The following is a 53227-nucleotide window of genomic DNA, read 5'->3' as shown; positions in this document are numbered from 1 at the left end:
GATGGCGCGCCAGCAGGGCGACGACGACACCGTCAACCGCCCCGACGAAAGCGGCCGGCCCAAGGGCGTCTACGGCGTGACGGCACGGGGCGTGGAATGGGCCCGCTACGTCGACGACTGGCGCCTCAAGGTCGAACGCATCGGCAACCTGAACTACCCCGAGGAAGCCCGGCGCCAGCAGATTTTCGGTGCGCTGGAGCTGACCGTGGTGGTCAACGCCGACGGCACGCTGCGCTCGGTCAGTGTGCGGCGCAGCTCCGGGCACGACGTGCTCGACAATGCCGCCAAGAACATCGTCAAGCTCTCTGCGCCGTTCGCCCCCTTCCCGCCGTCGCTGGCAGAAAAATTCAGCACGCTGGAGATCGTGCGTCGCTGGGCCTTCACCCAGGACAGCCGCCTGGCGAGCCCCTAAGCCGCGAAAAGGCCCTAACCCGAAAAGGATAACCATGTTCGAAGTCAACCGCAGTGTCGCCATCATCCGCCCGCGCCCCCCGTTTCTCGAGTGGCTCAAGCAGCTGCCCGGCGAATTGAACGACAACGTCACCCTCGAATCGCTGACCCGCGACTGCAACGCCCTGCTGATTCCCTGCGCCGACGATTACGACGCCGCCGAAGAGGCCGTGCTGGACCAGTACCAGCAGCTGTTCCAGGCCGAACTGGCCGACTGGTGCGACGACGAGACCTTGTGGCCGGCACCGCTGACCCTGGAGCTGTTCCAGCAATGGTTCCAGCTGGAAATCCACTCGGTGCTGTCCGACATCGTCGACGAGCCGCTGGAACGCGCGGAGTTCGTTCCCTTCGAGCTCGGGCCGGACGCCTGAGTCACTCAAGCGATAACGACACAACAATAACAGGGGCAACCATGAAACACCTTACCCGCATCAAGGTGCGCGGCTACCATCTTGACTTGTACAGCCACGTCAACAATGCGCGCTACCTCGAGTTTCTCGAGGAGGCACGCTGGACCTTCTTCGAGGAACGCGGCGATTTGCCGTGGTTCCTGCAATCCGGGCTGGCGCTGGTCGTGGTCAACATCAACATCGACTACCGCCGCGCTGCAACCATGGGCGAGGAGCTGGCGATCGAAACCTCGGTGAAATCCATCGGCCACCGCAGCGCGGTGATGCACCAGGCGGTGAAGCTCGCCGGTACCGATACTCTGGTAGCAGAGGCGGACGTCACCTTCGTGGTGTACGATGGCAAGCAGGACAAGGCGGTGCCGCTGGATGGCCGCCTCAAGGAACTTCTCGAAGCGATGCAGGACCAATAAGCGCTCTTCGCTTCCACTACCGGAACACACGCATGAAAAAAGGTTTGATAGCGCTGGTACTGATCGTCGCCGCCGGTCTCTTGGGATACACCATGCTGTTCAACAAGGACAGCGCGCCGGAGGTGCAATACACCTCGATCACCGGCCAGCAGCTCAGCACCAGTTCGCTGAAGGGCAAGGTAGTACTGGTCAACTTCTGGGCGACCAGTTGCCCCGGCTGCATCCAGGAAATGCCCGAGCTGAAGAAGACGCACCAACGTTACGCGCCGCAGGGCTATGAAACGGTGGCGGTGGCGATGAGCTACGACCCGCCCAACTACGTCAAGACCTACGTCGAGACGAACCAGTTGCCGTTCTTCATCACGCTGGACACCCAGGGCGGCATCGCCAAGGCTTTCGGCGGGGTCCAACTGACTCCCACCTCGGTACTGATCGACAAGCAGGGGCAGATCGTCAAACGCTACGTCGGCGTGCCGGACTTTGCCGAACTGAATCGCCTGATCGAACAAAAGCTGAAGGCCTGACCCGGCCCCCACTCTCCCATGAAAAAACCCGCCAGCCGGCGGGTTTTTTCATTCCGGACGGGATGACCGAACGGCACAGACCGGACAGGCCGGGTCGCGCGGCACCTTCATGGCGCGGAACGAGCCGTCCAGCGCATCGTACAGCGTCAACCGGCCGTGGGTGACGGGCACCCCGGCCAGCAGCTTGATCGCCTCGACCGCCTGCAGGCTGCCGATCACCCCGACCAGCGGCGCCAGCACCCCGAAGGTGGCGCACGGCCCGTCGCTGGCCTCGCCCTCTTCCGGGAACAGGCAGTGGTAGCACGGCGAGTCCGGCCGGCGGGTATCGAACACCGCCAGCTGCCCGGCGAAGCGCACCGCCGCCCCGGACACCAGCGGCACCCCGGCCGCCACGCAGGCGCGGTTGACGGCGTGGCGGGTGGCGAAGTTGTCCGAGCAGTCGAGCACCACGTCGTGACGGGCGACCTCGTCGGCCAGGGCCTGGCCGGCGAGCCGCTCGCCGATAACGCGCACCGTCACCTCCGGGTTCAGCGCCTGCATGCGCTCGGCGGCGGAGTCGGCCTTGTTGCGGCCGAGGCTCGCCATGTCGTGGACGATCTGGCGCTGCAGATTGGTCAGCTCGACCACATCGTCGTCGGCGATGGTCAGCCGCCCGACCCCGGCGCTGGCCAGGTACAAGGCCACCGGCGAGCCCAGCCCGCCGGCGCCGACGATCAGCGCGCGGCCGGCCAGCAGCGCCTGCTGCCCGGCGATATCGAGTTCCGGCAACAGGATGTGCCGGCTGTAGCGCAACAGCGCCTGGTCACTCAGTTCGGTCATGGGGGTCGGTTCTGCCAGGACAACCGCCGGGAAACCCGGCGGTCGGGGATTACTCTTCTGCGGTTTTGCGGGCGAACTTGATGCCCAGCTGCTTCAGCTTGCGGTACAGGTGGGTGCGCTCGAGGCCGACCTTCTGCGCCACCCGGCTCATATTGCCGTTTTCCAGCGAGATATGGTACTCGAAGTAGCGCCGCTCCAGTTGCTCGCGCAGTTCGCGCAGCGGCATGTTGAAGTCGAAGCCGGTTTCTTCCGCCGCCGGTTTCTCGTGGCGGAACTGCGCCAGCACCTTGTTGACCTCGGGCGCGTCGATGTCGTTCGATTCCGAGGTCAGCGCCAAGCTCTTGATGATGCTTCGGAGCTGTTCGAGGTTGCCCGGCCAGTCGTACTGGCGCAGCGCGTTGAGCGCGGCGGTGGTGAGCTTGTGCGCCGACACCTGCTTGGACTCGACCAGCTCGGTCAGGATCTGCTCGGCGATGAAGATGATGTCTTCGGCATGCTCCCTGAGCGGCGGGATCGGCACGATCACGCTGGACAGCGCGGTCAGCAGCCGGTTGTCGCACTCCGGGTCGACCAGCAGTTCCTGCAGCGGCCGGCTGCACGAGCACAGCAGGCGCACGTTGAAGCGGTCCAGCTTGGACAGCAGGAACAGCAGGCCCTGCTGGATGCGGCGGTTGTACTGGCCGATCTCGGGCAGGAACAGCACGCCGTTATTGGCCTTCTGCAGCAGTTCCAGCGGCGCGTCGGCCAGCTGTTCCGGCTTGGCCGGCGTCACCCAGGGGGTGTTGCCCTGGTGGAAGAAACGGGCGACCAGTTCGAACCCCGACCCGGGCTCGCCAGTCAGCAGCACCGGTGACTTGACCTTGGCCACCCGTTCGAGCTGACGCTTCAACTCCTGGATCGGCTCACTCTTTCCCAGCTTGTCGAGATTGAGCGAGGTGTTGACCTGCATGTCGCCGTACTTGACGGCGCGCTGCACCGTGGTGAGCAGTTTCTGCAGGGCGATCGGCTTTTCGAGGAAATCGAAGGCGCCGATGCGGGTGGCCTCGACGGCGGTGTCGATGCTGGCGTGACCGGACATCATCACCACCGGCATGTTGAGCTGGCCGGACTTGGCCCATTCCTTGAGCAGGGTGACGCCGTCGCAGTCGGGCATCCAGATGTCCAAGAGCACCAGCGCCGGCCGGGTCTGGTTGCGCAGTTGCCGCGCCACCTCGGCGTTCTCGGCCAAGGCCACGGTATACCCTTCGTCCTGCAGAATTTCCGAAAGCAATTCGCGGATGCCGATCTCGTCATCCACAATCAAGATGTCGCTGCTACGCATTAGGCCTCCAGCAATGGCAGGGTGAGAAGAATCCGCGCGCCCTGCTGCCCGGCATTTCCCAGTGCGATCTGACCATGGTGCTCCTCGATGATTTTCTTCACCACTGCCAGCCCAAGGCCTGTGCCTTTGGGCTTGTTGGTCACGTACGGCTCGAACGCGCGCGGCAGGATGTCGGGCGGAAAGCCCGGCCCGTTGTCCTGTACGCAGACGATCGCGCTTCTTCCTTCTTGTCGGCTGCTAATGTGAATCATCGGGATGTCAACGTCAAGAACCGCATCCTGTGCGTTCTGCAGCAGATTATGCAACACCTGGCGCAACAGGGCGCCATCCCCCATGATCATCAGCGGTTGTTCAGATAACGTCATCTTAACAGCCGGATTGGATTCGTACAGCGTCATCACCTCGCGGATCAGCTGATTCAGGTCGAGCGCCACCAGCTTGATGCGCGGCGAGCGGGCGTAATCGCGGAAGGCGTCGACCATGCCCTTGAGCGCCGCCACCTGCTTGACGATGGTGTCGGTGGCACGGCGCAGGAGGTCGGCGTCGTGGCCTTCCAGCTTATCGGCCAGCTTCATCGCCAGCCGCTCGGCGGCGAGCTGGATCGGCGTCAGCGGGTTGCGGATCTCGTGCGCCAGCCGCTTGGCCACCTCGCCCCAGGCGGCGTCGCGCTGCGCCCGCGCCAGTTCGGTGATGTCGTCGAACACCACCACGTAGCCGCTGCCGGTGCCCTCCGGCAGCTGCGCGCCGCGCACCAAGAGGATGCGCTCGCCCTGCGCGGTGGTGTAATCGAGCTGGGTCTGCCACTCGGGTTGGCGCTCGTTGGCGGCGTGTTCGCAGACGTTGTCGACCAGCGGCACCAGCGCCGGCACCAGCCGGGCCCACTCGCGAAACGGCGCGTCGGCGAACTCGGCGAAATCCACGCCGAGGATGCGCGAGGCGCTGGTATTGGCGGCGCGCAGCCGCCAGCCGTCGTCGAACGCCATCACCCCGGCGCGCAGGTTGACCAGGATGCTTTCCAGATAGAGCTTGCCCGACTCCAGCTTGAGGCGGTTCTCGTCGGCCTGCTGGCGCGCCTCCTCCAGCTGCTGGGTCATGCGGTTGAACATGGTGGTGAGGATGCCCAGCTCGTCGCGCCGGTAGACCGGGTGGCGCTTGGAGAAGTCGCCCTGCGCCACCGCGCGGGTGCCGGCCGCCAGCTCCGACAGCGGCGCCGACAGCCGTTCGGACAGCCACAGCGCGAACGCCAGCGCGGCGGTCAGCGCCAGCAGGCAGGCCAGCGTCAAGGTCAGCGTATAGAAGGTGCGCAGCCCCTCGCGCGACAGCAAGAGCTGGCGATAGTCGGCGCGGGCGGTGTCGATCAGTTCGGCGTCATGGGCGATGCTCTCGGGCGCCGCCTGGATCACCTGCATCACGCGGGTCTCGTCGTTCCGGTCGTGGTACGCCGCCAGCACCTTGAGCACGAGCTGGTTGCGCCGGTCGTTCTCGATGGTCTGGACCGGCTGGCGCGGCTGCAGCGAGCGCAGCGCCTCGCGCGACGGCGTCAGCGGCAGGCTGGCCAGATCGCCGCTGGCGAACGCCAGCAGCTGGCCCTGGCGGTTGAAGATGGCGACCTCGTTGAGGCCGAGCTGCTCGCGCAGCCGCTCCAGCCGGGCCGGCAGCTGGCCGTCGGGAAGCGCGTCAATGTCTTCCTGCACCACCCGCGCCTTGCGCCCGACGTCCTGCAGCACGTAGCCCAGCGCATTGCGCCCCAGTTCCAGCCCGCGGTCCAGCGCCGATTCCACCCTCACGTCGAACCAGCTCTCGATGCTGCGCGACAGGAACTGGGTGGAGATGGTGTACACCAGCAAGCCCGGCACCAGCGCCACCACCGCGAACATCATCACCAGCCGCTGGGTCAGCTTGGCGCCGAAGATGCGGCCCTTGACCCGGCGCCGCAGGCGCACCAGCTGGCGGCCGACCACCCCGAGCAGCGCCACCAGCAGCAGCGCGTTGATGCCGAACACCCACCAGTAATACTCGGCCAGCTTGGAGGTATTGCCGGTGGCAAGAGCCAGGAGATAGAGCAGGATGGCGGCGAAGGTGGCCATGGCGATCATGGCGTAGCGCATCAGCCGGCATCCTTCACGTTCAGGTCCACCCAGTCCGACGCCAGCGACCAGTCGGTGCTGCCCAGCGCGTTGAGCTGGAACGGCTTGGGCAGCTGGCCGATGTCGAGCACCAGCCGCACCCGCCCCTTGACCCTGTCGGCCGACAGGCCGTCCAGCGCGCCCGGTTCCAGCACGCGCCAGCCGTGGATCGCGCCCAGGGCGCGCAGCGCCTCGGCCTGCGTCGCGTAATAGCGCGACAGGCTGCCGATGGTGACGCGGTAGCGGCTGGTCAGCGACTGGTAGGCAATCTTGTAGTGCAGGCTGGCGTGCGGCTCGAACCATTCCTTGACGTCGAGCAGGTAGGCGGTGCTGCGCGGCCGGGTCAGCTCGAACTCCAGCCGGAACGGCAGCGCCACCCCCTGCATCAGCGCGTCGCTGAGGCCGGGGGTGAGCTTGATGTCGAAGCGGGTGCTGATGGCCAGTTGACCATCGAGCAGCTCGGCCTCGGAGCGGGTGGCGGAAATGGACTCGGCCCATGCCGGCAGCACGGCACAGGCGATCAGCCAGAAAAGCAGGCTAGCGCTTCGCAAGCAGCGCGTAATAGAAGCCGTCATGTTGCTCGCTGGGGAGCAGTTGTTGGTCGTCGAGGCATACCGCATCCGCATGTCGCGCGAGGAAGGCCGCGAGCTGTTCGCGGTTCTCCTCGGGAAAAATCGAGCAGGTAGCGTATAGCATTTTGCCGCCGCTGGCGAGCAGCGGCCAGAGCGCGTCGACCAGGGCCGATTGCTGCCGCGCGAGCTCGGCGAAATCGCCCGGGCGGCGCAGCCACTTGATGTCCGGATGGCGCCGCACCACGCCGCTGGCGGAGCACGGCACGTCGGCCAGGATGCGGTCGAACGGCACGCCGTCCCACCACGTCGCGGTGTCGCTCGCATCGGCCGCGACAAGGCGGGCCGACAGCTTGAGACGAGCGAGATTGTCCGCGACCCGACCCAGCCGCGTTTCGTCGACGTCGAGCGCGGTGACGTCGAGATCGGCGAGCTCCAGCATGTGACAGGTCTTGCCGCCCGGCGCGGCGCAGGCGTCCAGCACGCGCAGGCCGTCGCGGAGGTCGAGCCGGTGTGCCGCCTGCTGCGCGCCCTGGTCCTGCACCGAGACATCGCCGTCGGCGAAACCGGGCAGCTCGCGCACGCCGACCGGGCGGGCGAGCCGGATGGCCTCGTCGCCCAGCGCTTCCGCCTCGATGCCGGCCTCACGCAGCCGCTGCAGGTAGGCCGCCGCTTCCCCGTGGCGGCGGTTGACGCGCAGGGTCATCGGCGGGTGGCGGTTGTCCATCTCGAGGATGGCTTGCCAGTCCTGCGGGTAGTGGCGCTGCAGCGCCTTGATCCACCAGCGCGGGTGGTTGTAACGGGCCTCGTCGTCGGCCGCCACGGCGGCCTGGAGCTCGTCGCGCCGGCGCAGGTAGTTGCGCAGCACGGCGTTGACCAGCCCCTTGAAACGTCCGCGCGCCAACCGGCCGGCCAGCGTCACCGCCTCGTTGACCACGGCGTACTGGGCGGCACGGGTGTATTCCAGCTGGTGCAGCGCGACCAACAGCACGCGCTCGAGCTGCGGCTCGGGCAGCGGCTTGGGCAGCAGCCGGCGCAGCACGCAGCGCCACTCGGCCAGATGGCGCAGCACGCCGTAGCCGATGTCCTGCAGCGCGCCGCGCTCGGCCGGGGTGAGGTCGGGCGCCTGGCGCTGCGCGTCAGCCAACGCTTCGGTCAGGGTGCGGCCCCCTTCCACTTTTTCGAGCAGGCCGGCGGCCAGTTGCTGGATTCGATGCATGCCTCAGTTCCAAAAAAACCGGCCACAGCCGCGTATCACGGCTGTGGCCCGGGGGTAGATCGGTTTGCGGGGAATGATACGGCTAGACGCCGCCGCGCGCCATCTCGTTGAGGCGCGCGATGCGCTCTTCGGTGCGCGGGTGGGTGCGGAACAGCGAGTCCACCCCGCCGCCGGACAGCGGGTTGATGATCATCATCTGCGCGGTTTCCGGATGGGCTTCGGCGGCGTACATCGGCAGCCCCTGCGCGTAGTACTCGATCTTGCGCAGCGCCGAGGCGAGCGCCAGCGGGTCGCCGGAGATCTCGGCGCCGCCGCGGTCGGCCTCGAATTCGCGCGCGCGCGAGATCGCCATCTGGATCAGGCTGGCCGCCAGGGGCGCCAGGATCGCCACCAGGATGCCGGCGATCGGGTTGACCGCCCGGCCCTCTTCGTCGCGCCCGCCGAAGAACATGGCGAAGTTGGCGAGCGCCGAGATGGCGCCGGCCATGGTGGCCGAGATGGTGGAGATCAGCGTGTCGCGGTGCCGCACGTGCGCCAGCTCGTGCGCCATCACGCCACGCAGTTCGCGGTAGTCCAGCAGGCGCATGATGCCGGTGGTGGCCGCCACCGCGGCGTGCTCGGGGTCGCGCCCGGTGGCGAAGGCGTTGGGCTGGTCCTCGTGGATCACGTAGACGCGCGGCATCGGCAGTCCGGCGCGGCCGGCGAGCTCGGCCACCATGCCGTACAGCTCGGGGGCGCTGCGGGCATCGACTTCCTGCGCGTTGTACATGCGCAACACCATCTTGTCCGAGTTCCAGTAGGCGAAGACGTTCATCGCGCCGCCGAACAGCAGCGCCAGCAGCATGCCGCTCTTGCCGCCGATCATGGCCCCGATGACGCCGAACAGCGCCACGATGGCGGCCATCAGCAACGTCGTCTTGAACCAGTTGAATGTCATGGCCGCAGCCTCCTAGAGTTATCCACCACCATAGATATGGTTCACCAGCTTGGAATATCAAGCCCCCAGCCGGGTTCCCGCCAATTCAGGACGGCCGGCAACGAAATCGCGCGCCGCCAGGCGCTTGCCGCCCGCCGCCTGCAGCTGGGTGAGCCGCACCACGCCGCCGCCGGCCGCCACGCGCACGCCGCCGGCATCGGCCGACAGCACCGTGCCGGGCTCGCCATCACCCTCCTCGGCCTCGGCCAGCCACAGCTTGAGCGGCTCGCCGTCGAGGCGGGTGAAGGCGCCGGGCACCGGGTTGTAGGCGCGGATGGCGCGGGCAATCTCGCCCGCCGGCCGGCTCCAGTCGATCTCGGCCTCGGCTTTGCTGAGCTTCTGGGCGTAGGTCACGCCCTGTTCCGGCTGCGCCACCGGGCTGATGCTATCGAGCCGCGCCAGGGTGCCGACGATGGCGCGGGCGCCGGCCTCGGCCAGCTTGTCGTGCAGCGTGGCGGCGGTTTCGTCCGCGGCGATCGGCAGCGGATGCACCGACAGCATGGCGCCGGTGTCGAGGCCGACGTCCATCTGCATGATGGTGATGCCGGTCTCCTTGTCACCCGCCAGCAGCGCGCGCTGGATCGGCGCCGCGCCGCGCCAGCGCGGCAGCAGCGAGGCGTGGATGTTGAGGCAGCCTTTCGCCGGCAGGTCGAGCACCGCCTGCGGCAGCAGCAGGCCGTAGGCGGCCACCACCATCACCTCGGCGCCGACCTCGGCGATCAGCGCCTGCGCTTCCGGCGTCTTCAGCGTCAGCGGCTGCTCGACGCGCAGGCCGTGCTGCAGCGCCAGCGCCTTCACCGAGCTGGGCTTGAGTTTCATGCCGCGCCCGGCGGGGCGGTCGGGCTGGGTCAGCACCAGCGGGATGTCGTGCCCGGCGTCAAGCAGCGCCTGCAAGGCGGCTGCGGCAAACTCCGGGGTGCCGGCAAAAATCAGTTTCATGGCATTCCTGCAAAAACGAGGGGACACGGCGTGCGTGTCCCCGGGGTTCGGCCGATGTGGCGCGGGCTTACAGCGTGTGCTTCTCGCGCTTCTTCAGCTTGGCCTTGATGCGGCTCTGCTTGAGCTGGGACAGGTATTCGACGAACACCTTGCCGTTCAGATGGTCGATCTCGTGCTGGATGCAGATCGCCAACAGGCCGTCGGTCTCGATCTCGAACGGCTCGCCGTTGCGGTCCAGCGCGCGCACCCGCACCCACTCGGAGCGGTGCACCTTGTCGTAGATGCCGGGCACCGACAGGCAGCCTTCCTCGTACACGGTGTCGCCGCGGCGCTCGAGGATTTCCGGATTGACGAAGGCGGTCACGCCGGACTTGTCTTCGCTGATGTCGATCACCAGTACGCGTTCATGCACGTTGACCTGAGTGGCCGCCAGGCCGATGCCGTTGCATTCGTACATGGTCTCGGCCATGTCGTCGATCAGTTGGCGGATGCGCTCGTCCACCGCGCCGACCGGCTTGGCAACCTTGTGCAGGCGCTCGTCCGGGTAATGCAGAATAGTTAACAGCGCCATCTAATTGCGTCACTCCACATTGTAGTTTTGCCGTCAGCATGTCGATAATAGACCTGTCTGACATAAGGTTCATTTCACGGGCACCGGGTAATGGCGCGCCCGTCCATCGATATTGGGGCATTTTCCATGCGCAAAAGCATTATATCGCTAGTCTTGGCGCTAGGCCTTACGGCGCCGGCCTTTTCCGACACGCTGACGCTGCGCCCCGACGCCCCGGCACGCTACGTGGTGGTCAAGGGCGACACGCTGTGGGACATTTCCGGCCGCTACCTGAAAAAGCCGTGGAACTGGCCGCGCCTGTGGCAGATGAACCGCGACGAGGTGAAGAATCCCCACCTGATCTATCCCGGCGACGTGCTGGTGCTGACCTGGGTCAACGGCCAGCCGCGCCTCAGCCTCGAACGCGGCCGGCGCGAGGTCAAGCTGTCGCCGCGCGTGCGCCTCGAGGACCAAGACCGCGGCCTGCCCAGCATCCCGGCCAAGGCCATCGAGCCCTTCCTGTCGCGCCCGCTGGTGGTCGACCTCGACAGCTTCGCGCGCGCGCCGCGCCTAGTCGCCGGCAGCGACGAACACGTGGCGATGAGCAGCGGCGACCGCGCCTACGCCATGGGACTGGACGACGGCGGCAGCTGGCAGTCCTATCGCCCCAACAAGCCGCTGCGCGACCCGGATAGCGGCGAGACGCTGGGCTACGAGGTGACCTACGGCGGCGATTTGTCGGTCGAGAAAATGGGCGACGGCGTGCAGTCGCTGCGGGTGCGCAAGGTGGCCGAGGAAATCCTGGTCGGCGACCGCCTGGTCAAGGCGCCGCGCGACTATTTCGTCAACTACGTGCCGCATCCGCCCGAAACCACGGTGCAGGGCAAGATCATCTCGACCCTGAACGGCGTGGCCGGCGCCGCCCAGTACTACAACGTGGCGATCAACCTGGGGCAGCGCGACGGCATGGAGAACGGCCACGTGCTCGACATCCTCAAGAACGGCAGCCTGGTCAAGGTCACCACGCCGGCCGACAAGCAGCAGGCCGTGCTGCTGCCGACCGAGAAGGCCGGCACGCTGTTCGTCTACCGCGTGTTCGACCGCGTGGCGTACGGCCTGGTGATGGAGAGCGCGGTGCCGATCGGCGTGGGCGACGTGGTGCGCACGCCGGGCGAGGAATGAGCGCCGAGCGCGCCGACTGGGCGCTGTTGGCTCTGACGCCGGGCATCGGGCCGGTCGGCGTGCTGCGCCTGATCGAGACCTTCGGCAGTGCCGCCGCGGCGGCCTCGGCCAATCTGTCGCAGCTGCAGTGCTGCCTCGGCGACGACGCGGCGCGCGCGCTGGCCGGCCGCGTGGCGGCGGCCGACGTGGAAGCGGCGCTGGCCTGGGCCGAGGCGCCCGGCTGTTTCCTGCTGACGCTGGCCGATCACGACTACCCCACCCCGCTGGCCGAGGCCGGTCACGCCCCGCCGCTGTTGTTCGGCCGAGGCCGGCGCGAGCTCTTGACGCGGCCGATGCTGGCCATGGTCGGCGGCCGCCAGGCCACGCCGCAGGGGCGGCAGATCGCCGAAGAGTTCGCGCGCGGCCTGGCCGGCGCCGGCTACACCATCGTCAGCGGGCTGGCCAGCGGCATCGACGGCGCCGCCCACCGTGGCGCGCTGGGCACGGAGGCCTCGACCATCGCCGTGATCGGCACCGGCATCGACCGCGTCTACCCGGCCAGCCACCGCCAGCTGGCCCACCAGCTGGCCGAGGGCGGCCTGATCCTGTCGGAATTCCCGCTCGGCATGGCCCCGCTGGCGCACAACTTCCCGCGCCGCAACCGCATCATCGCCGGCTTGAGCCGCGGCTGCCTGGTGGTGGAGGCCAACGTCAACTCCGGCTCGCTGATCACCGCCCGCCTCGCCGCCGAGGCCGGGCGCGAGGTGCTGGCCATCCCCGGCTCGATCCACAATCCGCAGGCGCGCGGCTGCCACCGCCTGATCAAGGACGGTGCCAGGCTGGTGGAGACGGTGGACGACGTGCTGGACGAAGTCGGCCGCCCTGCCCCTTTCATTCCACCGACAGCGCCTGCCGAAACGGCGGACGACACCTCGGCGACAGGGCAGGACGACCCGCCGCTGCTCGCGCAGCTGGGCTACGACACGGTCGACGTGGACAGTCTGGCGGCCCGGCTCGAGTTGACGGCGGGGGAGGTTTACGCGATGCTTCTCGAGCTGGAACTGGAAGGCCGGGTGGCAAGCCTGCCGGGTGGCCGTTTCCAGCGTCTGTCCTGAAGCCGTACAGACCCCGCCAGCCCCTATTAAAGTCTCTGCACCATGTTTGACGTTCTTGCTTATCTGTTTGAAGAATACCAGGACCCCGAAGCCTGCAACGACCGCGAAGGCGTGATGCGCACGCTCGCCGCCGCCGGCTTCGAGGATGCCGACATCAACGACGCCCTCGACTGGCTGGACATCCTCTGCAACATCAACGAGGGCGCCTTCGCCGCGATGGACGAGTCGTACGGCCTGCGCGTCTACAGCGACAGCGAACAGAAGCGCCTGCCGACCGAGGTGCGCGGTCTGCTGCAGTTCCTGGAGCACCACGGCGCGCTCTCCCCGGCGCAGCGCGAAATGGTGATCGACCGCCTGCTGGCGATGCCCGACGACGAAGTCAACGTCGCCTCGGCCAAGCTGGTCACGCTGATGGTGCTGTGGGTGCAGAAGGCCGAGCTGCCGATTCTGCTCGGCGAAGAGCTGCTCGACGTGGTGAACGGCGAGCCGACCATGCAGTGAGCTTGTCACGGCGTTGCGACAGGCTTACCATCGCGCCCTTTCCGACGCCTTAGCCGTACGGTCAGACAAGAGCGCCGCCTTGCGCTCTTGTTTTATTTGATGGATACACAAGATGTCAGCCCGGGACTGCCGGGTTCACGATTGAACAGAACATGCCCTCGAGCCTATTGATCGTTGAGTCGCCGTCCAAGGCCAAAACGCTGAAAAAATACCTGGGTCAGGACTTCGAAGTCCTCGCCTCCTACGGCCACGTCCGCGACCTGGTGCCGAAAAGCGGCGCGGTCGACCCGGACAAGAACTTCGCGATGAAGTACCAGCTGATCCCGCGCAACGCCAAGCACGTCGACGCCATCACCCAGGCGGTGGCCGCCGCCGAGCACATCTACCTGGCGACTGACCCGGACCGCGAAGGCGAGGCCATCTCCTGGCACCTGGTGCAGATCCTCAACAACAAGAAGCTGTTGAAGGGCAAGAACGCACAGCGCGTGGTGTTCCACGAGATCACCAAGAACGCGGTGCTCGACGCCATCGCCAACCCGCGCGACATCTCGCAGGAGCTGGTCGACGCCCAGCAGGCGCGCCGCGCCCTCGACTACCTGGTCGGCTTCAACCTGTCGCCGATGCTGTGGAAGAAGATCCGCCGCGGGCTGTCCGCCGGCCGCGTGCAAAGCCCGGCGCTGCGCCTGATCTGCGAGCGCGAGAACGAGATCCGCGCCTTCACCGAACAGGAATACTGGTCGATCCACCTCGACAGCCACAAGGGCCGGCAGAAGTTCGGCGCCAAGCTGTTCGAGCTCTCCGGCAAGAAGCTGGAGCAGTTCGACATCCCGAGCGAGGCGGTGCAGGCCGACACGCTGGCCAGGCTGACGGGACACCCCGCCACCGTCACCGCCATCGACAAGAAGAAGAAGACCCGCAACCCGGCCGCACCCTTCACCACCTCGACGCTGCAGCAGGAGGCGGTGCGCAAGCTCGGCATGACCACCGACCGCACCATGCGCACGGCGCAGCAGCTGTACGAGGGCGTCGACATCGGCCAGGGCACGGTCGGCCTGATCACCTACATGCGTACCGACGCGGTGGTGCTGTCCAACGAGGCGCTGACCGAGATCCGCGGCTACATCGAGCAGCAGTTCGAACCGGCCTTCCTGCCCAAGACGCCGGTGACCTTCAAGAACAAGTCGAAGAACGCCCAGGAGGCGCACGAGGCGATCCGCCCGACTTCGATCGAACGCACTCCGGCGGCGATGAAGCCGTTCCTGACCACCGACCAGTTCAAGCTCTACGAGATGATCTGGAAGCGCACGCTGGCCTGCCAGATGGCGCCGGCCAAGTTCGACACCACCAGCGTCGACATCGCCGTCGGTGAAGGCGTGTTCCGCGCCTCCGGCCAGGTGCAGACCTTCGCCGGCTTCCTCGCGGTGTACGAGGAGGACGTCGACGACGCCGAGGACGAGGACAACGCCAAGCTGCCGGCGCTGGAAGTGGGCGACGTGCTGCCGGTCGACAAGCTCTACGGCGAGCAGCACTTCACCCAGCCGCCGCCGCGCTTCTCCGAGGCGAGCCTGGTCAAGGCGCTGGAGGAGTTCGGCATCGGCCGCCCGTCCACCTACGCCAGCATCATCTCGACGCTGAAGGACCGCGAGTACGTGGTGCTGGACAAGAAGCGCTTCCTGCCCACCGACACCGGCGAGATCGTCAACAAGTTCCTCACCGAGCACTTCAGCCAGTACGTCGACTACAACTTCACCGCCAAGCTGGAAGACCAGCTCGACGAGATCGCCAACGGCCGCCGCGAGTGGGTGCCGGTGATGGAGACGTTCTGGAAGGGCCTGGCCAAGCAGCTAAGCGAGAAGGAAAGCCTGTCGCGCGCCGAGGTCACCACCGAGAGCCTGGACGAGGCCTGCCCGAAGTGCAGCAAGCCGCTGCAGATCAAGTTCGGCAAGCGCGGCCGCTTCATCGCCTGCACCGGCTACCCCGACTGCGACTATACCCGCGACATCGGCGAGACCGCCGAGAGCGCGGCGGCGGCGGCCGAAGAGCCGACGGTGATCGAGGGGCGCAACTGCCCGGAGTGCGGCGGCGCGCTGCACATCAAGAAGGGTCGCTACGGCAAGTTCATCGGCTGCGCCAACTACCCCAAGTGCAAGCACATCGAGCCCCTGGAGAAACCGCGCGACACCGGCGTGACCTGCCCGGAGTGCAAGACCGGCAGCCTGATCGAGCGCAAGAGCCGCTACGGCAAGCTGTTCTACAGCTGCAATACCTACCCCAAGTGCAAGTACGCCACCTGGAACCCGCCGGTCGCCGAACCCTGCCCCAAGTGCCACTGGCCGATCCTGACCATCAAGACCACCAAGCGGCGCGGCACCGAGAAGGTCTGCCCGCAGAAGGAGTGCGGCTACAGCGAGGTGATCGCCCCGCCGGAAGGCAAGGAAGCCTGATCCCTGCCCTTTGCCCTTTTGAACGCCACCGCCTGCCGGTGGCGTTTTCATTTGATGGCGGCGGTGCGATTCCGCCCGGCCGTCATGGAACGTCGCCGGCTTTTATTCAGCATCTTCCGGAGCAGTGCTTATACTTCAGCCAAGGGCGAAGTCTGCCCGAATTGACCGCCGGATTCGTTCCGGCGAGTACGGTACCTGCGACGGACCGGAATGCCCTGCGGGGCAAAACGCCGCCTTCCCTGGCGGCGTTTTCATTGGACCGGCGCACGCCAGCCCAAAAAAAGCATGCGAAACGAAAACACGAAGCCAACAAGCCAGGGAAAAGCCTCTATCGCCTCGGCAGACAGCCGGCACAGACAGGGAACAGCCACGGCCGTGCCGCGTCGTAGAGCGGGTACGCTTCGTTACCTGGGCCAATCGGGACAAGGGGACCGACCATGAAAGCCGACAGCCGTTTCTACTTCACCGGCAGTATCGTGCTGACCTTGATGGCCTTCGCCTCCGCCACCTGGCCGCTGCTGGCCATCGCCTTGCTGGCGACGTTTTGCGGCATGATGGTGGCCGATCGCGAGCAGCTGGCGGCACTGGACAGCCGGGCGCTGGCGATGTTCCTGGTGCAGCACGAGCGCCCGCTGCTGCCGCTCGATGCCTTCCGCGGCCGTGAGTTGCTGTTCTACCACGGCGGCCAGCCGGTGTACCGCTACCTGATCGGCCGCGATACACGCTGGCAGTTGGTCGGGCCGCAGGACGAGGTCAAGGAAGGTCCGGGCATGATCCGGGTGTGGCCGGGGTATCTCTATCGCCGCCTCGACGATTGAGGGCCTCTCAACCGAACAATATTAGCCCCCACACCACGGCCAGGTTGACGAGACCGATCAGCTGCGCCGCGCTGCCCATATCCTTGGCACGCTTGGCCAGCGGGTGGTGTTCCAGCGAGGTGTGGTCGACCGCCGCCTCGACGGCGGAATTGAGCAGTTCGATGATCAGCGTGGCGAGCGAGCTTGCCACCAGCAGCGCGCGCTCCAGTGCCGAGGCCTCGATGACGAAGGCCAGCGGGATGAGGATGGCGGCCAGCAGCAGCAGCATGCGGAACGCATCCTCGTGGCGGAAGGCGGCCTTGAGGCCGTCCAGCGAGTACCCGAAGGCGTTGATCAGCCGGGTGATCCCGGTCTTGCCCTTGAACGGGCTTTCCTGCAGCTTCATGCGGCTCCCAGAAGGTGGATGCGTGGCGGTTCGCCCAGCCAGTGCAGGCGCGCCTGCATCGAGCGCGACAGCCAGACTTCGCCGTGACCGTCGACCAGCAGCACGTCGCGGATGCCGAACCGGCTGGCATAGTAAGAAGCGCGTGCGGTGTCGGCAAGATAAATCGGCTTGGTGGCGACGTCGGAGCGCAAGCCGGCGTCGGCGGCTGGCGCCACCACCACGGTGGCGGCCTGGGCGCGGCAGTCGCTGCTGCCGTCGCGCGGGTCGATCAGGTGGCAGTGGCGCTGGCCATCCAATTCAAAATAGCGCTGGTAGTCGCCGGACGTCCCCACCGCCTCGCCGTCGGCCAGTTCCACCACCGCCATCGCCTCGCTACGGCGCGGGTGCTGGATGCCGACCTTCCACGCCGTCCCATCGGACTTCTGGCCCAGCGCGATGACGTTGCCGCCGATATTGACGAGCGCGGCGCGGATGCCGGCGGCCTTGAGCTGGCTACGCACCCGGTCGAGCGCCCAGCCCTTGGCGATGCCGCCCAGGTCGAGCTGCACCGCGCGGTTGTGGCTGGCGAGGCGGCCGTCGGCGAGCGTGAGGTCGGCCAGGCGCGGCCGGGCCTCGACCAGCTGCCGGAGCGCGGCGGGATCCGGCGTCACCGGGGCGAAGCTGTCGGCATGGAAGCCCCACAGCGCCACCAGCCCACCCAGCGCCGGCGAGAACAGGCCGTCGGACAGCGCTTCGGCGCGTTGCGCCGAGCGCAGCAGCTCGGCCAGATCGGGTGCAAGTGGCGCCGGCTCGCCCTGCGCCAGCGCACGGTTGATGCGCACCAGTTCGCCGTCGCCCTTCCAGGCGTGCAGCCGCTCGTGCAGACGGTCGAGTTCGGCGAGCGCCTGCGCCACGGCGGCCTGTGCCTTGGCCTCGGGCTCGCCCAGCACGGTGACCTCGACGCGCGTGCCGAACACGTAGCTCTCCTGGCGGAACGGTTCAGGCTCGCGGCTGCACGCCGCGAGCCCGAGGATCAGGCACCAGGCCAGGCAGAGTTGCCGCAGCGACGGGATCAGTGCGCGCACCGCCGCTCCAGCGCGTCCAGGTACAGCCCGGCGACGTTGATGCCGGTCTGGTCCATGATCTCGCGGAAGCAGGTGGGGCTGGTGACGTTGACTTCGGTGAGGTAGTCGCCGATGACGTCGAGGCCGGCGAACAGGATGCCGCGCCGCTTCAGCTCCGGCCCCACCACCGCCACGATCTCGCGGTCGCGCGCGGTCAGCTCGCGCGCTTCGCCGCGACCGCCGGCGGCCAGGTTGCCGCGCGTCTCGCCGGCCATCGGAATGCGCGCCAGACAATAGTCCACCGGTTCGCCGTCGATCACCAGGATGCGCTTGTCGCCGTCGCGGATTTCCGGGATGAAGCGCTGCGCCATCACGGTGCGGGTCTCGTGCTGGGTGATGGTTTCCAGGATCACCGACAGGTTGGGGTCGTCTGGGGTGACGCGGAAGATGCTGTCGCCACCCATGCTGTCGAGCGGCTTCAGGATGACATCCTGGTGCTGGCGCACGAAGGCGCGCAGGCGTGCCGACTCACCGGAGATCAACGTCGGGGCTATGCAGTCGGGGAAGTGCAGGATGGCGAGCTTTTCGTTGTAGTCGCGCAGCGCCTGGCCGCTGCTGAACACCTTGACACCCTGCGCCTCGGCCAGCGTGAACAGCTGCGAGGCGTACAGGTATTCCATGTCGAACGGCGGGTCCTTGCGCATGATCACCGCGCTGAAGGCGGTGAGCGGCTGGCGCTGCACGTCGGCGAGGCGGTACCAGTCGTCCTTGTCCCCGGTCAGCGTCAGGCCGCGCGCGTCGACCAGCAGCCGGCCGCCCTCCACCGATAGCTGGCGCGCTTCGGCCACCGCCAGCGCGTGACCGCGCCGCGCCGCCTCCTCCATCATGGCGAAGGTGGTGTCCTTGTAGATCTTGAAGTGGTCCAGCGGGTCGGCGATGAACAGGATTTTCATAGGCAGGATCCAGTACGCTCAGGCGTTGTCGGGGTCGGTGGCTTCCAGTTCCAGCGAGGCCGCCAAGAGCGCCAGGCGGGAGATCACGCCGTAGGAATAGAAACGGTTGGGCGGGCAGTCGGGGTTGCCGTTCTTGTCCGGCAGGCAGGCCGACTCGAACGACAGCGGCACGAAGTGCATGCCCGGCGCATTGAGGTTCTCGTCGACGCCGCGCCCCGTGTGCACGCGGTAGAAGCCGCCGATGACGAAGCGGTCCATCATGTACACCACCGGCTCGGCCACCGCGGCGTTGACCGTTTCGAAGGTGTACACGCCTTCCTGCACGATCACCTCGGAGACTTCCAGCCCTTCCTTGACCACCGCCATCTTGTTGCGCGCCTTGCGGTTGAGGCCGATCACCTCGTCCGGCGACTTCACGCTCATCACGCCCATGCCGTAGGTGCCGGCGTCGGCCTTGACGATCACGAAGGGGTCGTGGGTGATGCCGTACTCGCGGTACTTGAGGCGGATCTTATCGAGCAGGCCGGACACGCTGTCGGCCAGCGCCTCCTCGCCCTGGCGCGACTGGAAGTCCAGTCCCTTGGTGGCACCGAAGTAGGGGTTGATCAGCCACGGGTCGATCGAGATCAGCTGGGCGAACTCGGCCGCCACCTGGTCGTAGGCCTTGAAATGGTGGGTCTTGCGCCGCACCGCCCAGCCGGCGTGCAGCGGCGGCAGCAGCGTCTGCTCCAGGTTCTTCAGCACATCCGGCACGCCGGCCGACAGGTCGTTGTTGAGCAGCACCACGCAGGGGCTGAAGCCGTCGGCCAGCACCAGGCGGTTGCCGCGCCGTTCGATCGGCTCCAGCAGCACCGGAGCGCCGTTGGCGGCGACGAGCTCGGTGGGGGCGGTGATCTCCGGATTGAGCGAGCCCAGCCGCACCTTGAGGCCGGCCTGCTCGAAGATGTGCACCAGTGCCGCCACGTTCTGCAGGTAGAAGGTGTTGCGGGTGTGGTTTTCCGGGATCAGCAGGATGTTCTTGGCCTGCGGACAGACCTTTTCCACCGCGCTGGTGGCGGCCTGCACCGCCAGCGGGGTGAATTCCGGATTGAGGTTGTTGAAGCCGCCGGGGAACAGGTTCATGTCCACCGGGGCCAGCTTGAAGCCGCTGTTGCGCAGGTCGACCGAGCCGTAGAACGGCACTTTGTGGGCGTGCCACTGGCTGCGGAACCAGTGTTCGATATGCGGCTGGGCGGAGAGGATACGGCTTTCCAGCTCGAGCAGCGGCCCCTTCAGGGCGGTGGACAGGTAAGGAACGGTCATGTCTTCCCCTTTGGGATGATCTTTGGTTCGAATTCCACAATGGTGGGGATGACGGGCGGCTTATTCAACCCTGGGCGGCGGGCCCTAATCCGGCCATGCTTCGTTATAGGCCGCCCGGTAACGCTCCTTCAGCAAGGCCCAATCGAAGAAGTGGTTCTGCGCGCCGAGGCTGGCGACCTTGATGGCGCCCAGCAGGTTGGCGAGCCGGCCGGTGAGCTCCCAATCCAGGCCGTGCTTGATGCCGTACAGCAGGCCGGCGCGGTAGGCGTCGCCGCAGCCGGAAGGGTCGACCGGCGGCTGTTCCGGTTCGGCGCGCGGAATCCGGTGCACGGTGTCGCCGGCGTGGATTTCCGAGCCCTGGGCGCCACGCGTGACTATCAGCGCCCGCACCTGGCGGCGGATGTCGTCCAATGTGAGACCGGCGCGCTCGCGCATCAGTTCGGCCTCGTAATCGTTGAGCGTGACGTAGCTCGCCATTTCCACCAGCGCGCGCAGCTCCTCGCGCGAGAACAGCGGCAGTTCCTGGCCGGGATCGAACACGAAGGGGATGCCGGCCTCGGCCAGTTCACGGCAATGCTGCAGGCAGCCATGGTAGCCGGAGGGGGCGACGATGGCGATTTCCACGGGGGTATCGACGTCGCTCAGATGATTGACGGTGGCGTGGTCCATCGAACCGGGGTGGAAGGCCATCAGCTGGTTGCCGTCGCAATCGCTGATGATGAAGCATTGCGCGGTATACTGGCCGGGAATGACACGGATATGGCGGTCGTCCACGCCGAGGCGCGTCAGGTGTGCGCGATAGGGGGCGAAGTCCTCGCCCACCGCGCCCATCACCAGCGGCCGCTCGCCCAGCATGGCGAGGTTGTAGGCGATGTTGCCGGAGCAGCCGCCGAACTCGCGGCGCATCGACGGCACGCGAAAGGTGGTGGAAATCTTGTGCAGATGGTCCGGCAGGATATGCCGGTCGAAGCGGTCTTCGAACGACAGCAGGGTATCGTAGGCAAGCGATCCGCAAACGAGTATGGACATGCCGGTTCCACCATGAAATCAATCGTTCAGTCTAGCAGATACGCGGCCCCTTCCGCACACCGAACCCTGGCCGCCGTGCACGCTCCAAGCCGTTTCCACCCTATTTGTCAGGATGCCCCATGACCTCTACCCTGCTTAGCCTCGGCCGCACCGTGCTGCTGCTGTGCGCCACCCTGCTGACGATGCAGCCCGCCGCCGCCAACCCGGCGCTGGAACGCGCGCGCTTTACCGACCTTGCCGGCAAAAGCGCCGCGCTCAGCCAATACAAGGGCAAGGTCACGGTGGTGAACTTCTGGGCCACCTGGTGCGTGCCGTGCCGCCAGGAGATGCCGATGCTCAACGCGGTGCGCGAGCGGCTGGCGCAACGCGGCGTCGAGGTGGTGGGCGTGGCGCTCGACGACAGGGTCTCGGTCGGCAATTACCTGCGCACCACCAGGGTGAGCTACCCCATCGTGCTGGGCGACAGCAGCACGCTCGACCTGATGCGCGCCATCGGCAATCCGGCCGGCGGCTTGCCCTACACCGTGGTGCTGGACCGCTCCGGCAAGCAGGTCGCCAAGCTGGTCGGCCTCTTGTCGGAGAAGACCCTGCTGCAGGCGGTGGAACCCCACCTCTGAGCTATGCGCTCACCCGCTGCGCCAGCCGTAGCGCCGCGATGCGGCCGATCTCGGCGAGGCACTGGGCGAACTCCTGCTCGGGCGTGGCGCCGAGCCGCTGCTCGAGGCGGGCCAGGATCTCGTCCCGGCCGAGCCCGGCCACCGCCACGATGAAGGGATGGCCGAAGCGCTTGCGGTAGCGCGCATTGAGCTCGGCCAGCCGGCGCGTGTCGGCGTTGTCCTGGCGCAGCCCGGCGGCCTGTTGTTCGCCGCCCGACGCCGGCGTCAGCGGGCCGCGCGTGCCGAGTTCGGGGTGGGCGCGGATCAGTGCCAGTTGCTCGTCGCGGCTGGCCGCGAGCATGGCGTCGTTCAGCGCTTGCCACAGCGCTGTGCGCGTGGCGAACGGGCGTTGCATCCAGGCGCGCTCGGCCACCCACGGCGAGTGTTCGAATACGCCGTCGAGCGCGGCGACGAAGGCGTCCTGCTCCAAGGCCGACAGGGCGGCCGGTGTCAGGAGCGGGGTTTCGAGGCTGTCCATGGCATCCCTCCCCTCTCGCGGAAGCGCGGCGAATCATCACGACATGTTTATAACCATAGTAGGGCGTATTCACCGTAGTTTTATCGGACAAGACGACTGTGGGCACGCTCTGGAAACCGGCACCCCCGCCGCCTTCCCGCCAGCATCTCCCGACAGAAAGGCCACGCCATGGGCCGCCTCACCACCCACGTGCTCGATACCGCGCTCGGCCGCCCGGCCGCCGGGCTGGTCGTCAGCCTGTACCGCATCGACGGTCTGCAGCCGCGCCGGCTGCTGGTCACCCGTACCAACGCCGACGGCCGCTGCGACGCGCCACTCTTGGAGGGCGGGGCGCTGCTGCCGGGGGTGTATGAGCTGCACTTCGCCGCTGGCGACTACCTGCGCGCCCAGGGCTACGTGCTGGACGAGCCGCCCTTCCTCGACGTGGTGCCGATCCGTTTCGGCGTCAGCGATGCGGCGGCGCACTACCACGTGCCGCTGCTGTTGTCGCCCTACGGCTACAGCAGCTACCGCGGGAGCTGAGCGTGGCGGGCTACCTGCTCGACTGGCTGGCGCTGCTGCTGCGCTGGCTGCACTTCGTCGCGGGGGTGGCCTGGATCGGCGCCTCGTTCTATTTCGTCTGGCTCGACAACCACCTGACCCCGCCGAGCGACCCGGAGCTCCAACGGCGCGGCGTCGGCGGCGAGCTGTGGGCGGTGCACGGCGGCGGTTTCTACAACCCGCAGAAATATCGGGTGGCGCCATCCGTGCTGCCGGCCAAGCTGCACTGGTTCAAGTGGGAGGCCTACACCACCTGGCTGTCGGGCTTCGCGCTGCTGGCGTTGCTGTACTTCGTGCGGGCCGAGGTGATGTTGGTCGATACCGCCGTGGCTCGCCTCACCCCAGCGGTGGCGGTGGGCGTGGCGCTGCTGGTGCTGGCCGGCGCCTGGCTGGTCTACCACGGTCTGTGTGCGAGCCCGCTCGGACGACGCGACGGCTGGCTCTGGCTCACGGTCTACCTGCTGCTGGTGGCACTGGCCTGGGGGCTGTCGCAGTTGTTCGCCGCGCGTGCGGCCTACCTGCTCACCGGTGCGGTGATCGGCACGCTGATGGCCGGCAACGTGTTCTTCGTCATCATCCCCGGCCAGCAGGCCATGGTGGCGGCCTTGCGGCGGGGAGAGACCCCAGACTCCGAGCCGGGACGGCGCGGCAAGCAGCGCTCGGTGCACAACAACTACTTCACGCTGCCGGTGCTGTTCATCATGATCAGCCCGCATTTCGCCTTCACCTACGGCCACCGCTACGGCTGGGCGCTGCTGGCCGGCATCGGCGCGGCCGGTGTGCTGATCCGCCACTTCTTCAACCTGCGCCATCGCGGCATCGTCGACTGGCGTTTTCCGGCCGCCGGCGTGGCGCTGCTGGCATTGGTGGCCTTGGCCGGTGCGCCGCCCGGCCTTACGGCCCGGCAAGACCGGCCTGCGGCCACGCTGGCGCAGGTGCGTGCCATCCTCGAGCAGCGTTGCGTCGCCTGCCACGCTGCCCGGCCGAGTTTTGCCGGGTTTTCCGCGCCGCCAGCCGGCGTGCGGCTGGACGAGCCCGCCGAGATCAAGCGCCACGCCGCGCGGCTGGCCGAGCAGGTGGCGAACCGCGCCATGCCGCTCGGCAACCTGACCCACATGACCGAGGCCGAGCGGCAGGTGATCGCCGAGTGGGCCGCCGCCGGCGCGCCGGATTGAGAGCCCGAAGGAGATCGCCATGAACGCCTACCCGCGCGACCTGATCGGCTACGGCCGCACCCCGCCGCAGGCCGACTGGCCGGGCAATGCCCGCATCGCGGTGCAGTTCGTGCTCAACTACGAGGAGGGTGGCGAGCGCTGCGTGCTGCACGGCGACGCCGCCTCGGAGACCTTCCTCTCCGACATCGTCGGCGCGCTGCCCTACCCGGACCGCCACCTGAGCATGGAGTCGCTGTACGAGTACGGCAGCCGCGTCGGGGTGTGGCGCATCCTGCGCGAGTTCGAGCGCCGCGGCCTACCCTTGACGGTGTTCGGGGTGGCGATGGCGCTGCAGCGTCACCCCGAGGTGACGCATGCCTTCGTCGAGCTGGGGCACGAGATCGCCTGCCACGGCCTGCGCTGGGTCAGCTACCAGGAGGTCGACGAGGCCACCGAGCGCCGCCATATGGCCGAGGCGGTGGCGACGCTGTGCCGGCTCACCGGCCACACTCCGCTCGGCTGGTACACCGGGCGCGACAGCCCCAACACGCGCCGGCTGGTGGTGGAGCACGGCGGCTTCCTGTACGACGCCGATTACTACGGCGACGAGCTGCCGTTCTGGACCGAGGTGACCACCGCCAGCGGCAAGCGCCTGCCGCACCTGGTGGTGCCGTACACCCTCGACGCCAACGACATGCGCTTTGCCACGGCGCAGGGCTTCAGCAGCGGCGAGCAGTTCCTGCAGTACCTCAAGGACGCCTTCGACGTGCTGTACGCCGAGGGCGAGGAGTGTCCGAAGATGCTGTCGGTCGGGCTGCACTGCCGGCTGATCGGCCGCCCCGGGCGCTTTCGCGCGCTGCAGCGTTTCCTCGACCACATCGAGCGCCACGACCGCGTCTGGGTCTGCCGCCGCCTCGACATCGCGCGCCACTGGATGGCCACCCACCCCTACGTGCCCGCCCGCTGAAGGGGCGGCGGCGCACCAATATGGGATGCACGCCCGCTAGCGGTGTGTGACTTCGCCCCTGAAAAAATCGATATTTGGCGACAATGACGACAAATCGCCGATATTCCACCCCTTCCTTTCCTGCCAGAAGCTGGCACGCCGTTTGCTGAATCCGGCTCCATGCGGCCCGACTGGTCAGACCAGTCAGGCCACGCCGATAGGAGCCGAATCGCATGACCCGACTTTCCAGCTACGCCGCCCAGACCTTGCAGCGGCAGATACATGAAGGACTGTTCCTCCCCGGCGAGATGCTGCCGTCGCAGCGCGAGCTCGCCGTGACGCTGGGCATCAGCCGTGCCTCGCTGCGCGAGGCGATTTCCACGCTGGAGGCGCTCGGCCTGGTGCGTTCTCAGCCGGGCAAGGGGGTGCTGGTCACCGCCGGCCAGCCGCGCCCGGCCGGCGAACTCCCCTCCGGCCCGGCCGCACACGCGCCGCAGCAGGTGTTCCAGCTGCGCGCCATCGTCGAACCGGCCGCCGCCGCGCTGACCGCCAGCCGTGGCGACGGCGACGGCCTCGCGCGGCTACAGGCGATTCAGCAGCAGATGGAGGCGGCGCTGCACAAGCTCGACCTGGTCGGCGCCGCCGAGCACGACCTGGCCTTCCACATGGAGATCGCCCGCCTGTCCGGCAACGAGCCCCTGGCCACGGTGATCCAGCAGTTCGAGCAGCCGATCGCGCACAGCCTGCGCCTGCCGTTCGCCGACCGCGGCCATATCTGGGACACCGCCGACGAACACCGCGTGGTGCTCGACGCGATCCTGCGCCAAGACCCCGCCGCCGCGCAGGCGGCGATGTTCGACCATCTGCAACACGCCGCCGGCCGCATCGGCCTGGCCCTGGTGCTGCCCGGTTTTCCCCACGCCTCACCCTCTCTGCAAGGAGTCACCGCATGAACCGTCGTACCCTGCTTCGCACCCTGGCCGGCTCGGCCGTGTTGGCCGGTCTGCTGGCCGCCCCGCTGGCGCACGCCGACGCGCTGGCCGATATCAAGAAGGCCGGCGTCGTGCGCGTCGCCGTACCACAGGACTTCCCTCCCTTCGGCTCGGTCGGCAGCGACCTGAAACCGCAAGGCTACGATATCGACATGGCCACGCTGATCGCCAAGGAACTGGCCGTCAAGCTGGAGCTGGTGCCGGTCACCAGTACCAACCGCGTGCCTTTCCTGACCACCGGCAAGGTCGACCTGGTGATCTCCAGCATGGGCAAGAACCCGGAACGCGAGAAGGTGATCGACTTCTCCGCCGCCTACGCGCCGTTCTACAACGGCGTGTTCGGCCCGGCCAATGAAAAGGTGGCGGGCGCCGCCGACCTGGCCGGCAAGACCGTGGCGGTGACGCGCGGCTCGGTGGAGGACCTGGAGCTGTCCAAGATCGCGCCGGCCGGGACGGTGATCAAGCGCTTCGAGGACAACAACTCCACCGTGGCGGCCTACTTCTCCGGCCAGGCGCAGCTGCTCGCCACCGGCAACGTGGTGGCCACCTCGCTCAAGGAGCACATCAAGAAGCGGCCGCTCGACACCAAGTTCCTGATCAAGAACTCGCCGTGCTACATCGGCCTGAACAAGAACAAGCCGGCGCTGCTGGCCAAGGTGAACGAGATCGTCGCACGCGCCAAGAAGTCCGGCGCGCTGAACCAGATCTCGGAGCGCTGGCTCAACGCCTCGCTGCCGGCATCCCTGTAACGCTGTCCCACAGCGCCCGGAGAGACCGCCTCTCCGGGCCGGAGTGAGTGTCATGGCTTATCAGTTCGATTTCCTGGCGGTGTGGGACTACCGCGAGCAGTTGGTACGAGGCGTCGTCCATACCCTCGCCCTGACCGGCGCCGGCATGCTGGGTGGCGCCGCCGTCGGCGTGCTGGGTGGGGTGGTCCGTGCCTGGCGGCTCGCGCCGTTCGACCGCCTGGTCGGCGTCTACGTGGAGGCGATCCGCAACACGCCGTTCCTGGTGCAGTTGTTCTTCATCTTCTTCGGCCTGCCGGCGCTGGGGGTGCAGTTCTCCGAGTGGCAGGCGGCGGGGCTGGCGATGGTGGTCAACCTCGGCGCCTACAGCACCGAGATCGTCCGCGCCGGCATCGAGGCCACGCCCAAGGGCCAGCTGGAGGCGGCGGCGGCGCTGGCGATGAGCCGCGCGCAGATCTTCCGCCACGTGGTGCTGCGCCCGGCGCTGCTCAGGGTGTGGCCGGCGTTGTGCAGCCAGGTGGTGATCGTGATGCTCGGCTCGGCGGTGTGCTCGCAGATCGCGGCCGAGGAACTGACCTTCGCCGCCAATTTCATCCAGTCGCGCAATTTCCGCGCCTTTGAAACCTATCTCGTGGTCGCCCTGCTCTACCTCGCGCTGGCGATGGTGCTGCGCCAGGCACTGATCGTGTTCGGGAGGCGGGTGATCTCCGGGAGGCCGTCATGATCTCGTTCTCGTTGTGGGACATCGTCCGTCACCTGGGTGGCGCGGCGCTGTGGACGCTGGTGCTGTCGCTCTCAGCCTTCGTACTGGGCGGCAGCGCGGGACTGGTGCTGTTGTACGCCCGCATCAGCCGGCTGCCGTGGCTGCGCCGCGTGGCCCGGCTCTACATCGAGCTGTTCCAGGGCACGCCGCTGTTGATGCAGCTGTTCATGGTGTTCTTCGGGCTGTCGCTCGCCGGCAGCGACATTCCGGCCTGGCTCGCCGCCGGCCTGGCGCTGACGGCGTATACCAGCGCCTACCTGGCCGAGATCTGGCGCGGCTGCGTCGAAGCGGTGCCGCAAGGGCAGTGGGAGGCGGCGGCCAGCCTGGCGATGAGCCGCTTCGAGCAGTTGCGCCACGTGGTGCTGCCGCAGGCGCTGCAGCTCGCCGTCGCCCCCACCGTCGGTTTCTCGGTGCAGGTGGTCAAGGGCACCGCGGTGACCTCGATCATTGGCTTCGCCGAGCTGACCAAGATCGGCTCCACGCTGGCCAACGCCACTTTCCAGCCTTTCCTGGTGTTCGGCCTGGTGGCGCTGGGCTATTTCCTGTTGTGTTATCCGTTGTCGCTGTACGCCAGATCGCTTGAAAGGAAGTTCCATGTCGCTCGTCCGCATTGATGCGCTGCATAAACGTTTCGGCTCCAACCACGTGCTCAAGGGCATCGACCTGAAGATCGAGCAGGGCGAGGTGGTGGCCATCATCGGCCGCAGCGGCTCCGGCAAGAGCACGCTGCTGCGCTCGATCAACGGCCTGGAGGCCATCGACGACGGCCTGATCGAGGTCGACGGCGAGCGGCTGCACGCCGGCCAGACCGATCTGCGCGCGCTGCGCCTGAAGGTCGGCATGGTGTTCCAGCAGTTCAACCTGTTCCCGCACCTGAGCGCCGGCGAGAACGTGATGCTGGCCACCAAGGTGGTGAAGAAGACCGCGCCGGCCGAGGCGCGCGAGCTGGCGCGGCAGATGCTGGCCAAGGTCGGGCTGGAGCACAAGTTCGACGCCTACCCGGACCAGCTCTCCGGCGGCCAGCAGCAGCGCGTGGCGATCGCTCGCGCGCTGGCGATGTCGCCCAAGGTGCTGCTGTGCGACGAGATCACCTCGGCGCTCGATCCGGAGCTGGTCAACGAGGTGCTGAGCGTGGTGCGCCAGCTCGCCAGCGAGGGCATGACGCTGATCATGGTGACCCACGAGATGCGTTTTGCCCGCGAGGTCGGCGATAAGCTGGTCTTCATGCACGAGGGGCGCGTGCACGAGAGTGGGGCGCCGGAAGAGCTGTTCAGCCGCCCGACCACGCCGGAACTGGCGGGCTTCATCGGCGCGGTGGCCTGACGCGCCGGTCCGTGACCTGGCTGCGGCCAAGCCGGGAAACGGAGCACCACCCGGTCCTGAACTGGCAAGGCTCGCCGACGCGGCTATCTTTATAGAAACCGGGCAGCCGCCCGGCAGCCCTGCGGACAGCACAGCGATGGAACAACGGCCGATCCAGTTCTACCACCGTGGCGGCATCGTGCGGGTGATGCGCCAGCCCCCGACCCGCACCGTGCTGCAGTACCTGCGCGAGGATCTGCACGCCAGCGGCACCAAGGAAGGCTGCGCCGAAGGCGACTGCGGAGCCTGCACCGTGGCCGTCGGCGAGCTGCGCCACGGCGAGCTGGTCTGGCACGCGGTGAACGCCTGCCTGATGCTGTTGCCGGCGCTGGACGGCAAGGCGCTGTTGACGGTGGAAGACGTGGCCGCGCTGTCGCCGGATGGGCTGCACCCGGTGCAGCAGGCGCTGGTCGAGCAGCATGGTTCGCAGTGCGGTTTCTGCACGCCGGGCTTCGTGATGTCGCTGTTCGCGCTGTCCGCCCAACACCCCGGCGCCGGCCGCGCCGAGGTGCTCGACGCGCTGTCCGGCAACCTGTGCCGCTGCACCGGCTACCGCCCCATCGTCGATGCCGGCATCGCGGCTTGCGCCGCCGCCCCCTGCCTGCCCGAGCCGGAACCCATCATCGCCGCGCTCAGGGAGATGGCAGAGGCGCCGGCGCTGGACTACCGCCAGGGCGGTGCCCGCTTTCGCAGCCCGAGAAGCCTGGCCGAACTGGCCGAACTCTACGCCGCCACCCCCGACGCACGGCTGCTGGCCGGCGGCACCGACCTCGGGCTGTGGGTCACCAAGGAACTGCGCGAGCTGCCCGAGCTGATCTCCCTGGGCCACGTCCCCGAGCTAAAAACCATCGAGCACGATACCCAGTGGCTGCGCTTCGGCGCGGCGGTGACGTTGACGGACGCCTTCGCCGCCCTGCTCGAGGACTACCCGGAACTGGCCGAGCTGGCGCGGCGCTTTGCCTCGCCGCCGATCCGCAACGCCGCCACCCTGGTCGGCAACATCACCAACGGTTCGCCGATCGGCGACTCGATGCCGGCGCTGATCGCCCTCGGCGCACGCCTGCGGCTGCACCGGCTGGGGGTGGAGCGCGAGCTGGCGCTGGAGCACTTCTACCTCGGCTACCAGCACAACGCGCTGGTGCCAGGCGAGTTCGTGCGCGCCGTGCTGGTGCCGCGCCGCCCCGAACCGGCAGCGACACGGCCGGCCCCGTTCATCCGTGCCTACAAGGCCTCCAAGCGCTACGAGCAGGACATCGCCACGGTGTTCCTGGCACTGAGCATCACGCGCGACGACGCCAGCGTGATCCAGGAGGCGCGCATCGCGCTGGGCGGCATGGCGGCGGCGCCGGCGCGCGCGCCGCTCACCGAGGCGGCGCTGGTCGGCCACCCCTGGAACGCGGTGGCTGTCGAGGCAGCGATGAACGAGCTGCAGCACGACTTCACCCCGCTGTCCGATCTGCGCGGCCGCGCCGACCACCGCCTGCGGCTGTCGCGCCGGCTGCTGTGGCGCGCCTGGCTCGACAGCCAGGGCACGGCGCCACTGCAGCTGGACACCCTGCGGCCGATCGTGCTGCCCGCACCCGAGGACGCGCCATGAGCACATCGCCCCCCCTTCATGGCAGCGTCGGCCTGCCGCTGGCGCACGACAGCGCCGAGTTGCACGTCACCGGCCGCGCGCACTACACCGACGACCTCCCCGAGCTGCCCGGCACGCTCCATGCCGCCATCGGCGGCGCCGACATCGCCCACGGCCGGCTCACTGCGCTCGACCTCGCCGCCGTGAAGAACGCGCCGGGCGTGCGCGCCGTGCTCACCGCCGGCGATCTGTGCCACGGCACCAGTTGCGGCCCGATCGTGGCGGACGACCCGATCCTGTGCACGGGCGAGGTGATGTTCTTCGGCCAGCCGCTGTTCGCCGTGGCGGCCGACAGCATCGTGGCGGCGCGGCGCGCAGTGCGGCTGGCGCGGGCCGAATACGAGGAACTGCCGGTCCGGCTCGACATCGCCGGCGCACGCGCCGTCGGCGACTACGTGCTGCCACCGGTCACGATGCGGCGCGGCGACGCCGCCGCGGCGCTGCAGCAGGCTCCGCACCGCCTGCAAGGGCAGATGAGCGTGGGCGGACAGGAACACTTCTACCTGGAGGGTCAGATCAGCTATGCGGTGCCGCGCGACGACGGCAGCCTGCTGCTCTACTGCTCCACCCAGCACCCGAGCGAAATGCAGCAGCTGGCGGCGCAAGCGCTCGGTCTGCCGGCACACGCGGTCAGCGTCGAGTGCCGCCGCATCGGCGGCGGCTTCGGCGGCAAGGAGACGCAGTCGGCGCAATGGGCCTGCATCGCGGCGTTGCTGGCGCAGCGCACCGGGCGTCCGGTCAAGCTGCGGCTGGATCGCGACGTCGACATCGCCGTCACCGGCAAGCGCCACGATTTCGCCTACGACTACGATGCCGGCTTCGACGACAGCGGCCGCCTGCACGGCCTGGAATTGACGCTGGCGGCGCGCTGCGGCTGCTCCGCCGACCTGTCCGGCCCGGTCAACGACCGCGCGCTGTTCCACGTCGACAACGCCTACTACCTGGAAGCGGTGGCGCTCACCAATCTGCGTCTGCGGACGCACACCGTGTCGAATACCGCCTTCCGCGGCTTCGGTGGGCCGCAAGGCATGTTCGCCATCGAATACGTGCTCGACGACGTCGCACGCGAGCTGCGGCTCGACCCGCTCGCGGTGCGGCGCGCCAACTTCTACGGCGCCGCACCGCGCGACACCACGCACTACGGCATGTCAGTCGAGGACAACGTGCTGCCGGCGCTGATCGACGAGCTGGAACGCGACAGCCGCTACCCGGAACGGCGCACCGCCATCGCCGCCTTCAACGCCGCGAGCCCGGTGCTCAAGCGGGGACTGGCGCTAACCCCGGTCAAGTTCGGCATCGCCTTCACCGCCACCCACTACAACCAGGCCGGCGCGCTGGTGCACGTCTACCTCGACGGCAGCGTGCTGGTCAGCCACGGCGGCGTCGAGATGGGCCAGGGCCTGCACATCAAGGTGCAGCAGGTGGTGGCCGAGGAATTGGGACTGCCGCTGGAACGGGTGCGCATCGCCGCCACCGACACCGCCAAGGTGCCCAATACCTCGGCCAGCGCCGCCTCGTCCAGCGCCGACCTCAACGGCCAGGCGGCACGCCATGCCGCCGGGGCGATCCGGAAACGGCTGGCCGCGCTGTTCGCGGTGCTCTACGGCTGCCACGCCGCGACGGTCGAGTTCGCCGCCGGCCAGGTCTTCTCCGGCGAGCATCGGCTGGACTTCACCGAACTGGTGGCGCAGGCCTACCGCCGCCGCCTGCCCTTGTGGGAGAGCGGCTTCTACCGCACGCCCAAGATCCACTACGACGCCAACACCCGCCAGGGCCGTCCGTTCTACTACTTCGCCTACGGCGCGGCGGTGAGCGAGGTGGCGGTGGACACACTGTCCGGCGCGGTGCGGCTCATGGCGGTGGACATCCTGCACGACGTCGGCCGCTCGCTGAACCCGGCCATCGATCGCGGCCAGATCGAGGGCGGCTTCGTGCAGGGCATGGGCTGGCTCACCAGCGAGGAGCTCTACTGGCAGCCGGACGGCCCGCGCTCCGGCCTGCTCGCCACGCACGCGCCGTCCACCTACAAGATCCCCACCGCCTACGACGTGCCGGAGCACTTCAACGTCAAGCTGTTCGACAACGCCAACCATGAGGAAGGGTTGCACCACTCCAAGGCGGTGGGCGAGCCGCCGCTGATGCTGGCGCTGTCGGTATTCTTCGCCATCCGCGACGCGCTGGGCTACTGCGCCGCGCCGGGCCAGCGCGTGCCGCTGTCCGCGCCGGCCACGCCGCAGGCGGTGCTCGACGCGCTCGACGCCGTCGGCTACCGCCCGGGAGCCTGACATGCCTCCCTGGCTCGCCGCCCTGCCCGAGCTGCTGACGAGCGGCGACGCCGAGCTGGTCAGCGTGCTCAAGGTGGCCGGCTCGGCCCCGCGCGAACCCGGCGCCACGCTGGCAGTGGGCCTGACGCAGAGCGCCGACACGCTGGGCGGCGGCCATCTGGAATGGGAGGCCATCGCCCACGCCCGCGCCCGCCTGCTCAGCGGCCTGCCGCCGCCGGAAATCCTGCGCTTTGCTCTCGGACCGGGCCTGGGGCAATGCTGCGGCGGCGTGGTGTGGCTGTTGTTCGAACGCGTCGCTTCCGGCGAACGCGCGGCCTGGGGACAGCGCGCCGAGGCGCTGCGGCAGGGAGCCACACTGGTGCGCACACTTGGAGCCGGCATGCCGGGCTCGGACTGGCTGCTGACAACAGAGGGGGAATCGTCGACCGTGTTACGGGGGGAAATCGAGGACTGGCACTGGCGACAGCGCTACCGCGCCTGGCGCATGGAGCTGACGCTGTTCGGCGCCGGCCACGTCGGCCAGGCGCTGGTGCGCGTGCTGGCCGGCAGCGACCTGCACATCCGCTGGATCGATCAGCGTGAAGACGCCTTCGCCAGCCCGCTGCCGGACAACGTGCTCGCCATCGTCAGCGACGAGCCGACGGAAGAAGTAGCGCGCGCCGCCCCCGGCAGCGCCTACCTGGTGATGACGCACCGCCACGACCTCGACCTAGAACTAGCCTGGCACATCCTGCGCCGCGGCGATGTGGGCTTCTTCGGCCTGATCGGCTCGATGAGCAAGCGCGCCCGCTTCGAACACCGCCTCGCCGCGCGCGGCATTCCGTCCGAACGGCTCGCCGCGATGGCCTGCCCGATCGGCCTGCCCGACATCACCGCCAAGGACCCGGCGTCGATCGCCATCGCCGTGGCGGCGCAGCTGCTGAGCTGGCGCGATAGTGCACAAGCGGCGGGCTCCGTAGGATGGGTGAAAGCCGCCACACCGGCCCCCTAACGTGTGGAGGACAATCCAGTGCACAGCCTTGGGAAGTTCCTACCGAACGAGGCAAACCGTGGAATGTTTCCAGGGTTCGTTGCTTTCTGTATAAGCGCCGTAGGTGTAGCGCTTGGCTTCGTCGCTTCAGCGCTGTCACTTCGCTGGATCGGCCTAATTGCATTTGCCATTACTGTCTTTGGCGTTGCTAGCGGGTTCATTTTTATCTTGCATGGATGGTGGCGCCTCTTTCGACGCGAGCGACGGCACATGAAAAATCCAAATGGGCCATAGCACACCGCAAGCAGGGGCACCGTGCTGTTTCGGCCAACCTCGAAAGGTTGGCCGAAACGTCTCAGATTACTGCCGCCAACCGCACCCCCTGATCGATCGCCCGCTTGGCGTCGAGCTCGGCCGCCACGTCGGCGCCGCCGATCAGGTGCACGGTCTTGCCCAGCGCCTCAAGCGGCGCCTTGAGTTCGCGCAGCGGGTCCTGGCCGGCGCAGATCACCACGTGGTCGACCGGCAGCACTTGCGACTCGCCCTTGATGGTCACATGCAGCCCGGCGTCGTCGATCCTGTCGTAGCTCACCCCGGACACCATCTGCACCCGCTTCATCTTCAGGCTTTCGCGGTGGATCCAGCCGGTGGTCTTGCCCAGCCCCTCGCCCACCTTGCTGGTCTTGCGCTGCAGCAGGTACACCTGGCGCGGGCTCGGGTGCGGCTGTGGGCCCTTGGGCGACAACCCACCAGCCGATTCGCCCGACATGTCCACCCCCCATTCCTTCATGAACGCCGCGGCATCGAGCGAGCTGGACTGGCCCTCGTGGGTGAGGAATTCGGCGGTGTCGAAGCCGATGCCGCCGGCGCCGATGATCGCCACCTGTTTGCCCACCGGCTTGCCGTGCTTCAGCACGTCGAGGTAGGACAGCACCTTCGGGTGCTCGATGCCGGGGATGGCCGGCAGGCGCGGCGCGATGCCGGTGGCGAGCACCACCTCGTCGAAGTCCTTGAGATCGTCCGCCGCCACGCGGGTGTTGAGGCGCAACGTCACCCCCGTCGTCTCGAGGCGGCGCGCGAAGTAGCGCAGCGTCTCGTGGAACTCCTCCTTCCCCGGGATCTTCTTGGCGACGTTGAACTGGCCGCCGATCTCGCCGGCGGCGTCGAACAGCGTCACGGCGTGGCCGCGCTCGGCGGCGGCGGTGGCGAAGGCCAGACCGGCCGGGCCGGCGCCGACCACCGCTAGCCGCTTGGGTGTTGTGACAGGCGCCAGGTTCAGCTCGGTCTCGCGGCAGGCGCGCGGGTTGACCAGACAGGAGGTCAGCTTGCCTTGGAAAATGTGGTCGAGACAGGCCTGGTTGCAGCCGATGCAGGTGTTGATCTCGTCGGCCCGCCCCGCCGCCGCCTTGTTGACGAACTCCGGGTCGGCCAGGAAGGGCCGCGCCATCGACACCATGTCGGCGCAGCCGCTGGCGAGGATGTCTTCCGCCACCTCGGGGGTGTTGATGCGGTTGGTGGTGATCAGCGGAATGCCGACCTCGCCCATCAGCTTCCTGGTCACCCAGGCGAAGCCGCCGCGCGGCACCATGGTGGCGATGGTCGGCACCCGCGCCTCGTGCCAGCCGATGCCGGTGTTGATGATCGTCGCGCCCGCCTTTTCGATCTCCCTGGCGAGCTGCACCACCTCGTCCCAGCTGCTGCCGTCCTGTACCAGGTCCAGCATCGACAGGCGGTAGATGATGATGAAGTTGGGCCCGGTCGCGGCGCGTACCGCCTTGACGGTTTCCAGCGCGAAGCGGATGCGGTTCTCGAAGCTGCCGCCCCAGCCGTCGCGGCGCTTGTTGGTGGCGCGGGCGATGAACTGGTTGATGAGGTAGCCCTCCGAGCCCATCACCTCGACGCCGTCGTAGCCGGCGGCTTGCGCCAGGCGGGCGCAGCGTGCGAAGTCGGCGATGGTGCGCCAGATGTCGTCGTCACTCAGCTCGCGCGGCGGGTAGAAGTTGATCGGCGCGATCAGCGGCGAGGCCGACACGCATTTTTCCTGGAAGCTGTAGCGGCCGGAATGCAGGATCTGCAGGCAGATTTTGCCGCCCTCGGCGTGCACGGCGTCGGTGACCAGGCGGTGATGCGGCACCTCGGCCTCGTCGGCCAGCATTGCCGCCCCCTCGGCCACGCAGCCTTCGGCGTTGGGGCCGACACCGCCGGTGACGATCAGCCCGACGCCCCCTCTCGCCCGCTCGGCGTAGAACGCGGCCATCTTCTCGAAGCCTTGCGGCGCCTCTTCCAGTCCGGTGTGCATCGAGCCCATCAGTACGCGGTTCTTGAGCGTGGTGAAGCCCAGGTCGAGCGGGGCCAGCAGGCGCGGGTAAGCCGTCATGGGGAAATCCTCGTGGTGGTGTTGCGCTGTTGTTATGGCGTGATGCCGCTGACCGGCCCGGCGCGCATCGTCGTGACGGCGTCGGAACCGGGAACGGAATCCGCGGACGAATCGACAATACTTACTAGTAAGTAAGTTGTCAAATCGCTCCATGGTGCGGGGCTATGGCGGAATGAGATAGAAGGAAAAAACGGACGCCGAGGTGCCGCTCAGCACGTCGCCTGCGGTGAGGCGCTCTCGGCCTGTTGGCTGTCCGGCTGGCTCAGGTCCTGCAACACCAGCACGGCGCCGATGATCTTGCCGCCGGCGGCACGCACCGGCGCGGCCGAATCGAGCACCGGCACCGATCGCCCGTCACGCCCGACCAGCACGGCCCCCGACTTAAGGAACACCGGCTGCCCCTGGCTCAGGCAGGCGGCCACCGGGTCGGCCAGCGGCTCGCCGCTGGCTTGGTCCCGCAGCACCAGCACCGACGCCAGCGACCAGCCCAGCGCCTCGCTCTGCGACCAGCCGGTCAGTTCCTCCGCCACCGGATTCATGTAGCGGATGGCGAGCTCGGTGTCGGTGGCGATCACGGCGTCGCCGATCGAGTGCAGCGTGACGCGCCACAGCTCCTTTTCCTCGGCCAGCGCCTCCTCCAAGCGGTGCCGCTCGGTGATGTCCCAGTTGGTGCCGGTCATCGCCACCGGCACGCCGTACTCGTCGCAGCGTACCGTCGCCAGCGCGCGGATGTGGCGCACCTCGCCGTCGGGCCACAGCACGCGGAACTCGGTATCGAGCGGCTTCTTGCCCTGCTGCGCCAGCACCATCTCCTGCAGCGCCCGCTCGCTGTCGTCCGGATGCACGCTGTTGTACCAGTACTCCAGCCGCGGTGGCTCGTCTCCTGGCTGGCGCCCATACAGCTCGTACATGCGCTCATCCCAGATCAGCATATTGCTTCCGATGTGCCACTCCCAGATGCCGACCCGCGCCGCCGCCACCGCCAGCGCCATGCGCTCGCTCTGGCGCCGGCGTTCGACCTCGTCGCGCTTCCTGGCGCTGATGTCGGTGTGGGTGCCGATCAGCCGCCGCGGCCGGCCGTCGGCATCGCGCTCGATCACCACGCCGCGGTCGTGGATCCACACGGCGCTGTGCCGCTTGTCGAGCAGCCGGTATTCGATGGCGTAGCGCGAGTCGCGGCCCTCGATGATGCGCTCCAGCACCACCCGCACCCACTCCGCATCCTGCGGGTGGATGCGCGACCACCACTCGTCGATGCCGTTGCCGATCTCCTCCGGGGAGAAGCCCAGCATCGTCTTCCAGGTATCGGAAAAGAACGCCGTGCCGTGCGCCCGGTCCCAGTCCCACACCCCCTGCCCGCTGCCGGACAGGGCGAAATTCCAGCGCTCCTCGCTCTCGCGCAATGCCTCCTCGGCCCGTTTCAGCTGGTCGATATCCTCGATCTGCGCCACGAAGTAGAGCGGCTGGCCGTGCTGGTCGCGCACGATCGATACCGCCAACAGCGCCCACATTTCCCGCCCGTCCTTACGCAGGTAGCGCTTCTCCATGTGGTAGGTGTCGGCACGGCCATCCAGCAATTCCCGGACGTTGGCCAGGTCCAGTTCCAGATCGTCCGGATGGGTGACGTCCTGAAACGCCAGAGGCAGCAGTTCCTCCTCGCTGTAGCCCAAGAGCTGGCACAGCGCCGGGTTGACCTCGAGCCAGCGCCCGGCGGGCGACACCAGCGCCATGCCGATGGCCGCCGCCTGCATGGTGTCGCTCAGCTGCTTGCGGCTGATCTCCAGCGCCGTCTGCTGACGCTCCAGTGCGTCCCTCAGCGCCCCCACCACCACCGGAAACGACACCGCCACAGCCAGCGGCAGGCTGATGCCGGCCGTGCCCCAGCCCTGCGCGCCGGCCATCACCGTTTCCGGGCTGGCCAAGACGGCGGCGACGGTCAGCGCCGCCGCCAGCAGCGTCAGCAGGGTCACCGGAAACAGGCCGAGCAGCATGGCGCCGGCGATCAGCGGCAGCTCGACGAAGATGAACGGGTGCGGCAGGTAGCGCATGCCGCCGTAGCAGGTCAGCGCCACCAAGGCCGTCAGAAGCAGGAAGCGGAGCAGCATCGCGGGGGCCAGCAACTGGCGGCAGCGCGCGCCGTCGACCAGCAGCAGCAGGGGCACCAGCACCAGCGCCCCCATGCCGTCGGAGATCCACCAGCCGAGCCAGATCCGGCCGAACGGGACGCCCTGGTCCAGCGTCACCACCAGCGCGCCGGCACTGGCGCCGACCAGCGCGACCAGCGGCCCGACCGCCAGCAGGCTGAGCAGGGTCTGGCGCAGCGAGGACAGGAAGGGCCCGCCACGATGGATGAGCAGCAGCAAGCCGGTGCCGGCGGCCACCTCGGCCAGGTTGGCAAGGCCCAGACCGAGGCTCACCGGCAACGCGTGGCCGGCCAGCAGATTGGCCAGCGTCACCCCGGCGAGAAAGGCCAGCGCCAACGGCCGGCGTTCTGCCGCGGCGACTCGCGCCAGCACCGCCAGGGCGAAACCGTTGACCAGCCAGATCGCGGCGATGCCGCCCGGCCCGCGCAGCAGCCAGATGCCGAACCAGGCCAGGCCCAGGCTGACGAGCCCCATCGCCAGCGCGCGCCAGCCCAGCGGCCAGCGCGGCGCCGGGACGACGGACGGAATGGGTGCGGCGGACAGATACGGCGACAGTGACAACACGGTTCTCCCGACACAGACGCACTGGCTCCGGCGCCTCGGCACAAGGCACCGGCAGGCGGGCGGAAAAAGCCGTTGGTTATTCCCGGCAGGTCTTATGAAGAATAGATGAGGCGATCAGAAACACCAACCATAATGACTGATGCGCTACGCCGACGGCCGGGCGGCCGCACTGACGCGCTCCAGCCAGGCCAGGATGTCGGCGGTCACCACCTCGCGGTTGGTCTCGTTGAGCATTTCGTGGCGCCCGCCGCGGTACACCTTCAGCGTGATGTCATCGAGCCCGGCACGGCGGTAACGCCGCTCCAGTTGCCGCAGGGCGTAACGCCCCAGGCTGACCGGATCGCGGCTGCCGGTCAGCAGCAGCACCGGGCAAGGCGGCAGATCGCGGCCCCGCTTCTCGCCCGCCTCGAGCGCGATGATGCCGCCGAACAGGTCCTGCCACAGCGCCGGGGTGAAGTCGAAGCCGCACAACGGGTCGGCCAGATAGCGGTCCACCTCGGCCCGGTCGCGGCTGAGCCAGTCCACCGTGGTGCGCGCCGGCACGAAGGACAGGTTGAAACTGCCGAACACCAGCCGGCTCATGCCGCGGCTGGGATTGGCCGCTCCGCCCAGCCGGCCGGCCAGGCCGGCGACGCGGCGCATCAGGCGCGCGAGCCACGCCTGGCGGTAGCCGGTGGCGGACAGCACCAGCCCGGCCAGACCCCGGCCGTGGTGCAGCAGGTAGGCGCGCGCCACGAAGCTGCCCATGCTGTGGCCGAACAGCAGCAGCGGCAGGCCTTCATGCCGGGCCGCGGCATGCCGGCGCACCGCGTCGACGTCGTCGACCACCTTGTTCCAGCCCTGTTCGGCGGCGAACCAGCCGCGCCGCTGCGGCCACTCGCCGTGGCCGCGCTGATCGTGCGCGTACACCGCGTAGCCAGCGGCAGCCAGGCTTTCGGCAAAGCGCCGGTAGCGCGCGGCGTATTCGCCCATGCCGTGCACGATCAGCACCACCGCACGCGGGGCCGTCTCAGGCTGCCAGCACAAGCCGCGGATCGTTTCGCCGTCGGCGGCGTCGAGGGTAAAGGGTTCCATCGTCCGGACTCCAGAACACGGTGAAGGCGCGGGGCGGTTCAGGCCAGCATCCGCGCCGGATCGAAATGGGGATTGGTCAGCGCCGTCAGCACGTGATCGCGCCAGGCGCCATTGAGGTAGAGATAATCCTTCGCCTCGCCTTCGACGACGAAGCCGAGGCGCCGCAGCAGCGCGGCGCTACGCACGTTGTCCGGCTGGTAGTTGGCCTGGAGGCGGTGCAAAGCCAAGGGGTCGAAGGCGAAGGCGATGACGGCCTCCAGCGCCTCGTGCATCAGGCCGCGCCCCTCATCGGTGTGATCGAGGTTGTAGCCGAGGTAGCAGGACTGGAAACAGCCGCGCACGATGTTGCTTAGCGAGACGGTGCCGGCCACCCGCCCCGGCTTGCCGTCGCGCACCAGCAGAAAGGCCGCGCCGCGGCCGTCCTGCCACTCGCGGCTGCGCTGGCGCAGGCGCATGCTCCAGTACAGCTCGGTGTAGAACATGTCCCCGGCCTGCGGCTCCCAGCGCGCCAGATGCTCGCGGTTGCGCCGCCGGTAGTCGAGCAGCGCCAGCGCCCACGAGGGATCGGGCGGGATCAGCAGCAGGCGCGCGGTGGAGAGGGTGGGCTGCAACACGGTCATCGGGGTTCCGTCGGAAAGCGGGACATACCAGTATGACAGAGTCTCCCAGCCATGAAAAAACCCGCCGGAAGGCGGGTTGGTGGTCATGGGGTATTTGGCAGCGAGAGGGAGACCTGCGGCAGTAGGTCGGCGCGCCAAAGCAGGTTGGGTGCTGCCAAAAGTGTAGGATGGGTGGAGCAAAGCGAAACCCATCGAGCGATGAACACCGGCCGCCGCAGGCACAGCCGCCTCGCAGCAGGTCAGCGCGTCAGCCGCTCCAGCGCCTCACGGTACTTGTCCGCGGTCTTCTCGCGCACGTCCAGCGGCACCGCCGGAGCCGGGGCCTGCTTGTTCCAGCCGGAGGCTTCCAGCCAATCGCGCACGAACTGCTTGTCGAACGACGGCGGGTTGCTGCCGGCAACGTAGCTGTCAGCCGGCCAGAAGCGGCTGGAATCGGGCGTCAGCGCCTCGTCCATCAGGGTCAGCGTGCCGTCCTCATCCAGGCCGAACTCGAACTTGGTGTCGCAGATGATGATACCGCGGGTGGCGGCGTAGAACGCGGCGGCCTTGTACAGCGTGATGGCGGTGTCGCGCACCTTCTCGGCCAGCTCGGCGCCGATGATCTCGACGCAGCGCTCGTAGCTGATGTTCTCGTCGTGGTCGCCGACGGCGGCCTTGGTCGACGGGGTGAAGATCGGCTCCGGCAGCTGGCTCGCTTCCTGCAGGCCTTCCGGCAGCTTGATGCCGCACACGGTGCCGGACTGCTGGTATTCCTTCCAGCCGGAACCGGCCAGGTAGCCGCGCACCACCGCCTCGATCGGCACCGCCTTCAGGCGCTTGGCCACCACCGCGCGGCCTTCCACCTGCGGCAGGTCTGCCGCGCTCACCACGTCCTCCGGCTTGTCGCCGGTCAGGTGGTTGGGTACCAGGTCCTTCAGCCGCTCGAACCAGAAGTTGGAGATGGCGGTGAGGATCTGGCCCTTGCCCGGAATCGGGTCGTCGAGGATCACGTCGAACGCCGACAGGCGATCGGTGGCGATCATCAGCATACGCTTGTCGTCGATCTGGTACAGGTCGCGCACCTTGCCCGAGTAGATCTTCTTCAGGCTGGTCAGGTTGGTGGTGGTAATGCCGGTCATGTTGCTTCCTTGAAAACAAGCCGGACGCGCCCGGGGCGCGTCCGATATCCGATGATTACAGCGTGTCCTTGAGCGCCTCGGCCTGCTCCAGCGCGGCGTCGGCATCGGTCGACAGCACGGTGTAGTGGCCCATCTTGCGGCCGGCACGCGCCTGCTGCTTGCCGTACAGGTGCAGGTGGACGTTGGGGGCCTCGGCCAGCACCGCCCAGTTGGGCTCGCCGCCGTCCTCGCGCCAGCTGTCGCCCAGCAAGTTGACCATCACCGCCGGGCTCAGCAGGTCGGTGCGCCCCGGCAGCAGATCGCACATGGCACGCACCTGCTGCTGGAACTGGTCGGTGAGACAGGCGTCCAGCGTGTAGTGGCCGGAGTTGTGCGGACGCGGGGCGATCTCGTTGACCACCAGCGTGTCGTCGGCGAGCACGAAGAACTCCACCGCCAGCACGCCGACGTAGTCGAGCGCTTCGGCCAGTTGTTTGGCCATCTCCTGCGCGCGCGCCGCCAATGCCGGAGCGATGCGTGCCGGCACGATGGAGACGTCGAGGATGCCGCCGGCGTGACGGTTCTCCGCCACCGGGAACACCGCCACCTGCGCCGGCGAGGTGCGGGTGACGATGGCCGAGACCTCGAGCTTGAGGTCGAGCATCTTTTCCAGCACGCAGGCCTGGCCGCCCAAGTCGGCGTAGGCGGCGCGCGCCTCGTCGGCGGTCTTCACCCGCACCTGGCCCTTGCCGTCGTAGCCCAGGCGCGCGGTCTTGAGAATGCCCGGCAGATACGGGGTCAGGTCGACCTGGATGTCCTCGACCGACTCGATCGCGAGGTACGGCGCGGTCGGCAGGCCGGCCTTGTTGATCCAGCCCTTCTCGACGATGCGGTCCTGCGCAATCGCCACGCAGTCGCCGGACGGCGACACGCGGGTGCGCTCGGCCAGCGCGCGCATCGCCTCGGCGTTGACGTTCTCGAACTCGGTGGTGACCGCGGAACAGGTTTCGCCCAAGGTCTTCAGCGCGTCCGGGTCGTTGTACGGCGCGCACAGGTGCACGTCGGCGAAGCGCGCCGCTGGGGCGTTGGCGTCCGGATCGAGCACGGTGACGCGGTAGCCCATGGTCTTGGCCGCCACGGTGAACATGCTGCCCAGCTGGCCGCCGCCGAGGATGCCCAGCATCGCCGGGGGGAGAATCGCCGCCATTATTCGACCTCCGGCAGCGTCATCGCCAGCACGGTGTCCTGCTGCTTCTGGCGGAAGGCCTTGAGCTTGGCGGCCAGTTCCGGCGAATTGTTGGCCAGCATCGCCACGGCGAACAGCGCGGCGTTGGCGGCACCGGCCTCGCCGATGGCGAAGGTGGCCACCGGAATGCCCTTGGGCATCTGCACGATGGACAGCAGCGAATCCTCGCCACGCAGGTACTTGGACGGCACCGGCACACCCAGCACCGGGACGTGGGTCTTGGCCGCCAGCATGCCCGGCAGGTGGGCGGCGCCGCCGGCGCCGGCGATGATCGCCTTGAGCCCGCGCGCTTCGGCGGTGGCGGCGTATTCGAACAGCAGGTCAGGAGTGCGGTGGGCGGAGACGACGCGGGTTTCGAACGCGACGCCAAAGTCCTTGAGAACGCGGGCAGCGTTCTGCATGACGTCCCAGTCGCTGTTGCTACCCATCACGATACCGACTTCGATCATGGCGGAAGAGCCTGTAAGGTATGGAAAAAACGGGATTTTACCCGAATGCCGCGCCGGGCCGGAACCTTTTCTCGCTTTCGGCCGGAACAATCGAAGCCAAGACAGAGACGACTCGTCCCACGCCCCGTTGGCCCGTGCCGCTTGGGCTGGGTGGGGCAAGGTTTTAAGCCGCCGCTTGTTTGAGTGATTTGACGTTAGCAAATCACGAGTTCGGCGGCGCCTTGCCCCATCCGGACCACGCGGGAATTCACGGGCCGTCGGGGTCGCCTGGGGTTGCAAGGGGGCTGGCGACACAGCCCCCTTGCCTGCCGGCGGTCAGCACCGCGGCTAAAACATCGTCCGCGTAGCGGACACAAACCCCGACCTTAGGCATCCAGAAAAGCGTGGGCGGCTCTATCACATCTGCGCCAACTGCTCCTTGGCCTTGGCCGCCGCCGCGCTCTTCGGATAGAGCTTGATCAGGCGGCGCAGCGTCGCCTTGGCCACGTCGACCTGGCCCAGATCGCGCTGGCAGTTGGCGATGTTGCGCAAGGCGTCCGGCGCCTTGGGATGGTTCGGGTTGCGCTCGACGAAACGACGGTGGATGTCGATCGCGGCGTCGTACTGGCGCTGCGCCGCGTGCGCCACGCCCAGCCAGTACATGGCGTCGACGGCCTCCACCGTACCCGGGTTCTGGTCGATGTAGCGCTTGAGCGCCTCGGTCGCGCGCGGGAAATCGCGGTTGCGCAGCAGGGCGATGGCCTTGTCGTAGTCGGAGCTGGCCGGGGCCGCTGCCGGCGGGGTCGCAGCCGGCGCGCCGCCGTCGGCGCCAGCCGGAGGAGCAGACGGGGCCGAGGCGCCACTTTCCAGCTTGCCCAGACGAGTGTCCAGATCGGCGTACAGGTCGTTCTGGCGCTTCTGCGTGCCCTGCAGGTTGTAGTTGAGCACTTCCAGTTCGCCGCGCAGGCGGGCCTGCTCGGCCTTCAGGCTTTCCAGCTCGCTGATCATCGCCAGCAGCTTCTCGTTGGCCAGCTTGGTTTCGACTTCGGACAGGCGGCTGCTGGCCTGGCGGTTGACCTGGTCGAGCTGGCGCCGGGTGTCTTCCAGCCGGCCGCGGGTTTCCTCCAGCTCGGTGGTGGTGGCGCAGCCGGCCAGCAAGGACAGCAACAGCGCGCCGAGGGCAAGCCGTTTCATGATCGTGTTCCTTGAAAACAATCGGGCCGCTCAGGATACGTCATCCGGCACGGCCCGGGGTAAAACGGCTTACTCGCCGTCGTAGGCGAGGTCGGCGCGGCGGTTCTCGGCGTAATCGGCCTCGGTGGTGCCGGTGGCCTTCGGTTTTTCCTTGCCGAAGCTCACCGCTTCCATCTGGCTTTCCTTGACGCCGATGACCTGCATGGCGTTCTTCACGCTCTCGGCACGGCGCTGGCCCAGGCCCAGGTTGTACTCGCGGCTGCCGCGCGCGTCGGTGTTGCCCTGGATCACCACCTTGCGGTTGGCGTGGGACTTCAGGTATTCGGCGTGGTTGGCCACGACCTGTTGCTCGCTCTGCTTGACGGCGGACGAGTCGAAGTCGAAGTACACGCTGCGCTTGGCCAGCGGGCTGTTCGGGTCCTTCAGCGGATCGACCGCCACGGCGCCCTGGCCGGCCGTGCCGGTGTCGGCCGGCAGGTTGGCAACGCCCTGGCCGGCGGTGCCGGAGCCGTTCACGGTCGGCGCGGCTTCCTGCATCGGCTTGGTGCTGGAGCAGGCGGCCAGCAGACCGACGGCGGCACTGGCGATCAGCAGTTGTTTCAGGTTCATGTTATTGACTCCTTAGGTTCGATCGAAATAGGTAAGCGACTGCGCGAATGGCACTACGCTAACTGAATTGCCGACAAGGAGAACCGCTCCGGGTTCCCCTCGTCATGGCGAGATTCGGTACAAAAAAACCGCTCAGGGTCGGTTGAACGGGCCCCAGGCCGGGTCCTGCACGTCGCCGTTGATGACGGCGAGGCGCACCTTGCTGCTGCCGTCCGGGGCGGCGGCGTACAGTACGCTGCGCCCCCCCTCGTCGCTGGCGAACAGCACCATGCGGCCGTTCGGGGCGAAGCTCGGGCGCTCGTTGTAGGCACCGCTGGACACCACGCGGTTCTCGCCGCTGGCGAGGTCCTGCACCACCACGCGGAACTGGCCGCCCTGGCGGCGGATGTAGCTCAGCGTGCGGCCGTCCGGCGACACCTTGGGCGACACGTTATAGCTGCCGTCCCAGCTCAGCCGCCGCGCCGCGCCGCCGGCCACCGGCTGCACGTAGATCTGCGGTCCACCGGCGCGGTCGGACACGAAGTAGAGCTGGCTGCCGTCGGGGCTCCAGGCCGGCTCGGTGTCGATGGCGTTGCTGTGGGTGACACGGCGCGCGCCGCCGCCGTTGGCGTCGATGACGTAGATCTGCGAGTTGCCGCTGGTGGTCAGCACCACGGCCAGCTGGCGGCCGTCCGGACTCCACGCCGGCGCCGAATTGCTGCCCTTGAAGTTGGCGACGACGCGGCGCTGGCCGGTGGAGAGATCCTGCACCCAGACCACCGGCTTTTTGGCCTCGAACGACACGTAGGCAATCTTGCTGCCGTCCGGGCTCCAGGCCGGCGAGATGATCGGCTCCCTGGAGCGCAGGATGGTCTGCGCGCCGCGCCCGTCCATGTCGGCCACCTGCAGCAGGTACTGGCTGCCGGACCTGAGCACGTAGCTGATGCGGGTATTGAAGATGCCCTTCTGCCCGGTGATCGCCTCGTAGATCATGTCGGCGATGGTGTGCGCCACCTCGCGCGAGCGCTCCGGCGCCACGGTGAACTCGCCGGAGGTCAGCTGCTTCTGCTGCGCGGCGTCGAACAGCCGGAAGCTGATCTTCACCTGGCCGCCGGCTGCCTCCACCTTGCCGATGGCGAGCGACTGGGCGCCGGCGCCACGCCACGCCGGGTAGCTGATCTGCGCCGGCTCGAACGCCGGGTTGGCGACGCCGGCCGGGTCGACCATGCGGAAGGCGCCGGTGAGCAACAGGTCATTGCGGATCACCGGCGTCAGCGCCTCGCGCAGTTGCGTGGTTTCGCTCTGGAACGGCAACACGGCGATGGCGTGGCGGTTGGCGCCGCCGCCGACGATCTCGATGGTCATGTCGGCGCGGGCCGCGCCGGCGGCGGCCAGACACAGCAGCAGCATTGATCGGATCAGCGTTTTGACGATGGGCATCGGCTTCCTCGGTGGTGCGATGGTTGTCTCAATGGGGGCGGAATTCCAGCCTGAGCTGGCGGAAATCGGTAAAGCTGGCGCCGGCCGGCAACGCCGGGAAGGTCTTCGTCTCCCAGATCGCGCGCTGCACCGCCTCGTCGTAGGCCGTGTTGCCGCTCGACGCCAACAGGCGCACCGCGCGCACTTCCAGCGACGGCAGCAGCGTCACCTGCACCACGGCCTTCGGGTTGCCCGACAGCTCAGGCGGAATCTGCACCAGCGGTCTTACCTTGGCCTGCACCTTGCTGGCGTAGCCGTCCAGGTTCAGCGAGGTGCCGTTGGTCGAACCACCCACCACGCCGCTCTTCTGGCCGGCCTGGTCGCTGCGGGCGTTGCCCTTCTTCGTCGTGTTGCTGCTGTTGAGGTCGGCCAGCAGGTCGTCGGCGTCGGGGTTGTAGCGCGGTGCCGGCTTGCTGCCCTTCGCCGGCGGCAGCTCGGCGGCCTTCTGCGCGGTGCGCTTCTCGGCCGGAGCGGCGTCCGCCTTGGCGATCTTGTTGGGCGGCGTCTTCTCGGCCAGCTTGGGCGCCGGGGCGGGTTTCTTTTCCGGCTCCGGTTTCGGCTCGGGCTTGGGTTCCGGCTTCTTCTCCGGCAGCGGCTTGCGCTTCTCGCCGAGGTTGACTTCGGCGCGCGGCGGCTCGACCGGCGCCGGCACGACCTTGGGCGGCTGCGGCTGGGGCACGGGCACGACCACGCTCTGCGGCGGAGGCGGCGGCGCGCTGCTCCAGAGCTCGACCGCCACCGGGGTTTCCTGCGGCTTCTCGCTCGAACTGAGCCCGCCCAGCACCAAGAGCAGCACCACCGTGGCGTGCAGCAGCAGCGACAGGACGATGGGCCACGGCGAGTTGCGGTTGTCGGCCACGGCGATCATTTGCCCTGCTTCACCGTCAGTGCCACGCGCTTGATGCCGGCTTTGTGCAAATCGTCGGCGATCGCCACCACCTCGGAATACTTGAGGTTCTGGTCGGCCGAGATGGCCACCGGGCGCTCGGTGGCGTTCAGCGCACGCAGGTGCTTGACCAGCTCTTCCTTGCTGCCCAGCCGGGTTTCCTTGCCGTCGGCCTTGAGCTGGATGGCGTTGCCGGCCTCGACGATCACCTCCAGCGGCTGGACATCCAGCGCGGCGGCGCGCGATACACTCGGCACGTCGATCACGCCGGGGGTGAACAGCGGCGTGGTGACCATGAAAATCACCAGCAACACCAGCATCACGTCGATATAGGGCACGACGTTCATCTGGTTCATCTGGCGGCGGGGGCGGCGGTTGAGCATGGCAGCGTAGCGGGTAACGGCGTCGGACCAGAATGATAGCATCCCGATCCGGGGGTTCGATGACAGTTGAACTTTAAAAGACCGGCAACGTTGGCCGAAGTTCGGCCCTTTCGTGCCGGCCTCTCACAGACGGGTGGCCAGCGTCAGCCCGTCGCCCACCGGCAGCACCGTGAGCCGGATGCGCGGATCGTGCTTCAGGCCGGCGTTGAAGGCGTGCATGATGTGCACGCCGGGCGGATCGTCCGGGCGCGGCGCCACCACGCGGCCGCTGAGGAAGATGTTGTCGATGGCGATCACGCCGCCCGGCCGCACCAGCTTCAGGCAGGCCTCGAAGTAGTCCGGGTAGGACGGCTTGTCGGCGTCGATGAAGACCAGGTCGAAGCTGCCGGCGCGGCCTTCGGCCAGCAGCGCTTCCAAGGTCGCCAGCGCCGGCTGCAGCACCAGCCGGATGCGCTGATCGACGCCGGCCTTCCGCCAGTACTCACGGGCGATGGCGGTGAAGGTCTCGCTGACGTCGCAGGCCACCACCTCGCCGTCCTCCGGCAACGCCAGCGCCACCGCCAGCGCGCTGTAACCGGTGAACACGCCGATCTCCAGGTAGCGGCGCGCGCCGATCAGCTGCGCGAGCCAGGCCATGAACTGGCCCTGCTCCGGGGCGATCTGCATCTTGGCCAGGCGGTGGCCGGCGGTGAAGGCGCGCAGCTCGGCCATCACCGGGTGTTCAGTGACGCCGATGTCCATCAGGTAGTCGTGCAGGGGAGTATCGAGCGGTACGGTGCGGCTGGTCATGAATGGCGAGGCTTTAAAACGACAAAACGCCCGCGGTCACGGGCGTGTGGGGGCAAACGGAGCGGGCTTACTCCGGCTGGTAGACGTAGGGCTTCTGCGGCACGCGCGCCTCTTTCCAGCGGCGCTGGTCGTCGAGATCGACCTTGCGGTCCCACCAGGTCAGGCGCAGCTCACGGCGCTCGCTGTCCACTTGCGGGTTCTTGTCGAGAAATTCGGTCATGAAATCGGTGAATTCGGACTGGTACATGCGGGCTTTCCTCGGGAACGTTGGCCGGCATTGTACTGTAAAATCCGCCCTGTGGATAAGTGCCGATCACATCGGCGCCATCACCTCCGGTTCAACCATGCCGACCGTCAGCCCACCGCCGCCTTCTGCTTGGCGTGGTACATGGTACGGTCGGCGGTGCCGAGCAGATCCTCGATCAACACACCGTCGTCCGGATAAAAGGCGGTGCCGATGCTGACCCCCAGCGACACCGTGCCGTCGTCGATCTCGTACGGCTCCTGCAGCGCGAGCTGCAGCCGCTCGCGCACGCTCTCGACGTCCAGCTCGGACTCGACATCCTCGATCAGCACCACGAACTCGTCCCCGCCCAGCCGGGCCACGGTGTCCTCGCTGCGCAACACCACGTTGAGCCGGGCCGCGATCAGCTGCAGCACGCGGTCGCCGGCGGCGTGGCCGTAGGTGTCGTTCACCGGCTTGAAGCGGTCCATGTCGAGGAACAGCAACGCCAGCCGCTTGCCGTTGCGCCGCACCCGGCTGATGGCGTGCTGCAGGCGGTCTTCGAACAGGTTGCGGTTGGCCAGCCCGGTCAACGCGTCGTGGTTGCCCAGGTAGAACAGCTCCTGTTCGCGCGCCACCTGATCGACATAGCGGCGCAACAGGGCATTGACGCAGGACAGCAACACCGCCAGCAGCACCAGCGCCAAGAGCGCCATCACCAGCCACTCGAACAGGCTGATCTGCGCCCAGCCCAGCTGCCAGCTGGCTTTCAGCATCAGGCTGGGGGTCGAGCCGCCGCTGCTGCGGGTCAGCTCCAGGCGCGGAAACAGCAGCGTCTCGAGCGGGCTGCGCACCTCGCTGCCGGCATCGAGGAAGCGGCCCTGCGGATCCTGCTGGCGGTAACGCTGGTGCCACAGCTGCACGCGCAGGCCGGTGGGCAGCTCCAGCGCGGACGGCAGCAAAGACTCGGTGCTGAGCACCAGCGCCACGAACTGGTGGTTGGCCTGCAGCGTCGGCACCGGCTGCAATACGACCTCGTCGGCAGGACGGATCATCAGGTAGCCCAGACGCCCGTCGGCCAGCGCGAACGGCCGCGACAAGGCCGGCAGTTCGCGCTGCAGCGACTGGCGCAAGGCGTCGTACAGAAAATCGATGCGGGCGAGGTCCATCCCCAGCGCCGGGGAAAACAACGGCGGCAATTCGCCGGCCGTCACCATCGACACCACCGGATAATGATCGCTGCCCTCGGCCAGCGGATAGCGCGGCGGCTGCCGCGCCGGATCGTAGCCATGGATGATGACGGGACGGCCGGTCTTGGCCGCCAGCTCGTGCTCGAACGCGCCCCGCTCGGCCGCCGTGACGTGCCGCACCCGCAGCCCCAGCACGATGGCGGGATAGCGCTTGAACTTGCGCAGCAGCAGGCCGTGCTCGGTCAGCGTGCCCTGATGCAGGCCGAAGGTGGAGAAGCCGGCGTAGCTGTCGAGCTGCGCCTCGTTGACGTTCAGCCGCTGCGAAATCTCGTCGGCCAGCCGGCCGGCGAGGCGCTCGAGCTCGCCTTCTGCCTGATGAACGGCGCGGCTGGCAAACGCGACCCCGATCAGCGCACACAGCACCAACCAGAGCAGCCAGGCCGCCGGGTACAACCATTTCATCTTCATCGCGTTGCCAACAAGAGAACGGGCCAGATTCAGGGAAAACCGTGGGGAGACGGAACGACAAAAAACCATAGGGCTCCCCCGTGGGAAGCCCTGTTCAGCATGCCGCAGGCCGTCCCGCGAGCGCACCCATGCTACCGGACTCCCCCGTCGCCGTCACGGCTCCGGACGCACAACCGGCGACACAAAGACATCGACATGGCAATGCCGGCAAGAAAAAGACAGACGTCACATTGCCACGCCAACGCTTTATTTATACGCCATGAAAGTGCCGTTGGCCGGTCAGCCGTTGTCGACACAGCGGCTGACCAACCCACGCCACTGCGCCGACACCACCGTGCCGTTTGCGTCCAGATTGGCCTCGGTGTGACGGCCGTCCGGCGTGAGCTCGATGCTCAGGCCGCGCTTGCCGGAATGGGGATTGACCAGCGTCAGCACGATGGCGCCGTCGGCGGTGGCCTGGCGCGCCAGATAATCGGCCGGGATGCCCCATTTCTGCGCCCCGCCCTGGATGCAGTCGGCGGCCGCGGCGATACGCGACGGTGGCGACGCGGTCGAACCGGCCGGCGGGGGGACCGCCTTGGCGGTCGTGGCCGGAGCCGGAGGCGTGCCGGTCGCCGAGCTGCGCTTGCCGGTGGCCGAGGGCGGCGTGGCACAGGCAGCCAGCGCCAGCACCAGGACGGCGGCGGTCAGACGGGACAAGCAAGGTGGATGCATGACTCACTCCTTCACGTGCAGACGAACGATCAGAGAGACCGCGATACGCACCGATCGTTCAGCGCGGTGTACCATGCACCCCGTTCTTTCCCACCAGGGCGCACCACGGAGCACGCGGCATGGAAACACGATGGCTGGAAGATTTTCTGGTGCTGGCGGAAACCGCCAGCTTCACCCGCTCGGCCCAGGCGCGCCACCTGACCCAGCCGGCGTTCTCGCGCCGCATCCGCGCGCTGGAGGGCTGGATCGGCACCGAGCTGATCGACCGCACCTCGTACCCGACACGGCTGACGCCCGCCGGCGAGGTATTCCGCGAGCACGCCGCCGCCATGCTCAACCAGATCCACGCCACGCGCGCGCTGCTGCAGGGCATGCGCCCGCTGCCGGAAGACACGCTGGAGCTGGCGGTGCCGCACACGCTGTCGTTCTCGTTCTTTCCCAAGTGGCTCACCCGGGTGGAACAGGGCTTCGGTCAGTTGTCGTGCCGGCTGCAGGCGAGCAACGTGCACGATGCGCTCTTGGCCTTCGTCGAAGGCGGCAGCGATCTCCTGATGTGCTACCACCACCCCAAGCAGCCGGTGGAACTGGAAGACGGCCGCTACCTCGGCCTCCGGCTCGGCGTGGAGCGGCTGCGTCCCTACGCCCGCGCCGACCGCCAGCGTCAGCCGCGCTTCGTCCTGCCCGGCACGGCGGCCTCCCCCGTACCCTTCCTCGGCTACGCCTCCAGCGCCTACTTCCGGCTGATGACCGAGCAGATCCTGACCGACGCGCCGGAACCCTGCCACCTGCACCTGCGCTACGAGACCGACATGGCGGAAGGGCTGAAGAACATGGTGCTGGAGGGCCACGGCGTGGCGTTCCTACCGCAGAGCGCGGTGGCGCGCGAGGTGCGCTACGGCCAGCTCGCGCCGGCCGCCGACGAGCGTTGGGGGGTGGACATGGAGATCCGCCTCTACCGCAGCAAGAAGCGCAGCCGGCCGGTGCTGGAGGCGTTCTGGCAGTATCTCTCCGGCGAATACCCCGCCATCTGAGAACCGGAAACATCGCCCAGCCCGGCCTAAGCGGCACGTGCCAACAGGGACAACCGTAGGATGGGTGAAGCGCAGCGCAACCCATCGCTGATGGGTTCCGGCACTGACCGAGCAAGGTCGTGCGGCGTTGCGAAGGAATCGTGCCTCCACCCATCCTGTGCGCAAACCTTCAGCCCGCCGGCCATCCTCGGGCCGGCCTCTCCCTCCGCCTTGAAAACGTCTCGTCCAGGTTATGCAAAAAAAGCATGGCCTGATCGGCATTCGGAATTAGCCAGCCGAGGCCGCCCTCGCCTACAGTGCGCCCTGTCCCTTACCACACAAGACAAAACACAGCTCATGACTACTCGTAGCGAACACGACCTGCTCGGCGACCGCGAGGTCCCGGCCGAAGCTTACTGGGGCGTGCACACCCTGCGCGCCATCGAAAACTTCCCGATCACCGGCCAGACCATCGCCGGCTACGCCAACCTGATCGCGGCGCTGGCCGCGATCAAACAGGCCGCCGCGCTGAGCAACCGTGAGCTGGGTCTGCTGGACGCCCCGCGCGCCGACGCCATCGTCGCCGCCTGCGAGGAAATCCGCGCCGGCAAGCTGCACGAGCAGTTCGTGGTCGACGTGATCCAAGGCGGTGCCGGCACCTCGACCAACATGAACGCCAACGAGGTGATCGCCAACCGTGCGCTGGAACTGATGGGCCACGCCAAGGGCGAATACCGTCACCTGCACCCCAACGAGCACGTCAACCTGTGCCAGAGCACCAACGACGTCTACCCGACCTCGCTGCGCCTGGCCACCTACTGGGGCGTGCAGCAGCTGCTGGCCGCGATGGCCGAGCTGCGCCAGGCGTTCGCCGCCAAGGCCGAGGAATTCGGCGACGTGCTGAAGATGGGCCGCACCCAGTTGCAGGACGCGGTACCGATGACGCTGGGCCAGGAATTCCAGACCTACGCGGTGATGCTGGGCGAAGACGAACAGCGCCTGCAGGAAGCCTCGCGCCTGATGCTGGAAATCAACCTCGGCGCCACCGCCATCGGCACCGGCATCTGCGCCCACCCTGAATACGCCTCCCTGGTGTGCCGCCAGCTGTCGGAGCTGACCGGCCTGGAGCTGATCACCTCGCCCAACCTGATCGAGGCCACC

53 protein-coding genes (2 of these 53 running past the window's edge) are annotated in these 53227 nt (G+C 67.9%); 23 read left to right on the top strand and 30 right to left on the bottom strand.

What is annotated here, in order from left to right:
* The 4 genes in view from PSEMAI1_RS0101480 to PSEMAI1_RS0101465 are tightly spaced (at most 41 nt apart) and all read left to right on the top strand, a layout consistent with a single transcriptional unit that may run on beyond the window.
* On the top strand, positions 1-412 hold the end of the coding sequence (locus tag PSEMAI1_RS0101480) for an energy transducer TonB (protein WP_024301167.1). The gene continues 473 nt to the left of window position 1, outside the view; 412 of the gene's 885 nt are visible here — the last part of the coding sequence; its start codon lies beyond the left edge, outside the window; the stop codon is at positions 410-412.
* Positions 413-446: 34 nt separating this feature from the next.
* Complete coding sequence (locus tag PSEMAI1_RS0101475) at positions 447-821, top strand: hypothetical protein (RefSeq protein WP_024301166.1); 375 nt, start codon at positions 447-449, stop codon at positions 819-821.
* Positions 822-862: 41 nt separating this feature from the next.
* Entirely contained in the window at positions 863-1270 is a 408-nt protein-coding gene (locus PSEMAI1_RS0101470; RefSeq protein WP_024301165.1) for a thioesterase family protein, read from the top strand.
* Positions 1271-1302: 32 nt separating this feature from the next.
* Complete coding sequence (locus PSEMAI1_RS0101465) at positions 1303-1794, top strand: peroxiredoxin (protein WP_024301164.1); 492 nt, start codon at positions 1303-1305, stop codon at positions 1792-1794.
* Between the two features lie 48 nt (positions 1795-1842).
* On the opposite strand, the gene PSEMAI1_RS0101460 is transcribed toward PSEMAI1_RS0101465, so the two are convergent.
* From PSEMAI1_RS0101460 to def, 8 genes are all read right to left on the bottom strand, one after another.
* Positions 1843-2613: a molybdopterin-synthase adenylyltransferase MoeB gene (locus tag PSEMAI1_RS0101460; protein WP_024301163.1), complete on the bottom strand. Its 771-nt coding sequence runs from the start codon at positions 2611-2613 to the stop codon at positions 1843-1845.
* A gap of 49 nt (positions 2614-2662) precedes the next feature.
* Entirely contained in the window at positions 2663-3934 is a 1272-nt protein-coding gene (locus PSEMAI1_RS0101455; RefSeq protein WP_024301162.1) for a sigma-54 dependent transcriptional regulator, read from the bottom strand.
* Positions 3934-6042, bottom strand: coding sequence for an ATP-binding protein (locus PSEMAI1_RS0101450; RefSeq protein WP_024301161.1), 2109 nt, complete (start codon positions 6040-6042; stop codon positions 3934-3936). Before PSEMAI1_RS0101450 ends, PSEMAI1_RS0101455 begins: the two co-directional genes overlap by 1 nt.
* Positions 6042-6635 (bottom strand): DUF4390 domain-containing protein, encoded by a 594-nt coding sequence (locus tag PSEMAI1_RS0101445; RefSeq protein ID WP_024301160.1) that lies wholly within the window; start codon positions 6633-6635, stop codon positions 6042-6044. The genes PSEMAI1_RS0101450 and PSEMAI1_RS0101445 overlap by 1 nt, the downstream gene beginning before the upstream one ends.
* A complete protein-coding gene (gene rsmB / locus PSEMAI1_RS0101440) occupies positions 6598-7848 on the bottom strand; it encodes a 16S rRNA (cytosine(967)-C(5))-methyltransferase RsmB (protein ID WP_024301159.1) in 1251 nt (416 codons plus the stop codon). Before rsmB ends, PSEMAI1_RS0101445 begins: the two co-directional genes overlap by 38 nt.
* Before the next feature lie 82 nt (positions 7849-7930).
* Entirely contained in the window at positions 7931-8785 is an 855-nt protein-coding gene (gene htpX, locus PSEMAI1_RS0101435; protein WP_024301158.1) for a zinc metalloprotease HtpX, read from the bottom strand.
* A 57-nt stretch (positions 8786-8842) separates the two neighbouring features.
* The gene (gene fmt / locus PSEMAI1_RS0101430) at positions 8843-9763 is read right to left on the bottom strand and encodes a methionyl-tRNA formyltransferase (RefSeq protein WP_024301157.1); all 921 of its coding nucleotides are present in this window, start codon (positions 9761-9763) and stop codon (positions 8843-8845) included.
* Positions 9764-9830: 67 nt separating this feature from the next.
* Positions 9831-10334 (bottom strand): peptide deformylase, encoded by a 504-nt coding sequence (gene def / locus PSEMAI1_RS0101425; protein ID WP_024301156.1) that lies wholly within the window; start codon positions 10332-10334, stop codon positions 9831-9833.
* A gap of 126 nt (positions 10335-10460) precedes the next feature.
* Between def and PSEMAI1_RS0101420 the strand changes: the two genes are divergently transcribed.
* The 5 genes from PSEMAI1_RS0101420 to PSEMAI1_RS0101400 all read left to right on the top strand — a co-directional run bounded on the left by PSEMAI1_RS0101420 (position 10461) and on the right by PSEMAI1_RS0101400 (position 16352).
* Positions 10461-11495: a LysM peptidoglycan-binding domain-containing protein gene (locus PSEMAI1_RS0101420; protein WP_024301155.1), complete on the top strand. Its 1035-nt coding sequence runs from the start codon at positions 10461-10463 to the stop codon at positions 11493-11495.
* On the top strand, positions 11492-12589 hold the full coding sequence (dprA, locus tag PSEMAI1_RS0101415) for a DNA-processing protein DprA (protein ID WP_024301154.1): 1098 nt from the start codon (positions 11492-11494) through the stop codon (positions 12587-12589). The genes PSEMAI1_RS0101420 and dprA overlap by 4 nt, the downstream gene beginning before the upstream one ends.
* Positions 12590-12631: 42 nt before the next feature.
* Positions 12632-13090, top strand: a complete 459-nt coding sequence (locus tag PSEMAI1_RS0101410) for a DUF494 family protein (protein WP_024301153.1) — start codon at positions 12632-12634, stop codon at positions 13088-13090.
* Between the two features lie 152 nt (positions 13091-13242).
* Positions 13243-15534, top strand: a complete 2292-nt coding sequence (gene topA / locus PSEMAI1_RS0101405; protein ID WP_024301152.1) for a type I DNA topoisomerase — start codon at positions 13243-13245, stop codon at positions 15532-15534.
* A 437-nt stretch (positions 15535-15971) separates the two neighbouring features.
* Positions 15972-16352, top strand: a complete 381-nt coding sequence (locus tag PSEMAI1_RS0101400) for a hypothetical protein (protein ID WP_024301151.1) — start codon at positions 15972-15974, stop codon at positions 16350-16352.
* A 7-nt stretch (positions 16353-16359) separates the two neighbouring features.
* Here PSEMAI1_RS0101400 and PSEMAI1_RS0101395 read toward each other — a convergent pair whose 3' ends face one another.
* From PSEMAI1_RS0101395 to PSEMAI1_RS0101375, 5 genes are all read right to left on the bottom strand, one after another.
* A complete protein-coding gene (locus PSEMAI1_RS0101395) occupies positions 16360-16737 on the bottom strand; it encodes a diacylglycerol kinase (protein ID WP_024301150.1) in 378 nt (125 codons plus the stop codon).
* Entirely contained in the window at positions 16734-17801 is a 1068-nt protein-coding gene (locus PSEMAI1_RS0101390; RefSeq protein WP_024301149.1) for an FAD:protein FMN transferase, read from the bottom strand. Before PSEMAI1_RS0101390 ends, PSEMAI1_RS0101395 begins: the two co-directional genes overlap by 4 nt.
* On the bottom strand, positions 17789-18733 hold the full coding sequence (gene gshB, locus PSEMAI1_RS0101385) for a glutathione synthase (RefSeq protein ID WP_024301148.1): 945 nt from the start codon (positions 18731-18733) through the stop codon (positions 17789-17791). Before gshB ends, PSEMAI1_RS0101390 begins: the two co-directional genes overlap by 13 nt.
* Before the next feature lie 18 nt (positions 18734-18751).
* Entirely contained in the window at positions 18752-20035 is a 1284-nt protein-coding gene (gshA, locus tag PSEMAI1_RS0101380; protein ID WP_024301147.1) for a glutamate--cysteine ligase, read from the bottom strand.
* 84 nt (positions 20036-20119) lie between these two features.
* Positions 20120-21064 (bottom strand): carbohydrate kinase family protein, encoded by a 945-nt coding sequence (locus PSEMAI1_RS0101375; RefSeq protein WP_024301146.1) that lies wholly within the window; start codon positions 21062-21064, stop codon positions 20120-20122.
* 119 nt (positions 21065-21183) lie between these two features.
* Here PSEMAI1_RS0101375 and PSEMAI1_RS0101370 point away from each other — a divergent pair, with 119 nt between their 5' ends.
* A complete protein-coding gene (locus tag PSEMAI1_RS0101370; protein ID WP_024301145.1) occupies positions 21184-21681 on the top strand; it encodes a TlpA disulfide reductase family protein in 498 nt (165 codons plus the stop codon).
* A gap of 1 nt (position 21682) precedes the next feature.
* Here PSEMAI1_RS0101370 and uraD read toward each other — a convergent pair whose 3' ends face one another.
* Positions 21683-22198, bottom strand: a complete 516-nt coding sequence (gene uraD, locus PSEMAI1_RS0101365) for a 2-oxo-4-hydroxy-4-carboxy-5-ureidoimidazoline decarboxylase (RefSeq protein ID WP_024301144.1) — start codon at positions 22196-22198, stop codon at positions 21683-21685.
* Positions 22199-22366: 168 nt separating this feature from the next.
* Between uraD and uraH the strand changes: the two genes are divergently transcribed.
* The 11 genes from uraH (at position 22367) to xdhC (ending at position 33613) form a co-directional block, all read left to right on the top strand.
* On the top strand, positions 22367-22720 hold the full coding sequence (uraH, locus tag PSEMAI1_RS0101360) for a hydroxyisourate hydrolase (protein ID WP_024301143.1): 354 nt from the start codon (positions 22367-22369) through the stop codon (positions 22718-22720).
* A 2-nt stretch (positions 22721-22722) separates the two neighbouring features.
* Entirely contained in the window at positions 22723-23913 is a 1191-nt protein-coding gene (locus tag PSEMAI1_RS0101355; protein WP_036986161.1) for a urate hydroxylase PuuD, read from the top strand.
* Between the two features lie 19 nt (positions 23914-23932).
* Positions 23933-24859: an allantoinase PuuE gene (gene puuE / locus PSEMAI1_RS0101350; RefSeq protein ID WP_024301141.1), complete on the top strand. Its 927-nt coding sequence runs from the start codon at positions 23933-23935 to the stop codon at positions 24857-24859.
* 212 nt (positions 24860-25071) lie between these two features.
* A complete protein-coding gene (locus PSEMAI1_RS0101345) occupies positions 25072-25791 on the top strand; it encodes a FadR/GntR family transcriptional regulator (protein WP_024301140.1) in 720 nt (239 codons plus the stop codon).
* A complete protein-coding gene (locus PSEMAI1_RS0101340; RefSeq protein WP_024301139.1) occupies positions 25788-26579 on the top strand; it encodes a transporter substrate-binding domain-containing protein in 792 nt (263 codons plus the stop codon). Before PSEMAI1_RS0101345 ends, PSEMAI1_RS0101340 begins: the two co-directional genes overlap by 4 nt.
* A 52-nt stretch (positions 26580-26631) precedes the next feature.
* Positions 26632-27300: an amino acid ABC transporter permease gene (locus tag PSEMAI1_RS0101335; RefSeq protein WP_024301138.1), complete on the top strand. Its 669-nt coding sequence runs from the start codon at positions 26632-26634 to the stop codon at positions 27298-27300.
* On the top strand, positions 27297-27953 hold the full coding sequence (locus tag PSEMAI1_RS0101330) for an amino acid ABC transporter permease (RefSeq protein ID WP_029770436.1): 657 nt from the start codon (positions 27297-27299) through the stop codon (positions 27951-27953). Before PSEMAI1_RS0101335 ends, PSEMAI1_RS0101330 begins: the two co-directional genes overlap by 4 nt.
* Positions 27934-28662, top strand: a complete 729-nt coding sequence (locus PSEMAI1_RS0101325) for an amino acid ABC transporter ATP-binding protein (protein ID WP_024301136.1) — start codon at positions 27934-27936, stop codon at positions 28660-28662. The genes PSEMAI1_RS0101330 and PSEMAI1_RS0101325 overlap by 20 nt, the downstream gene beginning before the upstream one ends.
* A 136-nt stretch (positions 28663-28798) precedes the next feature.
* Positions 28799-30298: a xanthine dehydrogenase small subunit gene (gene xdhA / locus PSEMAI1_RS0101320; RefSeq protein WP_024301135.1), complete on the top strand. Its 1500-nt coding sequence runs from the start codon at positions 28799-28801 to the stop codon at positions 30296-30298.
* A complete protein-coding gene (gene xdhB / locus PSEMAI1_RS0101315) occupies positions 30295-32622 on the top strand; it encodes a xanthine dehydrogenase molybdopterin binding subunit (protein ID WP_024301134.1) in 2328 nt (775 codons plus the stop codon). The genes xdhA and xdhB overlap by 4 nt, the downstream gene beginning before the upstream one ends.
* A gap of 1 nt (position 32623) precedes the next feature.
* Positions 32624-33613 (top strand): xanthine dehydrogenase accessory protein XdhC, encoded by a 990-nt coding sequence (gene xdhC, locus PSEMAI1_RS0101310; protein WP_024301133.1) that lies wholly within the window; start codon positions 32624-32626, stop codon positions 33611-33613.
* 334 nt (positions 33614-33947) lie between these two features.
* On the opposite strand, the gene PSEMAI1_RS0101305 is transcribed toward xdhC, so the two are convergent.
* From PSEMAI1_RS0101305 to PSEMAI1_RS0101230, 16 genes are all read right to left on the bottom strand, one after another.
* Positions 33948-35969, bottom strand: coding sequence for an NADPH-dependent 2,4-dienoyl-CoA reductase (locus tag PSEMAI1_RS0101305; RefSeq protein WP_024301132.1), 2022 nt, complete (start codon positions 35967-35969; stop codon positions 33948-33950).
* A 209-nt stretch (positions 35970-36178) separates the two neighbouring features.
* Positions 36179-38677, bottom strand: a complete 2499-nt coding sequence (locus PSEMAI1_RS0101300; RefSeq protein ID WP_232219815.1) for a PAS domain-containing protein — start codon at positions 38675-38677, stop codon at positions 36179-36181.
* Positions 38678-38821: 144 nt separating this feature from the next.
* Entirely contained in the window at positions 38822-39751 is a 930-nt protein-coding gene (locus tag PSEMAI1_RS0101295) for an alpha/beta hydrolase (RefSeq protein WP_024301130.1), read from the bottom strand.
* Positions 39752-39789: 38 nt separating this feature from the next.
* Positions 39790-40371 (bottom strand): GNAT family N-acetyltransferase, encoded by a 582-nt coding sequence (locus PSEMAI1_RS0101290; protein ID WP_024301129.1) that lies wholly within the window; start codon positions 40369-40371, stop codon positions 39790-39792.
* A 239-nt stretch (positions 40372-40610) separates the two neighbouring features.
* Positions 40611-41489, bottom strand: coding sequence for a phosphoribosylaminoimidazolesuccinocarboxamide synthase (locus PSEMAI1_RS0101285; RefSeq protein ID WP_029770434.1), 879 nt, complete (start codon positions 41487-41489; stop codon positions 40611-40613).
* 55 nt (positions 41490-41544) lie between these two features.
* Complete coding sequence (locus PSEMAI1_RS0101280) at positions 41545-42675, bottom strand: 5-(carboxyamino)imidazole ribonucleotide synthase (protein ID WP_029770433.1); 1131 nt, start codon at positions 42673-42675, stop codon at positions 41545-41547.
* Entirely contained in the window at positions 42675-43163 is a 489-nt protein-coding gene (gene purE / locus PSEMAI1_RS0101275) for a 5-(carboxyamino)imidazole ribonucleotide mutase (RefSeq protein WP_024301126.1), read from the bottom strand. Before purE ends, PSEMAI1_RS0101280 begins: the two co-directional genes overlap by 1 nt.
* Positions 43164-43559: 396 nt before the next feature.
* Positions 43560-44336: a tol-pal system protein YbgF gene (ybgF, locus tag PSEMAI1_RS0101270; RefSeq protein WP_024301125.1), complete on the bottom strand. Its 777-nt coding sequence runs from the start codon at positions 44334-44336 to the stop codon at positions 43560-43562.
* A 69-nt stretch (positions 44337-44405) separates the two neighbouring features.
* Positions 44406-44945, bottom strand: a complete 540-nt coding sequence (pal, locus tag PSEMAI1_RS0101265) for a peptidoglycan-associated lipoprotein Pal (RefSeq protein WP_024301124.1) — start codon at positions 44943-44945, stop codon at positions 44406-44408.
* 132 nt (positions 44946-45077) lie between these two features.
* Entirely contained in the window at positions 45078-46364 is a 1287-nt protein-coding gene (tolB, locus tag PSEMAI1_RS0101260; RefSeq protein ID WP_024301123.1) for a Tol-Pal system beta propeller repeat protein TolB, read from the bottom strand.
* A gap of 28 nt (positions 46365-46392) precedes the next feature.
* On the bottom strand, positions 46393-47271 hold the full coding sequence (locus tag PSEMAI1_RS0101255) for a cell envelope integrity protein TolA (RefSeq protein WP_024301122.1): 879 nt from the start codon (positions 47269-47271) through the stop codon (positions 46393-46395).
* Positions 47268-47714 (bottom strand): biopolymer transporter ExbD, encoded by a 447-nt coding sequence (locus PSEMAI1_RS0101250; protein WP_232219814.1) that lies wholly within the window; start codon positions 47712-47714, stop codon positions 47268-47270. The genes PSEMAI1_RS0101255 and PSEMAI1_RS0101250 overlap by 4 nt, the downstream gene beginning before the upstream one ends.
* An 81-nt stretch (positions 47715-47795) precedes the next feature.
* Positions 47796-48461, bottom strand: coding sequence for a class I SAM-dependent methyltransferase (locus tag PSEMAI1_RS0101245; RefSeq protein WP_024301120.1), 666 nt, complete (start codon positions 48459-48461; stop codon positions 47796-47798).
* 67 nt (positions 48462-48528) lie between these two features.
* Complete coding sequence (locus PSEMAI1_RS0101240) at positions 48529-48708, bottom strand: DUF3460 family protein (RefSeq protein ID WP_024301119.1); 180 nt, start codon at positions 48706-48708, stop codon at positions 48529-48531.
* A gap of 107 nt (positions 48709-48815) precedes the next feature.
* Positions 48816-50336: a sensor domain-containing diguanylate cyclase gene (locus PSEMAI1_RS0101235; protein ID WP_232219813.1), complete on the bottom strand. Its 1521-nt coding sequence runs from the start codon at positions 50334-50336 to the stop codon at positions 48816-48818.
* Positions 50337-50621: 285 nt separating this feature from the next.
* Positions 50622-51056 carry a hypothetical protein gene (locus PSEMAI1_RS0101230; protein ID WP_024301117.1) on the bottom strand — a complete coding sequence of 145 codons (435 nt, stop codon included), beginning with the start codon at positions 51054-51056 and terminating at the stop codon, positions 50622-50624.
* A gap of 119 nt (positions 51057-51175) precedes the next feature.
* Between PSEMAI1_RS0101230 and PSEMAI1_RS0101225 the strand changes: the two genes are divergently transcribed.
* Positions 51176-52087, top strand: a complete 912-nt coding sequence (locus PSEMAI1_RS0101225; RefSeq protein WP_024301116.1) for a LysR substrate-binding domain-containing protein — start codon at positions 51176-51178, stop codon at positions 52085-52087.
* 336 nt (positions 52088-52423) lie between these two features.
* Positions 52424-53227, top strand: partial view of an aspartate ammonia-lyase gene (aspA, locus tag PSEMAI1_RS0101220; RefSeq protein ID WP_024301115.1) — the 5' portion only. It continues 600 nt past the right edge of the window; 804 of the gene's 1404 nt are visible here — the first part of the coding sequence; it begins with the start codon at positions 52424-52426; its stop codon lies off the right edge, out of view.

The sequence above is a fragment of the Pseudogulbenkiania sp. MAI-1 genome (assembly GCF_000527175.1).
Classification (GTDB): domain Bacteria; phylum Pseudomonadota; class Gammaproteobacteria; order Burkholderiales; family Chromobacteriaceae; genus Pseudogulbenkiania.
Note: the sequence above shows the minus strand (reverse complement) of the source record. Positions and strands in the feature narration are given on the sequence as shown.

What these genes read in the sequence shown, in the direction of transcription:
- PSEMAI1_RS0101475 (WP_024301166.1), top strand. Translation starts at nt 447, where the DNA reads ATGTTCGAAGTCAACCGCAGTGTCGCCATCATCCGCCCGCGCCCCCCG.
- PSEMAI1_RS0101470 (WP_024301165.1), top strand. Translation starts at nt 863, where the DNA reads ATGAAACACCTTACCCGCATCAAGGTGCGCGGCTACCATCTTGACTTG.
- PSEMAI1_RS0101465 (WP_024301164.1), top strand. Translation starts at nt 1,303, where the DNA reads ATGAAAAAAGGTTTGATAGCGCTGGTACTGATCGTCGCCGCCGGTCTC.
- PSEMAI1_RS0101460 (WP_024301163.1), bottom strand. Translation starts at nt 2,613, where the DNA reads ATGACCGAACTGAGTGACCAGGCGCTGTTGCGCTACAGCCGGCACATC.
- PSEMAI1_RS0101455 (WP_024301162.1), bottom strand. Translation starts at nt 3,934, where the DNA reads ATGCGTAGCAGCGACATCTTGATTGTGGATGACGAGATCGGCATCCGC.
- PSEMAI1_RS0101450 (WP_024301161.1), bottom strand. Translation starts at nt 6,042, where the DNA reads ATGCGCTACGCCATGATCGCCATGGCCACCTTCGCCGCCATCCTGCTC.
- PSEMAI1_RS0101445 (WP_024301160.1), bottom strand. Translation starts at nt 6,635, where the DNA reads ATGACGGCTTCTATTACGCGCTGCTTGCGAAGCGCTAGCCTGCTTTTC.
- rsmB (WP_024301159.1), bottom strand. Translation starts at nt 7,848, where the DNA reads ATGCATCGAATCCAGCAACTGGCCGCCGGCCTGCTCGAAAAAGTGGAA.
- htpX (WP_024301158.1), bottom strand. Translation starts at nt 8,785, where the DNA reads ATGACATTCAACTGGTTCAAGACGACGTTGCTGATGGCCGCCATCGTG.
- fmt (WP_024301157.1), bottom strand. Translation starts at nt 9,763, where the DNA reads ATGAAACTGATTTTTGCCGGCACCCCGGAGTTTGCCGCAGCCGCCTTG.
- def (WP_024301156.1), bottom strand. Translation starts at nt 10,334, where the DNA reads ATGGCGCTGTTAACTATTCTGCATTACCCGGACGAGCGCCTGCACAAG.
- PSEMAI1_RS0101420 (WP_024301155.1), top strand. Translation starts at nt 10,461, where the DNA reads ATGCGCAAAAGCATTATATCGCTAGTCTTGGCGCTAGGCCTTACGGCG.
- dprA (WP_024301154.1), top strand. Translation starts at nt 11,492, where the DNA reads ATGAGCGCCGAGCGCGCCGACTGGGCGCTGTTGGCTCTGACGCCGGGC.
- PSEMAI1_RS0101410 (WP_024301153.1), top strand. Translation starts at nt 12,632, where the DNA reads ATGTTTGACGTTCTTGCTTATCTGTTTGAAGAATACCAGGACCCCGAA.
- topA (WP_024301152.1), top strand. Translation starts at nt 13,243, where the DNA reads ATGCCCTCGAGCCTATTGATCGTTGAGTCGCCGTCCAAGGCCAAAACG.
- PSEMAI1_RS0101400 (WP_024301151.1), top strand. Translation starts at nt 15,972, where the DNA reads ATGAAAGCCGACAGCCGTTTCTACTTCACCGGCAGTATCGTGCTGACC.
- PSEMAI1_RS0101395 (WP_024301150.1), bottom strand. Translation starts at nt 16,737, where the DNA reads ATGAAGCTGCAGGAAAGCCCGTTCAAGGGCAAGACCGGGATCACCCGG.
- gshB (WP_024301148.1), bottom strand. Translation starts at nt 18,733, where the DNA reads ATGAAAATCCTGTTCATCGCCGACCCGCTGGACCACTTCAAGATCTAC.
- gshA (WP_024301147.1), bottom strand. Translation starts at nt 20,035, where the DNA reads ATGACCGTTCCTTACCTGTCCACCGCCCTGAAGGGGCCGCTGCTCGAG.
- PSEMAI1_RS0101375 (WP_024301146.1), bottom strand. Translation starts at nt 21,064, where the DNA reads ATGTCCATACTCGTTTGCGGATCGCTTGCCTACGATACCCTGCTGTCG.
- PSEMAI1_RS0101370 (WP_024301145.1), top strand. Translation starts at nt 21,184, where the DNA reads ATGACCTCTACCCTGCTTAGCCTCGGCCGCACCGTGCTGCTGCTGTGC.
- uraD (WP_024301144.1), bottom strand. Translation starts at nt 22,198, where the DNA reads ATGGACAGCCTCGAAACCCCGCTCCTGACACCGGCCGCCCTGTCGGCC.
- uraH (WP_024301143.1), top strand. Translation starts at nt 22,367, where the DNA reads ATGGGCCGCCTCACCACCCACGTGCTCGATACCGCGCTCGGCCGCCCG.
- puuE (WP_024301141.1), top strand. Translation starts at nt 23,933, where the DNA reads ATGAACGCCTACCCGCGCGACCTGATCGGCTACGGCCGCACCCCGCCG.
- PSEMAI1_RS0101345 (WP_024301140.1), top strand. Translation starts at nt 25,072, where the DNA reads ATGACCCGACTTTCCAGCTACGCCGCCCAGACCTTGCAGCGGCAGATA.
- PSEMAI1_RS0101340 (WP_024301139.1), top strand. Translation starts at nt 25,788, where the DNA reads ATGAACCGTCGTACCCTGCTTCGCACCCTGGCCGGCTCGGCCGTGTTG.
- PSEMAI1_RS0101335 (WP_024301138.1), top strand. Translation starts at nt 26,632, where the DNA reads ATGGCTTATCAGTTCGATTTCCTGGCGGTGTGGGACTACCGCGAGCAG.
- PSEMAI1_RS0101330 (WP_029770436.1), top strand. Translation starts at nt 27,297, where the DNA reads ATGATCTCGTTCTCGTTGTGGGACATCGTCCGTCACCTGGGTGGCGCG.
- PSEMAI1_RS0101325 (WP_024301136.1), top strand. Translation starts at nt 27,934, where the DNA reads ATGTCGCTCGTCCGCATTGATGCGCTGCATAAACGTTTCGGCTCCAAC.
- xdhA (WP_024301135.1), top strand. Translation starts at nt 28,799, where the DNA reads ATGGAACAACGGCCGATCCAGTTCTACCACCGTGGCGGCATCGTGCGG.
- xdhB (WP_024301134.1), top strand. Translation starts at nt 30,295, where the DNA reads ATGAGCACATCGCCCCCCCTTCATGGCAGCGTCGGCCTGCCGCTGGCG.
- xdhC (WP_024301133.1), top strand. Translation starts at nt 32,624, where the DNA reads ATGCCTCCCTGGCTCGCCGCCCTGCCCGAGCTGCTGACGAGCGGCGAC.
- PSEMAI1_RS0101305 (WP_024301132.1), bottom strand. Translation starts at nt 35,969, where the DNA reads ATGACGGCTTACCCGCGCCTGCTGGCCCCGCTCGACCTGGGCTTCACC.
- PSEMAI1_RS0101295 (WP_024301130.1), bottom strand. Translation starts at nt 39,751, where the DNA reads ATGGAACCCTTTACCCTCGACGCCGCCGACGGCGAAACGATCCGCGGC.
- PSEMAI1_RS0101290 (WP_024301129.1), bottom strand. Translation starts at nt 40,371, where the DNA reads ATGACCGTGTTGCAGCCCACCCTCTCCACCGCGCGCCTGCTGCTGATC.
- PSEMAI1_RS0101285 (WP_029770434.1), bottom strand. Translation starts at nt 41,489, where the DNA reads ATGACCGGCATTACCACCACCAACCTGACCAGCCTGAAGAAGATCTAC.
- PSEMAI1_RS0101280 (WP_029770433.1), bottom strand. Translation starts at nt 42,675, where the DNA reads ATGGCGGCGATTCTCCCCCCGGCGATGCTGGGCATCCTCGGCGGCGGC.
- purE (WP_024301126.1), bottom strand. Translation starts at nt 43,163, where the DNA reads ATGATCGAAGTCGGTATCGTGATGGGTAGCAACAGCGACTGGGACGTC.
- ybgF (WP_024301125.1), bottom strand. Translation starts at nt 44,336, where the DNA reads ATGAAACGGCTTGCCCTCGGCGCGCTGTTGCTGTCCTTGCTGGCCGGC.
- pal (WP_024301124.1), bottom strand. Translation starts at nt 44,945, where the DNA reads ATGAACCTGAAACAACTGCTGATCGCCAGTGCCGCCGTCGGTCTGCTG.
- tolB (WP_024301123.1), bottom strand. Translation starts at nt 46,364, where the DNA reads ATGCCCATCGTCAAAACGCTGATCCGATCAATGCTGCTGCTGTGTCTG.
- PSEMAI1_RS0101255 (WP_024301122.1), bottom strand. Translation starts at nt 47,271, where the DNA reads ATGATCGCCGTGGCCGACAACCGCAACTCGCCGTGGCCCATCGTCCTG.
- PSEMAI1_RS0101250 (WP_232219814.1), bottom strand. Translation starts at nt 47,714, where the DNA reads ATGCTATCATTCTGGTCCGACGCCGTTACCCGCTACGCTGCCATGCTC.
- PSEMAI1_RS0101245 (WP_024301120.1), bottom strand. Translation starts at nt 48,461, where the DNA reads ATGACCAGCCGCACCGTACCGCTCGATACTCCCCTGCACGACTACCTG.
- PSEMAI1_RS0101240 (WP_024301119.1), bottom strand. Translation starts at nt 48,708, where the DNA reads ATGTACCAGTCCGAATTCACCGATTTCATGACCGAATTTCTCGACAAG.
- PSEMAI1_RS0101235 (WP_232219813.1), bottom strand. Translation starts at nt 50,336, where the DNA reads ATGAAATGGTTGTACCCGGCGGCCTGGCTGCTCTGGTTGGTGCTGTGT.
- PSEMAI1_RS0101230 (WP_024301117.1), bottom strand. Translation starts at nt 51,056, where the DNA reads ATGCATCCACCTTGCTTGTCCCGTCTGACCGCCGCCGTCCTGGTGCTG.
- PSEMAI1_RS0101225 (WP_024301116.1), top strand. Translation starts at nt 51,176, where the DNA reads ATGGAAACACGATGGCTGGAAGATTTTCTGGTGCTGGCGGAAACCGCC.